Consider the following 48,528-nt stretch of genomic DNA (forward strand, 5'->3'; position numbering starts at 1 on the left):
CTGCGCCTCGCCGACGCGCCACAGCTGGCCACGACCGTCGTACAGCTCGGAGGCGGCGATCTGCCAGGAGTCCTCGTCGAGGTAGAAGCGGCGCTTGGCGTAGATGTTGCGCTCGCCGCTCTTCAGCGTGGCTTCCACCACCCAGACGCGGTGCAGCTCGTAGCGCGCCAGGTCCTGGTTGATGTGGCCGGCCTTGAGGATGTCGGCGTACTTCAGCTCGGGCGAGGCCAGGCGGTAGTTGTTGTAGGGGATGTACATCTCCTGCTTGCCGATCAGTTTCCAGTCGTAACGGTTCGGCGCGCCGTTGAACATGTCGAAGTTGTCCGAGGTGCGCAGGCCGTCGGCGGCGGTGCCCGGACCGTCGTAGGACACCTGCGGCGCGCGGCGCACGCGGCGCTGGCCGGCGTTGTAGATCCACGCCATGCGCGGTTCCTTCACCTGGTCGAGGGAGTCGTGCACCAGCAGCACGTTACCGGCCAGGCGCGCCGGCGCGGTCACCCGCTGCTTGAAGAACAGCAGCGCGTTGGCAGCCTTGGCCGGATCGAGATCGGGCATGTTGTCCGGCATCGCCACCTCGTCCTCGAACTGCACGAGGGTGAAGCTGCCGTTGGTCTGCGGCGTGGCCTGGACGATGGTGCGCTGCAGGTTACCGCCGCGGTAACGGGTGATGTGGTTCCAGATCGCTTCCAGGCCGTTCTGCGGGATCGGGAAGGCGTAGTAGCGGCTTTCGGTGAAGTTGGTCAGGCCGTTGCCGCCCTCGACCAGCCCGGTCTTCTGCGCGCTGAGCTTGGCCGCGGCATAGATCGCGTCCGGCACGGCCGCGCTGCGGTGGGTGGTGTAGACCAGCATCTTGTAGGTTTCCGGGTAGCGCTTGAACATCGCCAGCTGGCCGGCGCTGAGCTTGTCCTTGTACTGCTCGGCGTTCTGCGCGGTGATGGTGAACAGCGCCTTCTCGCCGGCGTAGGGATCGCCGACGAAGCCGTTCTTGCTGATCGGCGCAGCGTTGGTCGGCAGGCCGCCGGTCCACTCGGGAATGCTGCCGTCGGCGTTGCCGGCCTTCTCCCCGCCCAGCGGGGTCAGGCTGGTGCCGAGCTTGGCGATCTGGTCGGGGGCGACCGCCGCCATCACGCTGCCGGCGAGCAGCGAGAGGGCAAGCGCACCGAGGATTTTTCTTGTTGTATGCATCAGGGTTTCCTCACTTGCTGAAGGCCGCTTAGAAGTTCACGCCGAAGCTGAGCGCAACAAAGTCGCGATCGGTGAGCGTGTTGTAGTCGCCGCCGAAGAAGTTGGTGTACGAGAGGCTGGTGGTGTAGGTGTTCTGGTAGTCGGCATCGATACCGAAGCTCACCGCCTTGGCGCCTTCGTTGAACACGCCGTTCGGGCCGTAGCCATCGACGTCGTGCGACCAGGACACGTTGGGCCGCAGGTTCACGCCGGCGAACACGTTGTTGTAGTCCCAGATGCCGCGCAGGCGATAACCCCAGGAATTGGTGGTGACGAAGCCGTGGGTGCCATAGGCCGCCCGTTGCGTGGCATCGTCCGGGGTGCCGTAGATCGAATCGCGACCGTAGCGCAGCTCGCTGGTGCTCTCCAGATTCCCGACGTGGGTGAAGCCGACCTCGCCGACCAGGGTGAAGCGCTCGGCGCCCATCACCTGATCGAAGAAGTGCGTCAGGGTGGTCTGGATCTGGGTGATTTCCTTGCGGTTGTAGCCGCGGTTCTCGGCGCCCGCCGCGCTCGCCACCGGCGAGGTGCCCGGCGCGATCGGGTTGAGCAGCGCGCGGGTCAGGTCGGTGGTGTTGATCTGCACCGGCGCATTCGGCCGGTAGCTGATCTCGCCGGACCAGGCGGTGCCGGTGGGCAGCGTGGTGGAGAAGCTCATCCCGTAGAGGCGGATATCCTCGGGGTAGGACAGCGAGTAGCTGCCGTTACCAAGCAACACGCTCTGGGCGAGACCGGAAGCCGTCGGCGAGTAGCGCGGATCGGTGAAGCAGCTGGCCGGACCGCCGAACGCGCCGCAGACCTGCCCGAGGATGCCGCTCAGCGGCCCCGCCAGCGGGTTGGCGTTACCCAGCGCGGCGAGCGTCGCGGCGCTCGCCGTGCCGGTGTTCAGCACCGGCGTGCGGCTGTGGTAGTTCATGAAGTAGAAGCCGTACTCGGTGGCATCGCCCAGCCAGCGCAGCGCCAGGCCGTACTGACCCGAATCGCGGGCGTCGCGGTCCGGACCGCGCGGCACGATCACACCTTCGTTGGTAACGCCGAAGCCCTGGCCGAACGCCGCGGCGGCCGGCTGGAACGGAGCGATGGCGCCGCTGGCGACGTTGTAGTTGTTGACGCAACCGTCCTGGACAACGTCCGAGCCGAAGAAGGTGCCGCAGTTGTCGACCACCGTCTGGTCCCATTCCAGCTGGTAGAAACCTTCCATGCTCAGGCGGTCGTTAACGGTCTGCGAGAGGTACAGCATGTTCACCGGGATCAGGCCTTCCTTGATCTCCGCGCCCGGGCGGCGGAAGGCGGAGACGTCCAGCGGGTTGATCGAGTTGATGCTGTTCTGGATGAAGGTGCTTTCGCCCCAGCTCACCACCTGCTTGCCGACGCGCACGGTGCCGGGCAGGTCGCCGATGCTGTAGTTCTGGTAGACGAAGGCATCGAGGATCTGCGCGCCGGAGGACTTCGCGCCTTCCTTGCGGTTGGAGTCGCTAATGTCCTTGAACGGCCGGCTTTCGTCCTTCAGCTCGAAGTCGTACCAGTACTTGCCGCGCACGAAGACGCCGGTGTCGCGGTACTTCAGCTCCAGATCGTGGATGCCCTTGAAGATCTTCGAGAAGGTCTCGCCGCGCTTGAAGTTGAGACGGTTGTCGTCACCGGTCTGGGTGTAGCCGGTGCCGCCGTTGTTGATCCCGATGAGGTCGCGATCGGGCTTGGCGGTGGACCAGCTGGCCCCCACCGACAGCGACGAGTCGAGCTGACCCTCGACTTCACCGATGTTGAAATTGACGGCCCCTGCGGGGGCGGAAATTCCCATGGCGACGGCGAGAGCCAATAGCGTGGGCTGGACCTTTGCATGCCGTGTTGTTGTTGTCATTCGGCGCTCCTTGTTGGCGGATAGAACTGGCGCCAACCCTACTCACGCACCGACGCCCGGTTAAGCGCACCAAGGACGGATTTGGACTGTCGCCCGAAAGTATGAATGCCTGCGCCACGCCTGCGCCGGAGCCGCCATTCAGGCGCTGAATGGGGCCGGCCAAGAGCGACGGCGTGCCGGGCGTAACCAAAGCGCCCGACGGGCATCGGCGAAGGTGTTCCGCAGGCGCTGGATGGGTCGTTTCAGCGGGAAAAGGAACGCCACGCGACAGGGCGCGATGGCGGGGAAAGGCAGGGAATGGGCAGATGATGCCGGGAGAGACGCGACCTAGAAGCGCCCGTGGCGGCCGTCGCCGGCGCTGAAGCGCTTCCCGCCCTGCTCCGTCTCGCCGCTGTCAAGCACCGCCATGCCGCCGGCGAACTCGTTGGCCAGGGCTTCGGCGAACGGCAGGTCCCATTGCGCATGGACGCTGGCGCGGTCGGCCAGCAGGCAGGTGGGAGGAAACGCGGCGATCTCGGCGGCCAGCGCTTCGGCCGCGGCCCGTGCGCGGCCGGCGGCGACCACGCGACTGACCAGGCCGATCTGCAGGGCTTCTTCGGCATGCACGGGGCGGCCGGTGAGAATCAGGTCCAGCGCGCGACCCTGGCCGATCAGGCGCGGCAGGCGCACGCTGCCGCCGTCGATCAGCGGGACGCCGAAGCGCCGGCAGAACACCCCGAGCACCGCATCCGCCGCCATCACCCGCAGGTCGGCGAGCAGCGCCAGCTCGAGCCCGCCAGCCACCGCGTGGCCCTCGATGGCGGCGATCAGCGGCTTGCGCAGCTGCATCCGGCTCGGCCCCATCGGGCCGTCGCCCTGCGCCTGCAGGCGGTTGCGGCGTTCGCCGCCTTCGGCCACGGCGTGCAGGTCGGCGCCGGCACAGAAGGTCCCGCCGCTGCCGGTGAGCACCGCGACGCGTGCCTGCGGGTCTTCCTCGAACTCACGCAGCGCGGCGCTCAGCGCGTCGGCGGTGGCGCGGTCGACCGCGTTGCGCGCCTGCGGCCGGTCGAGGGTGATGACGGTTATCGCGTCCAGCCGTTCGACGATCACGCCCATGCAGAACTCCACCGAGGTGAGCGGCGCGACCGGTCAGCGTGCTGCCGTCGCGAACCGCGGGAGAAGCCGCAACCTGCCGTCCTCAGACCACGTATTTCTGCAGGTTGGCCATCATTTCCTTGAGCGCTTCCATGTTGTCCTTGGGATGCGCGGCGTTGTCGAAGTCGACGATCTGCTGCCAGTGCGCCGCCACGTCCTCCGGCGAGAAGCCGGCGCGCGGATCGAAGCCCGCGCCCAGGCTGCGCTCCCAGCGCACCTTGCCCATCCAGCCGCCGCCGACCTCGAACAGCCCGGAGGTGTCCTGGCACTGCTCGCTGCCGAGGTAGACCACCAGCGGGCTGACCAGCTCGGGCTTGAGTTGCTCGAAGACCTGCGGCGGGATCAGCCCTTCGGTCATCCGCGTACCGCCGGTGGGGGCAATGGCGTTGACCAGGATGTTGTTCTTGCGGCCCTCGATGGCGAGCGTGCGGGTCAGCCCGTAAAGACCGAGCTTGGCCATGCCGTAGTTGCTCTGCCCGAAGTTGCCGTAGATGCCCGAGGTGGACGCGGTGAAGATCACCCGGCCGTAGTTCTGCTCGCGCAGATGCGGCCAGGCGGCGCGGGTGACCTTGTAGGCGCCTTCGACGTGGACCTTGTAGACCAGGTCCCAGTCGGCGTCTTCCATCTTGTGGAAGGTCTTGTCGCGCAGGATGCCGGCGTTGTTCACCACCACGTCGATGCGACCGAAGCTGTCCAGCGCGGCCTGCACGATCTTCTCGCCATCGGTCACCGAATCATGGCTGGCGACCGCGGTGCCGCCCGCATCGCGGATTTCCGCGACCACCTTGTCCGCCGCGGAGGCGTTGGCGCCCTCGCCATGGGTGCTTCCGCCCAGGTCGTTCACCACCACCCGCGCGCCGTGTTTGGCGAACAGCAATGCGTGGGCGCGACCGAGGCCACCGCCCGCGCCAGTGACGATCACGACCTTGTCTTCGAAACGCACGGCTTGGCTCATGGGAAACTCCTTGGCAGGTTGAGATGCCCGAAGTGTCCAACAGACAGGAAACGGTCACAACCGAGACGACGCGCCTGAATGATGGTCGATAACGTCGCGGGATGGCCCAGGAACCGGCGAACGGGTCGCCGGCCCTGGCAGGTTCAGACCGCCTCGGCGTGCTGCGGCGCTTGCGCTGGCACCAGCCCGTCGCGGAACGCCAGGTAATGTGCCAGCACCTGCTCCGGTGCCTCGACCTGCGGGTAGTGGCCGATGCCGTCGAGAAGCACGCAGTCCGGTTGCGGAATCAGCTCGCGGTAACGCGCCACCATGTGCGCCCCGGAGATCGGGTCGACGGCGCCGTCGATCACCCGCAGCGGCACGTCGCTGCGCTGCATCGCCGTCACCCAGCGCTCGCGCTGCTCGCGACGTTCCGGCATGTAGCGAATTAGCCGGTGCATCACCGCAGCGCCACCGTTCTTCGCGATCAGCTGCCAGAACGCATCCAGCTCGGCCTCGCTCGGCTGGGTCTGCGGACCGAACACCTTGGCGAAGTTGGCCGCCAGGGTGCGCCGGGTGAACAGCCGGTCGACGAGGAAGCCGGCCGGGCTGAGCAGCAGTTTCTGCAGCAGCACCGGGTGATGGGTTTCGGGAAACAGGCCGCCGTTGAGGAACACGCAACTGGCCAGCCGCACGCGCCCTTCCTGATGCCGCGCGAGCAGCTCCTGGGCGACGCTGTCGCCGTAGTCGTGGGCCAGTACGTGCAGCGGACGGTCGATGGCCAGGTGCTTGATCAACGCCTGCTGCACGTCCGCCTGCTCCAGCAGGCTGTAGGGGTGGTGGCGCGGCTTGGCCGAGTCGCCGAAGCCGAGCATGTCGCAGGCGATCACCCGGTAGCGCTGCGCCAGCGGTGCCCACAGGCGATGCCAGTCCCAGCTGGCGGTGGGGAACCCGTGGATCAGCAGCAGCGGCTCCGCGTCGACCGGACCGGCCGCCCAGTGGCGGATTTCATGGCGATGGAACAGCAGCGTACGGCCCCGGGCGCGCCAGTCGTCCAGGCCGATGCCGACGGCGGCCATCAGGCGGCGTAGCCGGGATTGTGCAGGTCGAGCTTGCGCAGCAGCGCCGGCCAGGGCAGCGCGCCGCCCATGCCCTGCGGGCTGCGCATCACCCCGGCGATCATCGCCCGGGCGCCGTCGAGAACCTGCTGCGGAATGTGGATGAGTTCGGCACCGCCGCTCTGCGCCATCACCTGGATCTCGCAGGCGCGTTGCAGGGTGAACATGCCGAGGAAGGCGTCGGCGATGCTGCCGAAGGCGGTCAACAGGCCGTGGTTGGGCAGGATCATGAAGTTCTTGTCGCCGAGGTCGGCCTGCAGGCGCGACTTCTCGTCGTGGTTCAGCGCCACGCCTTCGTAGCCGTGATAGGCCAGGCTGGCGAGGACGAACAGCGACTGCTGCGACAGCGGCAGCAGGCCCTGCTTCTGCGCGGAAACGGCGATGCCGGCGGCGGTGTGGATGTGCAGCACGCAGCCGACGTCGTGACGGACTTCGTGCACCGCGCTGTGGATGGTGTAGCCCGCCGGGTTGAGGTCGTAGGGGCTGTCCATCAGCTTGTTGCCGGCCAGGTCGACCTTCACCAGGCTCGACGCGGTGATCTCGTGGAACATCAGCCCGTACGGGTTGATCAGGAAGTCGTCGGTGCCCGGCACCTTGGCCGAGATGTGGGTGAAGATCAGGTCGTCCCAGCCGTACATCGCGATCAGCCGGTAACAGGCGGCCAGGTCGATACGCGTCTGCCATTCGGCGGCGGAAACCTGGTTCTTCACTTCGGAGGGGTGCAGCAATTGGGCTACGGACACGGCGATCACCTCGGCATTTATTGTTGTGGGTGTGCCGAGAGTCTAGCGGCGCTTCGGCGCACGGCCAGTGGCCCTGGAAGCCAGTTTTGCGTCCGTCGCCGTTTCGCCGGCGACTGACCAAAGCGGCGCCGACCGCGACGGTTGGCGATGAAAACCAGGGCCGCTCGCGGCCCCGCGGCTCAGATCAGGTGGGCGATCAACGGCGCGGCGAACAGGTTGAGCAGGCCCATCAGCACCATCACCAGGCCGGCCACGGTGCCCTCCTCGCTGCCGACTTCCTGGGCGCGGGCGACGCCGGCACCGTGCGCGCCGACGCCGAACAGCGCGCCGCGGGCCAGCGCGCTGCGCAGCGGCAGCCACTTCAGCAGCAGGCCGCCGACCAGCGCGCCGAACACGCCGGTCAACATCACGAAGATCGCCGTCAGCTCCGGTACGCCGCCCAGGCCGGTGGCGATCGGCATGGCGAACGGCGTGGTGATCGAGCGCGGCACCAGCGACAGGCTGACCGGGCCCTCCAGCGCCAGCGCGTTGGCCAGCCACCAGGAACTGAGGATGGCCACGGTGCTGCCAGCGAGCATGCCCAGCGACAGCGCGGGCCAGTGGCGGACCAGCAGCGCGCGCTGCTGCCAGATCGGCACGGCGAAGGCCACGGTGGCCGGGCCGAGCAGCAGCACGAGCAGGTGCGTATTGCTGGAGTATTCGGCATAGGCGGTGTGCAGCGGGATAGCCACCGCCAGCAGCAGCGCCGGTACGAACAGCAGCGGCGACAGCAGGTAGCGGCCGCTGCGCCGGTACAGCCAGCGACTGAGCAGGTAGGCCGCCAGTGTCAGGACGAACCAGAACAGCGGCATCGGCTCAAGATTCATGGCGCAGACTCCAGCGGCACACCGCCTCCACCGTCAGCGCCGTGGCCAGCATCACCAGCAGCGTGCTGCAGGCGATCACCGCGAGGATGCGCAGGCCCTCGCTGCGCAGCAGCGCGCCGTAGTCGAGCATGCTCATCAGTGCCGGAATGAAGAACAGCAGCATCTCCGCCATCAACAAGCCGGCGCCCAGTTGCAGCGCGGCGGGCTTGATCCAGCCCGTGGCGAAGGCGGCCAGCAGCAGGCCGAGACCGATCACCCCGCCCGGAATCGGCCAGTGCAGCCAGAGCGCAAGCTGGGAACCGAATAGATAGAGACCGAGCAGGACCAGCAACTCGGAGAGCAGACGGGACAGATGGGTAACGCGGGCGCGGGTCACGGTGGATTCCTCAACAGTTGGAAGAAAGTCTACGGCGCGCGTTACCATCGAAAAAACGAATTGTTCGAATCACAGGTATTCCAGAATGGAATTCAGACAGCTGCGCAGCTTTGCCGAAGTGGTTCGTCAGGGCGGCTTTACCCAGGCGGCCCGCACGCTCAACGCCAGCCAGTCGGCGATCAGCAAACAGGTGGCGCAACTCGAGCAGCGCCTGGGCGTGCAACTGTTGCAGCGCCAGGGACCGCAGCTGCGCCTCACGGACGCCGGCGAAATCGTGCTGCGTCGCGTCGAGGAGCTGCTGCGGGTACGCAAGGAACTGCTCAGCGAACTCGACGACCTCAGCCATCTGGCGCGCGGTGAGCTGAACCTCGGCCTGCCGATGCTTGGCAGCAACGCGCTGTTCGCCGGGCCTTTCGCCGAGTACCGACGGCGCTACCCGAACATCGCCGTGCACCTCACCGAGGACGGCAGCAAGAGCATCGAGCAACTGGTGAGCAGCGGCGAACTGGAGATCGGCGCCGGGATGCTCTCCGACGACCCGGCATTCGAGAGCCAGCTGTTCTGCAACGAGCCGCTGGACATCCTGCTGCCCACCGACCATCCGCTGGCGGGCGAAGGCAGCCTGGAACTGGCGCAGCTGGCCGACACGCCGTTCCTGCTCTACCAGCGCAGCTTCACCCTCAACGACCGCCTGCTGCAGGCCTGCCTGCAGGCCGGCTTCAACCCGCGCGAAGGGGGCCGCAGCGGCCAGGCCGACTTCCTCGCCGCCCTGGTCGCCGCCGGCCAGGGCACGGTGCTGCTGCCGAGCATCGTCGCCCGCGGGCTGATGCGTCCCGGCGTTGTGCGCCTGACGCTGCGTGACGACGACCTGCGCTGGAACATCGGTTTCATCTGGCGCCGCGATGCCTACCTGTCGCATGCCGCGCAGGCGTGGCTGGCCCTGCTGCGCGAATACCCGCCGCCGTCAGACTAGCTCGGGGAACTCGCCGGCCAGGCGCGGCCATTCGCGCTGCGCCTGCGGGTCATCGGCGAGCAGGCGAAAACCCTCGAAGCGAAACTCCGGCGCGACCGTGCAGCCGACCAGCGTGTAGCGCCCGAGCGCGCGCGCCGCCTGCCAGGCATGCGCCGGCACCGCCGCCTGTGGCAACTGGTCGACGGCGAGCGGGCCGAGGCGCTGGCTACGCAGCTCGTCGGGCGATTCGGCGATCAATAGCTCCAGCGCGTCGCCTTCATGGAAATGCCAGATCTCTTCGGCATCCACCCGATGCCAGCGGCTGGCCTGCCCTTCCAGCAGCAGGAAGACGATGCTGCTGCAGGCAGCGCGCTCGCCATGGCGCTGCGCCGAGACGAACAGCCGCCGGTAGTAGCCGCCCTCCGGATGCGCCTGCAGGCCCAGCGTGTCGATCAGTTCCTGCGCGCGCGGATGCACCTCAGGCGCCCAGAGCGAAGATGAATTCGCCCAGCCAGGGTTCGGCGTCGGTTTCCGGCGTCACCGTTTCGCTGGCGTCCAGGCGCAGCATCGGCAGCACCTCGCGCACGCCCAGCTCGGCGAACAGCTCGCGCAACTGCTCGCCTCCGGCGCAGAAACTGTCGCCGTAGGCCGAGTCGCCCAGGCCGATCACCGCTCCCGGCAGGCCGCGCCAGGACGCTGGAAGCTGGTCGCGGATGGCGTGGAAAAGCGGCTGCAGCGTCTCCGGCAATTCGCCGACGCCGGTGGTCGAGGTCACCGCGAGGATCGCGTCGGCGGGGAATTCCAGCAGCTCGCCCAGTTCGGCGCGTGGCTTGTGCAAGGTCTGCAGGCCGGCGTCGCGCAGCAGTTGCCCGGCATGCCGGGCGACTTCCTCGGCGGTGCCGAAGACCGAGCCGGAGAGAATCAGAACGTTCATACGAGGGTTCCAGAACCAGTCGGAGGGCGGATTATGCAATAACTGTATGAGCGGGCCCGATCATTTAGAATCGCGCCTCTACCCTGCGGAGCCCGGAATGATCAGTCCCAAACTGCTGCAATTGGTCATCGACGCGTCCAATGACGGCATCGTGGTCGCCGAACGCGAAGGCGACGACAACATCCTCATCTATGCCAACCCGGCTTTCGAACGGCTCACCGGCTATCGCGCCGAAGACGTTTTGTACCGGGATTGCCGCTTCCTGCAGGGCGACGACCGCGAGCAGCCCGCGATTCGGGCGATCCGCGCCGCGCTGCAGGACAACCGACCCAGCCGGGAGATCGTGCGCAATTACCGCAAGGACGGCAGCCTGTTCTGGAACGAGCTGTCCATCACGCCGGTGCACAACGAGGCCGACCAGCTGACCTACCTGATCGGCATCCAGAAGGACGTCACCGAATTCGTCGAGGCCTGCGAACGGGTGAAGGCGCTGGAAAGCGAAGTGGCCGCTTTGAAGGCTGCGCTCAGGAAAGCGACGGAAGGCTGAACCCCCGCAGCAGGCAAGGGTCGAACATGGGTTATCCCCCGAGTCGGGAGCCTACCGATGCAAGACGATCCGCTGCTTACCGCCGACGAGCTGGCCTATATCCGCAGCCTCCTCAACGAGGGCGAGGGCGCGCGACTCAATGCGTCCAACTTCCTGATCGACAGCAGCCCGCAAACCCAGGCGCTGCTGGCGGCGCTCGGCTCACGCGCGCAACTGTCGCTCGAGGCGCAGATCGGCCATCAACGCCTGACCTTTCCGCTGCAGCTCGTGGAAGACGAGTCCCAGACGCTGCACCTGAAGCTGGAAGCCCCGCGCATCTTCGAACAGGGCCCGGTCGACCGACCGTGGCGCCTGCACCTGAACAAGCCCGTGGCGCTGCTCGACGAACGCGGCGAGGCCAGCGACCTGCGGGTCCACGAACTGTCGCCGAACGGGCTGTTGCTGGAAGTCAACGACGTCGCCCCGGCGCGCTTCGAACTTTCCCTGCCGCTCCCCGGTGCGAAGCCGATTCCGCTGCGTGGCCGGCTGGTGCGCAAGGTGGGACAGGGACTGTGTGCCTACCGCCTGCTGCACGAGAACGAGCGCACGCTGCGGCGCCTGCACACGTTCATCTTCCAGCAGCATCGTCTTCAGCATCCGCAGTTGCACGCCAAGGCACGCAGCGCCGTCGACGCCTGACGAATCAGGTATCGAGGCGCTCGTCGAGAAAGCGCAGCAGGCGCTTGTGCATCTCGCGCCCCTCGCTGCCGAGGCAGCCTATCGGGGTTCCCGCCAGTTGAGCCTCGGCGAAATCCGCCGCGGCGCCCGCCAGCAACAGCGGGCAATCGAGCATCAGCGCCAGCTTCGACAGCTGCCGCGGCAAGCCCGCGTCGCGCGGCTGGTGGGAAAGCACCACCACGGCATTGGGCTGGAGCTTCTCGCCAATCAGCAGCAGCTCGTTCAGCGGCACGCCGAAGCCCGGCAGGCTGATCGACACGTCCGGCCCGCCGAGCAGCACGCCGGCCACCAGCAGCTCCAGTTCCCGGCAATGCCCGGGCACCGCCACCAGCAGCACGCGCGCGGCGTCATCGCTGCGGGTCAGCTGCAGGCGCAGCAACGCGCGCCCACGCAGGAAGCCGTCGAAGAACAGCCATTCGCTGGTCTTGCCGAACTCGCCCTGATGCACCAGCAGCTCTTCCCAGACGGGCATCAGCACCTCTTGGAACAGCGCCGCCAGCGGGTAGCTGGAAAACAGCAGGCCGTAGAGCCGTTCCAGCCCCTGCTCGTCGAAGGTCGCGACGGCGCGCCTGACCCGCGCCTGCCATTCCGCCCATTCGCCGCCAACCGCCGCGCGCTCGGCGACCACGCTTTTCGGCACGCTCTCGCCACGCGCCAGCACGGTGCCCACCTTGCTCACCGCGACGCCGCGTTCGAGCCACCCGAGAATGCTGTGCACGCGGTCGATGTCCGCCTGCGAGTACAGGCGGTGGCCGCTGTCGGTGCGGGTCGGTTCGATCAGGCCGTAGCGTCGTTCCCAGGCACGCAGGGTGACCGGGTTGACGCCGGTCAACCGCGAAACCTCGCGGATCGGGAACAGCTCCTGGCGTTTCAACGCCTCGGAGGCAAGGGAAGCTGCATGGGAGAACTGAGTCATGGCGCCGCCAACTCGCGAAGATGTCGCACAGTGTAACGCGCGAGGGAAACGCTCGGCAGCATCCGACCCGGCAGGACGCCGGCCCATTTGGCGACAACCGACCAGAAGACGCGCCCTGCTGGTGCGAACTTGGCGCGCCGCTGCGACTTGGGTGGGCAATTTCCGTGATTGACGGGGAGCGAGGCTATTCCCTGCAGGCAAAGCGACCGCTAAAGACCGGCCCACCCTCGCGTCGAAAAAGCCCGGTTCACGCGCCGTACACGGCGCTTTTCCACGCCACGCATGGGCATGCGGGTAGCGCTGCGACGCCGCCATGAGGAATAATCCTTGCTTGTCATTTCAGGCAGCCCACCACCCCGGCGCTGCGTGATGCGAAACGTCCTACCCGGAACGCTCGCCCAATCGATGGAGATACACAATGTCTACCGAACCCGTCACCCTCATGGTGGCGCGCCGTGTCGCCTATGGCCGCTATCAGGATTTCATGACCTGGCTGCGCGAAGGCGAACAGCTCGCCGCGGACTTCGCCGGTTACCTCGGCTCCGGCGTCCTCGCCCCGCCCGCCCACGACAACGAATTCCAGATCGTCTTCCGCTTCGCCGACGCCGCGACCATGGCTGCCTGGGAACATTCGGCGTCGCGCAGCGCCTGGCTCGAACGCGGCCAGGGCCTGTTCGCCCAGCCGCACGAGCGTCGCGCCCAGGGCCTCGACGCCTGGTTCGGCAGCGCCGACAAGCGCCCGCCACGCTGGAAGCAGAGCGTCGCCGTATGGCTGGCGTTCTTCCCGGTGTCGCTGGCCTTCAACCTGCTGTTCGGCGACGCCCTGGTCGCGCTGCCGCTGGTGCAACGGGTACTGCTCAGCACCCTGGTGCTGACGCCGGTGATGGTCTGCCTGTTCATCCCGCTCTCCACCCGCCTGCTGGCGCCCTGGCTGGAAGGCAGGCGCCCGCGCGACCGCGTGGCACGCACCGGCAAGCCGGCGTTCGACGCGAAGTAGCCAGCGCGCCGCCACCCGCGGCCGCCAGGCTGGCCGCGGGCGGCGCATATGCATAAGATGGGTCATGCCGTAACGGATTGAATTTATTCGACATGACCACTCCTCTCCTGATCACCGGAACCAGCAAGCGCGTCGGCTACGAATTGGCCCTGAGCCTGGCCGAGCGGGGTTACGACATCCTTTCGGTGAACCGCACCGACACCTCGCCGAAGCATCCGCGGATCGTCCATTTTCAGGCGGACCTGATGGACCGCGCCCAGCGCGAGCAGCTTGTCGCCCATGTGCGAACCCGCCACGACGCGCTGCGCGGCATCGTCCACAACGCCTCGCAGTGGCTGGACGACAGCCTGGAAAACCTCGAGGCGATGCTGCGCCTGCACGTGGAGGCACCGTTCCAGCTGAACCTGGAGCTGGGCGACTGGCTGAAGAAGGCCGGCCGCGCCGACATCATCCATATCTGCGACGAGAGCGCCTCGCGCGGCAGCAAGAACCACGTCGCCTATGCCGCGAGCAAGGCCGCGCTACAGAACATGACCCTGTCGTTCGCCGAGATGTACGCGCCGAACGTGCGCGTCAACAGCATCTCGCCGGGCCTGCTGATCCTCAAGGAGGACAGCACCCCGGAATACGTCGAGAAAACCTTCCGCAAGGCGCTGCTGGAGTTCGAGCCCGGGGCCGAGCCGCTGATCCAGACCGTCGCCTATCTGCTCGAATCCAACTACACCACCGGCAGCAACGTCGTGATCAACGGCGGCCGGCACCTGAGGAAGGAAGCCCCGCTTGATTGATTCGAAGAAGATCATCTACCTGCCGCGCTGGATCAAGATCACCATCGTCACCGCGCTGTTCAGCTGCCTCGCCGCCTCCATCTACATCTCGCTGTCCTTCGTCGGCGTTCCCGACCGCAGCGACTGGATTCTGCTTTCGCTGTCGATGGCGCAGATCACCGCCACGGCGCTGGTGATCAGCATGGTGCTGATCTTCGGCGAGCGCGAAGCCAACCTGCAGTTCCTGGTGAGCAAGACCGAGCGCCTGCTGCTCAAGCAACTACCGTCGGTGCTGGAACGCATCGAGGACTCGAACGGCCACAAGCCGAAGGTGCAGGTCTCGAAGATGAACAACATCTTCGGCGCCAACTACCGCCTGGACACGCCGGGCGTGGCGACCAAGATGTGGATCGGCTTCAACGTGGACAGGATCATCATCGCCTACTTCCTGCCGGCCGCGCAGACTACCGACGAGGTGCGCGAAACCTTCCGCTACACCTTCGGCGGCGCCGAGTCGGTGGGCTACAAGGTCAACTACGAGGAAGCCACGATCAAGGACAGCGGCGAACAGATCATCTCGATCTGGTGCACCTGGCCGGCGATCCAGGACAGCTCGCACCTCTCCACCGAGCTGCTGAGCAACCCGGAGAAGAAGCTGTTCATCATTCAGGACATCGCGATGATGACGCAGTCGTTCATCCGCACCGCCGAGCGCAACTCGGTCGGCATCCTCACCCGCTGCGACCCGGGCCCGCTCTAGACGCTCACTCGGCGAACGCGACCGTGCTCATCAGGGCGATGCCGGCGCGGGCGTCCAGCCGGGTGTGCTGCACCACCACCGGCACGTCGGATTCGATCACGCTGGAGTAGTCGGTCTCGCGCGGCAGTGGCTGCGGGTCGTCGAGGTCGTCGTAGCGCACATGCAGCGTGCGCCGCGCCGGCACCTCGAGGCGATACGGGCCGATGGGCTCGCGGTCGGTGAAGTACAGCGTGATGGCGACCTTCGCCGGCTGCTCCCCGGCATTCAGGATGCACGCCGCCTCGTGGCTGCGCAGGGTGCGGTCGTCGGGGTTCGGACCGAGCGGCGGCAGGTAGCCTTCGGCGATCACCCAGCGTTTCTTTCCAATGGACATGCTTACTCCCCATGGGATGCGATGCGCCCGCCCGAGCGGCAGGCACCTGATGTCCGGACCCGGCGGCGCGCGGCAAAGTTCCTCGCGAAGGCTGGCCGGCGAGCCCTCCGAGCGAGGCTGGATGATCGTTCCGGCCCCGCGTTATCATCGCCACGCCTCACCGCCCGCTGCCTCGCGCCGGGCATCGATCAATCCGCCCGCGAGAATCGAGATGACCGAAGAACAACGCATCGAGCTCGAAGCCGCCGCTTTCCGCCAGTTGGTCCAGCACCTGCGCTCGCGCCCCGACGTGCAGAACATCGACCTGATGAACCTCGCCGGCTTTTGCCGCAACTGCCTGTCGAAATGGTACAAGGCCGCCGCCGACGACCTTTCCCTGGACGTCAGCCCGGAGCAGGCGCGCGAGGAAATCTACGGGATGCCTTACGCCGACTGGAAAGCCAAATACCAGAGGGAAGCCAGCGCCGAGCAGAAGGCCGCTTTCGACAAGGGAAACAAGGCATGACGCTGGACGACTTCCGCGCCGCCCTCGGCAGCGACGCGCATCGCTTCGCCGACACCCTCGCCTTCATCGAGGCCAACTACCGGTTCAGCCCCAGCGCCTTCGTCAACGGCGCGGTGGAAAATGCCGAGGGGCAGAACGAGGGTTCCTGCAAGACCCTCGGCCTGGCGCAACTGGAGGCACTGAGCGACGAAGAAGCCCTGCGCGCGTTCGGCGAACACTACCGCAGCGTGCTGGCTAATCCGCAAGGCAGCGACCACGGCAACATCCGTGCGCTGATGAAAACCGGGCTGGCCGGCGTGCGTTTCACCCGCCAGCCGTTGGCCCGCAAGGCCTGACGGTCCCGCTCAGGCCTGGTCGAGGTAACGCTCCACGTCCAGGGCGGCCATGCAGCCGGCACCGGCCGAGGTGATCGCCTGGCGATACACCGAGTCGGCGACGTCGCCGGCGGCGAACACGCCCGGCAGGCTGGTCGCGGTGGCATTGCCGTCGCGCCCGCCACCCACCACCAGATAACCGTCGCGCAGCGCCAGCTGGCCCTCGAACAGGCCGGTGTTGGGCGTATGGCCGATGGCGACGAACAGCCCGTCGACCGCGAGGTCCTCACTGCCTTGGGCGGTTTTCAGGCGCACGCCGGTGACGCCGCTGGCATCGCCCAGCACCTCTTCCACTTCGGCGTGCAGCTTGAGCACGATGCGCCCTTCGGCGACGCGGGCCTGCAATTTGTTCTGCAGGATCTTCTCGGCGCGGAAGCTGCCGCGGCGATGCACCAGGGTCACCTTGCTGGCGATGTTGGCCAGGTACAGCGCCTCTTCCACGGCGGTGTTGCCGCCGCCGACTACCGCCACTTCGCGATTGCGATAGAAGAAGCCGTCGCAGGTGGCGCAGGCCGACACGCCGCGGCCCATGAAGGCTTCTTCCGAGGGCAGGCCGAGGTAACGCGCGCTGGCGCCGGTGGCGACGATCAGCGCATCGCAGCTGTAGCTGCCATTGTCGCCGTGCAGGACGAAGGGCTTTCCAGCCAGGTCCACGCCGTTGATGTGGTCGAAGACGATCTCGGTCTCGAAGCGCTCGGCGTGCTCCTGCATGCGCTGCATCAGCGCCGGGCCGGTGAGGCCGTGGGCATCGCCGGGCCAGTTGTCGACCTCGGTGGTGGTGGTCAGCTGGCCACCGGCCTGCAGGCCGGTGATCAGCAGCGGCTTGAGGTTGGCGCGGGCCGCGTAGACCGCCGCGGTGTAGCCGGCGGGACCCGAGCCGAGAATGATCACCTTCGAATGACGATCGGCAGACATCACGGACTCCTCGAATAAAGCGGAGCCGCCAGGCAATAGGGGAAGACTCAACAGGCGGCTCCGAAAAAACACGCCGACCCGATGCACGTTCTCGCAGGGTTCGGCTCGAATGCGCTGGAGCCTATAGCCGCCTTCTGCCTGGGCAAAGTGGCGCTTTTCAATTTCCCCGATAGGCAGCGGCTATCGTATGTGGTGTCGCCGCTGTCCCAACAGGTCCGTCCCCTCCCATGAATCTGCGCAAGCGCCTGCTCTGGCTGTTCATCCCGACGCTCATCCTGACGCTGGTGGCCGTCGGCGCGCTCTCCGAACGGCTGTTGCTCAGCCATTTCGACCGCCAGGACAGCGCGCAACTGATGAGCAAGTCGCGCCACTTGCACGATCACATGGAGGCGGATATCTCCCGCCACCTGGACCTGCTGCGCAGCCTGGCCTGGTGGGACCTGACCTACGCCTTCATCGAGCGGCCGCGCGTCGACTACATCCGCAGCAACCTGCCGGCGGCGAGGCTGGCGAACCTCGACCTGGACTTCATGGTGTTCTTCGATCGCCAGCCGCGCATCGTCGCGCAGACCTGGCGCGCCCAGCAGTTGCTCGAAGTGACGGACCTGCTGCCCGAGGGCGGCAAAGGCCCGCGCAGCATGATCGGACTGCGCCAGGGCATCCTGCAGCGCAGCCGGCAGATGGGCAGCCTCGACTACGCCGGCGACGCCCAGCGTGCGATAGGCCAGGTGATGGTCGTGCAGGGCGTGGCGCTGCTGCTGGTGAGCAGCCCGATCAGCGACAACCTGGGCAAGGCGCCGCCCAACGGAGTGGTGGTCGCCGGGCAGATCCTCGATCAGCGCCTTCTCGACGGTTTCCTCCAGGACGCGCCCGGCAGCCTGCGGGTGGTACCGCTGGCTGGCGACACCACCGGCTGGCAGCAGCTGCGCCCGCGCAGTTCGCGCCAGGGCGAGATTCGCCTGAGCCCGCGGCGGGTGCTCGATGCGAACACCCAGCAGGTCGACCTGCAGTTCTTCAATCCGCTGGGCGAGGCCGAGCTGCGTCTGCAGATCACCCAGCCGCGGCTGCTTTACCAGCAGGGCCGCACGGCGGTGGGCTTCTTCCTCGGCCTGACGCTGCTGCTCTTGGTGGCCGCCATGCTGCTCGCCTATACCGGCCTGGATCGCTGGGTGCTGCGGCGGGTGCGCCGGCTCAACCAGGAAGTGGCGGCGATCGGCATCGACAGCGGCCGGCAACGACTGAGCGAACAGGGCGGCGATGAACTGGGGCAGCTCGCCGGCGAACTCAACCATATGCTGGAGCGACTGGAACGCAGCGAGGAACGCGACAAGGCGATTCTCGACTCGATCCAGGAAGGCTATTTCGAGATCGCTCCGGGCGGCGAGATCCTCGCCGTCAACCGCAGCCTCGAGCGACAGCTGGATTGCAGCCGCGAACAGCTGGTCGGCCATGCCATCGAGGAAATCCTCGATGCCGAGGTGGTCGAGCGCGCCCGCACCCTGATGCTCCAGAGCAAGGGCGAGCACGCCAGCCTGATCTCGCCGTTCAAGCGCCGCGACGGCAGCCTGCGCTACTTCGAGACGCGCTTCTCCAACATCGAGGATGCCGACGGCCAGTACGCCGGCATCCGCGGCATCCTGCGCGATGTGAGTGATCTGGTGGCCTACCAGAACAGCCTGCTGGACATGGCCTACCGCGACCCGCTGACCGGCCTGGGCAACCGCAAGGCCTTCGACGAACACCTGCACGCGGCGCTGGAAAAGGCGCAGCAGGACGAGGCGCCGCTGGCGTTGCTGTTCATCGACCTGGACCGCTTCAAGGAAGTCAACGACCGCTTCGGCCATGACCTCGGCGACGCCCTGCTGATAGCCATCGCCGAACGCCTGCGCGGCGCGCTGCGCCACCCCGACCACTTCTACCGGCTGGGCGGCGACGAGTTCACCCTGCTGCTCGGTGGCGAGGACGCGAGCAGCGCGCTGGCGCTCGCCGAACGCCTGCTGCTGGTCCTCGAACCGGCCTTCGAGCTCAACGGCCAGCGCGTGGATTTCGTCACCCCGAGCATTGGCGTCGCGCTCTATCCGGACCACGCCCGCCAGCCGGATGAACTGATCAAGGCCGCCGACAGCGCCATGTATCAGGCCAAGCAACGGCGCAACCAGGTGTTCCTCTACCGGCCGCAGCCCGACGCGCGGTAACGCATCGTCGAAATTGCGCCGCAGCGGCCAGGCGACGCCGCTGATAAGCTCGGCAGCCTTACCCTTTAGGAGGACGACATGGCGCTACCCGCCCTGAGTGGCCCGCAGTACCTGCGCGAAGGTTTGAGACTGGTGCTCAGCCCTGGCCTGCGGCTGTTCCTGCTGCTGCCGCTGACGATCAACGTGCTGCTGTTCGCCGGCCTGGTCGGCTTCGCCCTGACCCAGTTCAACGTCTGGGTCGAGACGCTGATGCCTAGCCTGCCGAGCTGGCTGGGCTTCCTCGAATACCTGCTCTGGCCGCTGTTCGTGATGCTCGTGCTGGTGATGATCTTCTTCAGCTTCACCCTGCTGGCGAACATCATCGCCGCGCCGTTCAACGGCTTCCTCGCGGAAAAGGTCGAAGTGGTGGTCCGTGGTCAGGACGACTTTCCACCGTTCCACTGGGGCGAGCTGGTGGCCATGCTGCCACGCACCCTGGGCCGCGAACTGCGCAAGCTGCGCTACTTCCTGCCGCGCGCGCTGGGCCTGCTGATCCTGTCCTTCATCCCGGTGCTGAACCTGGTGGCGACGCCGCTGTGGGTGCTGTTCGGCATCTGGATGATGGCCGTGCAATACATCGACTACCCGGCGGACAACAACAAGCTGGGCTTCGACGAAATGCTCGCCTGGCTGCGCGCCAAGCGCTGGCAGAGCCTGGGCTTCGGCGGCATCGTCTACGTCGCGCTGCTGGTGCCGCTGCTCAACCTGCTGATCATGCCCGCCGCCGTGGCCGGCGCGACGCTGTTCTGGGTACGTGAGGGTGGCAAGGGCGAGATCGGCAACCCGGTCCGGCGCTAGACGCGGGCGTTCCGGGGCATATCGCGGCCGCCCCGCTTCAGCGGCGGGACGGCGCGAAGGGGCGGAATCAGACCAGGCTGGTAAGGGCGTCGCGGCTGAACGGCAGGATGTCCTGCTGGCGGCCTTCGCGGACCTTAACCGCCCAGTCCGGGTCGACCAGCAGCGCGCGGCCGACAGCGACCAGATCGAACTCCTGATTGTTCAGGCGCTCCAGCAGGCTTTCGATGCCGGCCGGCTGGGCGACCTTGTCGGTGTTGACCATGAACTGCAGGAACTCGCCGTCCAGGCCGACGCTGCCGACGGTGATGGTCGGTTTGCCGGTCAGCTTGCGGGTCCAGCCGGCGAGGTTGAGGTCCGAACCCTCGAATTCCGGCTCCCAGAAGCGCCGCGTGGAACAATGGAAGATATCCACACCGGCCTCGGACAGCGGCTTGAGGAACGCGCCCAGCTCCTCCGGCGTCTGCACCAGGCGGGCGTTGTAGTCCTGCTGCTTCCACTGCGAGAAACGGAAGATGATCGGGTAATCCGGGCCGACCGCGGCGCGTACCGCCTGGATCAGCTCGATGGCGAAGCGCGAGCGCTGCGCGAGATCGCCGCCGTACTCGTCGGTCCGCTGGTTGCTGCCTTCCCAGAAGAACTGGTCGACCAGATAGCCGTGGGCGCCGTGGATTTCCACGCCGTCCATGCCAATGGCCTTGGCGTCGCGCGCGGCCTGGGCGAAAGCGGCGATCACTTCGTCGATGTCAGCCTTGGTCATGCCGTGCACGATTTCCTGGCCGTCCTTGAGTTTTTCGCACGGGCCGTAGCCGGGCACGCTGGCGTCCGGCTCGGTGCCGAGCTTGCGCACGTTGCCCACGTGCCACAGTTGCGGAACGATCTTGCCGCCTTCGGCGTGCACCGCGTCGACCACCTGTTTCCAGCCGGCCAGAGCATCCTCGCCATAGAAGCGCGGCACGTGCGGATAACCGTTGGCGGCCTTGTGCCCGACGGTGGTGCCCTCGGTGACGATCAGACCGACGCCGGCGCCGGCACGACGGCGGTAGTACTCGACGACCTTCGCATTGGGCACGCCGCCCGGCGAGAACGAACGGGTCATCGGCGCCATCACCACGCGGGTGGGCAATTCGAGAGCGCCCAGGCGGAAGGGCTCGAACAGGCTGTGCAAGGGGGCGGACATGGGCGTTTCTCCTTGGGCCGGCCAGCTGACCGGTCGTCTCGTTTTCGGGGTTAAAAAAATCAGGCCTGCAGCAGGCGCTCCAGGCGCACGATGAACGACTGGATCGGCTCGCCGCGGCTGCCGACCTTCAACTGCGTCAGCACGCCCTGCCAGGCGTTGGCGATGAATGCGGCGAGGTTCTCGCAATCCTCGTCGGCCGGCAGTTCCCCGGCGGCCCGCGCCTGCTCCAGGCAACCTTGGAGAATCTGCGCCGAGCGTTGCAGGATGGCGCCGACCTGGTTGCCGATGGCCGGCGACAGTTCGGCCATCTCGAAGCTCAGGCTGCCGATGAAGCAGTGGAACTGGAGTTTTTCCGGCCGGGCGAAATGCGCCAGCAACTCGCGGTAGTAACCGAGGATGCGCTCGCGCGGCGACAGCGCCGGATTCGCCAGCGCCTGGGCGTAGCGCTCCAGGCGCGGCAGGTAGAGGTACTCCAGCGCCTGCAGGGCGAAGTCCTCCTTGCTCGCGAAGTAGTGGTAGAACGATCCCTTGGGGATGCTCGCGGCCTGGACGATTTCCTGCACGCCGGTGCCGTGGTAGCCACGACGCAGCATCACCTGCGCACCTTTGGCGAGGATCAGTTCACGCTTGTCGGAACGCGGGTTTGTGCTCATGGCGGCGAGCATATGACCGGTCGTCTCGCGCGCCCATCACTATTGATGCAGGTGATGAAGCGGGATCAGAGGTCATCGAGTGGCGGCCGTCGGCCGGCGCGAGGGACGGTCAGGCCAGGGCTTTCTCGATGGCCTGGACCAGCGCCGGGTCATCCGGCGTGGTGCGCGGCGAGAAGCGCGCGAGCACGCGGCCATCCTTGCCGACGAGGAATTTCTCGAAGTTCCAGGTGATGTCGCCGGGAAACTCGGCACCCTCACCCGCCAGCAGGCCATACAGACGGTGCCGTCCCGGGCCGTTCACCTCGAGCTTGGCGCCCAGCGGGAAACTGATGTCGTAGTTGAGGCTGCAGAACGCGCGAATCTTGCTCTCGCTGTCCGGCTCCTGCCCGACGAACTGGTTGCATGGCAGACCGAGCACGCTGAAGCCCTGGTCGCGGTACTGCCGATGGAGCTTCTCGAGGCCCGCGTATTGCGGCGTCAGCCCGCACCTGGAGGCGACGTTGACGACCAGCACGACTTTGCCTTTGAAGGGCGCCAGAGGCAGCGGACGACCTTCTAGGTCGAGCAGCTGCAGATCGTGGAAGACACTCATGACGAACTCCTGAAGGCGCATTGCCGCCTTTTTCCGCGCCGAACAAAAAGGCGCCCGGAGGCGCCTTTCGATCGATGCCGATCAGTGATGATGACCGCCTTCGCCATGGATGTGGCCGTGGGCGATCTCCTCGGCGGAGGCGTCGCGAACGTCGACCACGGTAACGTCGAAGTTCAGGCGCTGGCCGGCCAGCGGATGGTTGCCGTCGACGGTAACGTCGTCGCCGTCGAGGTCACGGATGGTGACGATCTGCATGCCGCCGTCCGGGCCGGAGGCGTGGAACTGCATGCCGACTTCCAGCTCGTCGACGCCCTCGAACATGGCGCGGCTCAGGGTGGTGACCAGCTCGGCGCTGTACTCGCCATAGGCGTCTTCGGGTTCGATGGCGACCTTGACCTGGTCACCGACCTTCTTGCCTTCAAGGGCTTTTTCCAGACCGACTATGATGTTGCCTGCGCCTTGCAGGTAGGCGAGCGGCGCACCACCGGCGGAGCTGTCGATCACCTCGCCAGCGTCGTTTGTCAGGGTATAGTCGATGGAGACGGCCTTGTTGGCGGCGATCAGCATGGGGCGGGACCTTTGCAAAAGTATGATGAACGAACGAGTTTAACCGTCGCCCCGCGGGAAAGCGAACCCGGCGCTGACGGACGGGACCGCCCATACCTGCTTGATTTCCGTCAGGACGAAGATGGCCACTGGGTGGCAATCTTGTCCTGCGGTCACACCCAGCATCTGCGTCATCAACCTCCCTGGCAGTTGCGCGAATGGGTGCTCGACCCGGCACGACGCCTCGCTCAGCTAGGCCGTCCGTTTGCCTGCGGCTGGTGCCGCATCCAACAGACCGAACAGAGCAAGGATTCCTGAATGCCAGCACGCAATATCCTGGTCATCAACTGCGGCAGTTCCTCGATCAAGTTCGCCCTGGTCAACGAAGCACAGGAACACTTCCCCCTCAGTGGCCTGGCCGAACGCCTCGGCAGCGCGGATGCCGTGCTCCACTGGCAGCGTGATGGCGGCAAGGACAGCCTGGCGATCCCGAATGCCGACCACCGCATCGCCCTCGCCCACCTCCTGCCGATGGTGCAAGGCGCCGCCGGCGGACACCTGCACGGGATCGGCCATCGCGTGGTGCACGGCGGGGAATCCTTCACCAGCGCGCGCCGGCTGGACGACCAGGTGATCGCCACCATCGCCACCATCGCGCCGCTGGCACCGCTGCACAATCCCGCCGCGCTGCAGGGAATCGAGGCGGCGCTGAAGCTGTTCCCGACCCTGCCGCAGGTCGCCGTGTTCGATACCGCGTTCCACCAGAGCATGCCCGAGCACGCCTACCGCTACGCCCTGCCGGAGGCGCTGTACCGCGAGCACGGCGTGCGCCGCTACGGCTTCCACGGCACCAGCCACCATTACGTCAGCCATCGCGGCGCGCAGATGGCCGGCCTGCCCTACGCCTCCAGCAGCTGGCTGGTGGCGCACCTGGGCAACGGCAGCTCGACCTGCGCCATCGTCAACGGCGAGAGCCGCGACACCAGCATGGGCCTGACGCCGCTCGAAGGCCTGGTGATGGGCACCCGCAGCGGTGACGTCGACCCCAACTTGCACAGCCACCTGGCGCGCAACCTGGGCTGGAACCTGGAAAAGATCGATCACATGCTGAACAACGACAGCGGCCTGCTCGGCCTGTCCGGCATGTCCAACGACATGCGCACGCTGGAGCAGGCCCGCGAACAGGGCCACCCCGGCGCGGCGCTGGCCATCGAGGTGTTCTGCTACCGCCTGGGCAAATCGCTGGCGAGCATGAGTTGCGCACTGGAACGCCTCGACGGGGTGATTTTCACCGGCGGGATCGGCGAGAACTCGCCGCTGGTGCGCAACAAGACCATCGCCCACCTCAAGCTGCTCGGCCTGGCCCTCGACGACGCGCAAAACGCGCGCTGCGTGCGTGGCGTCGCCGGCCCGATCGAAGCCGCCGGCCACCCGCGGGTGCTGGTGGTGCCGACCAACGAGGAACGCCAGATCGCCCTGGAAACACTGGCCTCGCTCGGCTGATCAAGACGCTGCCGGCGAACCTCGCCGGCACGCTCCACCCGGTTTCAGGAGTACCGCCATGCACACCTTCTTCATCGCGCCGACCGGTTTTGGCGTCGGCCTCACCTCCATAAGCCTCGGGCTGGTCCGTGCGCTGGAGCGCGGCGGCCTCAAGGTCGGCTTCTTCAAGCCGATCGCCCAGCCGCATCCGGGCGACGAAGGCCCGGAGCGCTCCACCGAGCTCATCGCCCGCACCCACGGCCTGACGCCGCCCCAGCCACTGGGCCAGGCGCACGTCGAGCACATGCTCGGCGACGGCCACCTCGACGAGTTGCTCGAGGAGATCGTCAGCCTCTATCAGCAGGCCGCGCAAAACAAGGACGTGGTGATCGTCGAAGGCATGGTGCCGACCCGCCAGGCCAGCTACGCGACGCGGGTCAACGCGCACCTGGCGCGCAGTCTGGATGCCGACGTGATCCTGGTTTCCGCGCCGGAGGATGAAACGCTGACCGAGATGTCCGACCGCATCGAGATCCAGGCACAGCAATTCGGCGGCCCGAAGGACCCTAAGGTGCTCGGCGTGATCCTCAACAAGGTCCGCAGCGACGACGGCATCGAGGGCTTCACCCGGCGCCTGCAGGAACACGCCCAACTGTTGCGCAGCGAGGATTTCCGCCTGATCGGCTGCATCCCCTGGCAGGACGAACTGAACGCGCCGCGTACCCGCGACATCGCCGACCTGCTCGGCGCACGGGTGCTCAACGCCGGCGATTACGAGCAGCGGCGCATGCTCAAGATCGTGCTCTGCGCGCGCGCCGTGCCGAACACCGTGCAGTTGCTCAAACCGGGCGTGCTGGTGGTCACACCCGGCGATCGCGATGACATCATCCTCGCCGCCAGCCTGGCCAGCATGAACGGCGTGCCGCTCGCCGGGCTGTTGCTGTGCAGCGATTTCCAGCCGGACCCGCGGATCATGGAGCTGTGCAGGAGCGCGCTGCACGGCGGCCTGCCGGTGCTCACGGTGTCCACCGGTTCCTACGACACCGCCACCAACCTCAACCGGATGAACAACGAGATCCCGGTGGACGATCGCGAGCGCGCGGAAAAGGTCACCGAGTTCGTCGCAGGGCACATCGAGCATGAATTCCTCAAGCAGCGCTGCGGCGATCCGCGCGAGCTGCGCCTGTCGCCACCGGCGTTCCGCTATCAACTGGTCAGGCGCGCGCTGGCGGCGAACAAGCGCATCGTCCTGCCCGAGGGCGCCGAGCCGCGCACCGTGCAGGCGGCGGCGATCTGCCAGGCGCGCGGCATCGCCCGCTGCGTACTGCTGGCCAAGCCCGAGGAAGTCCAGGCCGTCGCCCAGGCGCACGGCATCACGCTGCCGGCCGGGCTGGAGATTCTCGACCCGGACCTGATCCGCGGGCGCTACGTCGAACCGATGGTCGAACTGCGCAAGAACAAGGGCCTGAATGCGCCGATGGCCGAGCAGCAATTGGAAGACAGCGTGGTACTGGCGACCATGATGCTGGCGCTGGACGAAGTCGACGGCCTGGTCTCCGGCGCCGTGCACACCACCGCCAGCACGATTCGCCCCGCGTTGCAGCTGATCAAGACCGCGCCGGGCTACAAGCTGGTGTCCTCGGTGTTCTTCATGCTGCTGCCCGACCAGGTGGTGGTCTACGGCGACTGCGCGGTGAATCCCGACCCGAGCGCCGCGGAGCTGGCCGAGATCGCCATCCAGAGCGCAGATTCGGCCGCTTCCTTCGGCATTTCGCCGCGGGTGGCGATGATCAGCTATTCAACCGGCGACTCCGGCAGCGGCGAGGAAGTTGAGAAAGTCCGCGAGGCGACCCGCATCGCCCGCGAGAACCGCCCCGACCTGCTGGTCGACGGCCCGCTGCAGTACGACGCCGCCGCCATCGAGAGCGTCGGCCGGCAGAAGGCGCCGAACAGCCAGGTCGCCGGCCGCGCCACGGTGTTCGTGTTCCCCGACCTGAACACCGGCAACACCACCTACAAGGCCGTGCAACGCAGCGCCGGGGTGATCAGCGTGGGGCCGATGCTGCAAGGCCTGCGCAAGCCGGTGAACGACCTTTCGCGCGGGGCGCTGGTGGACGACATCGTCTTCACCATCGCGCTTACCGCGATCCAGGCGGCCAGCCAGGAAGCCTGACAGCCGCCGCGCACGGCGCTGCAGCCCCGGCGAACCCACCGAAAGCCAGGCTTGCAGTTCACCGGGCAATCGTTACCCTTTACCGCCAACTGCCCGCCGGCGACCGATCGGCGGGCCCTTCGCCCCCTGCCGAGACGTGTCGGTTCCATGCTCAGTTTTCTTCCTTCCTTCGTGCGCGGCATCCTCGCCGCGCTGCTGCTGGCCCTGAATACGCTGATCTGCTGCGTTCCGCTGTTCACCCTCACGCTGATCAAGCTGCTGTTGCCCTCCGAGGCGCTGCGCCGCGCGATGACCCCGGCGGTCAACTTCATCCACGAAGGGTGGATCAGCTGCAACAAGGGCTGGATGGCGCTGGTGCGGCGCACGCGCTGGAACGTGGAGGGCCTCGAGGGGCTGGATTACCAGCACTCCTACCTGGTCACCAGCAACCACCAGAGCTGGGTCGACATCCTGGTGCTGCAGCACCAGCTGAACCGGCGCATCCGTCCGATGAAGTTCTTCCTCAAGCAGGAGCTGATCTGGGTTCCGGTGATCGGTGCCTGCTGGTGGGCGCTGGATTTCCCGTTCATGAAGCGCTACAGCAAGGCGTATCTGGCCAAGCATCCGGAGAAGAAGGGCAAGGACCTGCAGACCACGCGGCGCACCTGCGCGAAGTTCCGCCATACGCCGGTCGGCGTGTTCAACTTCCTCGAAGGCACGCGCTTCACCCGCGCCAAGCACGATGAGCAGGGATCGCCGTTCCGCTACCTGCTCAAGCCCAAGGCCGGTGGCATCGCCTTCGTCCTGGATGCCATGGGCGAACAACTGGAATCGATCGTCAACGTGACCATCCACTACCCCGAGGGCATTCCGGATTTCTGGACGCTGCTCAGCGGGCAGATCGGCGAAGTGGTGGTGCGCCTGCAGGAGCTGAAGATTCCCGCGGCCTTCATCGGCAAGAGCTACGACCAGGACGCGACCTACCGCCTGGAGTTCCAGCAGTGGGTCAACGCGCTCTGGGAGGAAAAGGACGAAGAACTGGGGCGACTGCACCAGCAGTTCGCCCCGGCAACACGCTAACCCGGCCTATTTGCTGATGCTGTGCGGCAGGTCGCGCCAGTCGATCTGCAGCGGGAACTCCTGGGCGCGGTCGACCGGCAAGCCCGGCGCCACCAGGAAACCCTGCATGATGTGGCACTGGTGGTCGATCAGCCAGTCGCGTTGGGCGATGGTTTCCACGCCCTCGGCGATCACCTCGAGGCCGAGCTCGCGCCCCAGGTTGATGATGGTGCTGACCACCGCGGCGTCCTTCGGCGAGTCGAGCATGTTGGAGATGAAGAGTCGGTCGATCTTCAGCGTATCCAGCTCGAAGTGGCGCAGGTAGGCGAGCGACGAGTAGCCAGTGCCGAAGTCGTCGATGGCGATCTTCACGCCCAGCAGGCGCAACTGGCGCAGCTGTTCGCGGGTGTTCTCCAGATCGGCCATCAGCGCGCCTTCGGTCACCTCCACCTCGACCTGCGCCGGGTTCAGCCCCTCCTCCTCGATCACCCGGCGAAGGTCGTCCACCAGCTGTGGCATGCCGAACTGCACCGGGCTGACGTTGAGGCTGACCACCAGCCCATGGCTGAAGCTCGGCCAGGTCCGGCATTGCGACACGCCCTGGCGGAAGATCCAGCCGCCCAGGCGATTGATCAGCCGAGTTTCCTCCAGCAGCGGGATGAACACGCCGGGAGACACGCTGCCGGCGACCCGGTGCTGCCAGCGCAGCAACGCCTCGAAGCCGCGCAGGCGACCCGTATCGAGGTAGATCTGCGGCTGGTAGACCAGGGCGAACTCGTTCTGCTCGATGGCCACCCGCAGGCTTTCCTCGAGCATCAGCCGCGAACGCGCGCGGCCGTTCATTTCCGGTGAGAAGAAGCGGTACTGCTGACGCCCCGCGCGCTTGGCCTCGTACATCGCCATGTCCGCCGCACGCAGTATGGCGTCCACACTGCGCCCGCTGTCCGGGAAGCAGGCGATGCCGATGCTGGCGCCCAGGGTGACCTCCATGCCGTCGACCTTGTAGCGGATCGAGATGGCCTCGATCAGCTTCTCGGCGACCCGCGCGGCGTCCTCGGGGTGATCGAGGGAATCGAGCAAGGCGGTGAATTCGTCGCCGCCCATGCGCGCGAGGATGTCGTAGGGGCGCAGGCATTTCTGCAACTGGTCGGCGACGCGCTTGAGCACTTCGTCGCCCGCCGCATGTCCGAGGGAGTCGTTGATGCGTTTGAAACCGTCGAGGTCGAGGTAGAGCACCGCCAGGTACTTGCCGTTGCGGTCGTTGCGCGCCAGCGCCGCTTCCAGCGCCTGGTCGAAGCCGCGCCGGTTGGGCAGCGAGGTCAGCGCATCGGTGACTGCCTGGGATTCGAGCTGCGCGTGCAGGCTGTGCACCACCGACATGTCGAGAACGATCACCACCATCGAGCGCTGCTGGCGCGACAGCGGCGAGCAGGACAAGGCGACCGGCAACAGCCCGTCGTTGACGATACGCAGAAAGGCATCGTGGAGCCGGTAGACCATGCCGCGACGCCAGTGCTCGTAGATCTGCGACTCCTTCCAGTTGCCGTCCTGCAGCGTGGTGGTCTCGATGTGATCGAGCAGCCGCGTGCCCTGCAACTGGCTCACCTGGCAATGCAGCATCTGCGCGATGGCCGAGTTGGCGAAGTCGATCATGCCTTCATCGTTCACCACCAGGATGCCTTCGGCGGCGTTCTCCAGCACCGAGGCGTTGAACGCGCGCTCGCTTTCCAGCTGTTGCGTGAGCAGCTGCAGGTCGCGGCGACTGCGTTCGTGGTCCAGCAGCGAACTGACCTTGTGGCGCAGCACCTGGGGGTTGAAGGGCTTGTGGATGAAGTCAACGGCGCCGGTGGCGTAGCCGCGCATCACCGATTCGGAGGTGTGGTCCACCGCGGAGATGAAGATGATCGGGGTGAAGCGCGTGCGCGAATTGCCGCGCATCAGCCGGGCGACCTCGAAGCCGTCCATTTCCGGCATCCGCACGTCCAGCAGCACCAGGCCGACGTCATCCTCCAGCAGGCATTGCAGCGCCTCGACGCCGGAAATGGCGGTACGCACATTCCAGTCGCCGTTCTGCAGCAGTGCCTTCATGGCTATCAGGTTGGCTTCGCGATCATCGACCACCAGCAGCGTCTGCGCTGCTGCGAAAGGAACCTTAGCGTGTGCCGAAGCCATTCTTCACTCCTTTGAAGACAAGGATTTACCAGTCGGCAGTCGATTTGGGCAAAGGGCGTGAACGGAGAACCAGGATCGTTGGCACATGAGGCACACCTGTAATCGAACTGCACTTTAGTTATCGGCGGTCGCGCTGACCGCACTTCTGAGGATAGCCGCTATTGTCTGACACGACCGCCCCGTCGACCGTTCCCCCGAGGCGGTCGACGGGCGGCGACTGGCCATCACTGTTGCGTGGCTATGGGACGCAGGTTCACTTCGACACGGCGGTTTTGCGCACGGCCGCTGTCCGTCGCGTTGCTCGCCACGGGCTGGTCCGGCCCGGCACCACGCGTGGTCAGGCGGACCGCAGAGACGCCCTGGGCGGTCAGGTAGTCGGCGACGCTCTGCGCCCGTCGCTGCGAGAGGCTCATGTTGTAGGCATGCGAGCCGGTGCTGTCGGTATGGCCAACGATCTCGATGTTGTTCTGCTCGTACTGCTTGAACGAGGTCGCCAGGTTGTTCAGCGGTGCGTAGAAGGCGCTGACGATCTCGGCCGAATCGGTGGCGAAGGTGATCGCGCCCGGCATGATCAGCTTGATGTCGTCGCCCTGGCGCTGCACTTCCACGCCGGTGCCTTCCATGCTGCGGCGCAGTTCGGCTTCCTGGCGATCGGCGTAATAGCCGTAGCCGGCGCCTGCCGCGCCGGCCACTGCGGCACCGATCAGCGCGCCCTTGCCGCGGTGGTTGTGATCGATGGCGGCACCCGCCACCGCACCGGCCAGCGCGCCGAGGCCGCCGTACTTGGCGGTGTGATTGCTGCCGCCCGCGGAACCCTGGTTGTCGTAGGGGTTGGGCGAGGCGCAGCCGGCCATCAGGGCCAGAACTGTCGCACCGATTAACAGGCGGGGAACTTCGAACATGATTGCTCCTTCTTTACAGAACCAGGCCGGTTAGAGAGCCAGCCCCAGTGGAAATTCCCCCAGGGGACATCCCGAGGAGGATGCAACACGATGCCCATGACTACCGAGTATACAAATGTCGAGCCGACGCGCCGGGAGGTCGACGCCCTTCACGGAGCGACACTGATCGAGTTCGGCACCGGCTGGTGCGGTCACTGCCGCGCCGCCCAGCCCCTGCTCGCCGACGCCTTCACCGCGCACCCCGGCGTACGCCACCTGAAGATCGAGGATGGCCAGGGCCGGCGCCTGGGTCGCTCGTTCAAGGTCAAGCTGTGGCCGACGCTGGTGTTCCTGCAGGACGGCGAGGAAGTCGCACGGCTGGTGCGCCCGACCGAGGCCGAGGAGATCGAGCGCGCGCTGACGCGCATCGAAGGCTGACTCAGCGCGGCGAGCGGTAGCTGCCTGGCGTGCGCCCTGTCCAGTTGCGGAAGGCGCGGCGAAAGTTGGACGGGTCGCTGAACCCCAGCAGGACGGCGATCTCCTGCAACGGCAATTGCGTGGTGGTCAGGTATTGCAGCGCGAGACGCCTGCGCACGTCGTCGAGTACCGCCTGGTAGCGCGTTCCGCTGGCCGCGAGATGACGGCGCAGGCTGCGTCCGCTGATGTGCAGGGCCTTCGCGGCGCTTTCCAGATCGGGAAATTCGCCGGGGCGCGCCAGCAGCAGGCGCCGCAGGCGGGTCAGCAGCCCCTCGCCCAGATCCAGCGTCGCCAGCAGAGCCTCGCATTGCTCCTGACACATGCGCAGCGCCGCCGGGTTGGCCAGCGCCATCGGCCGTTGCAGGTAGTGCAGCGGCAGCCTCAGGCAATGCTCGGCCTGGGCAAACGCCACGTCGGCGCCACCGAACGCCGGGGCATAGCGTGCGGCGTAGTCCGGCGCGGCGTGGGCGAACCCGACCTGGACGCCCTGCGGCGGCTCTCCCAGCAGGAAACAGGCGATGCGATACAGACTGCTCAGCAGGCTTTCCGCGGCGAATCGCGCCAGGCCCGTCAGCGGCACGCCCTCGACGGCACTCAGCACCAGGTAGTCGCCCTCCTCGCGCACCTCCAGGTCGAAGGCCAGACCCAGCACCCGGTAATAGCGCAGGGCGAACTGGATCGCCGTGCCCAGGTCGGCGCTGGCCAGCACCGCATAGCCGAGGATGCCGTGGCTGGACAGGTTCAGCCGCTGCCCGAACAGCAGCCCCAGCGCCGGCTCGTCGCACAGCTGCAACGCGGTGCTGGCCAGGCGGTAGAAATCGGCGAAGCCCAGCCTCCCGCTGACGCTGGCGAGCGCTTCGGCACGCAGCCCGGCGACCGTCAGCAGGTGATCGCGCGGCACGCCCCGTTCAGCCGCGAGATCCAGCAGCGCTTCGGCATAGGCCAGGGGCAACTGGTCGCTGCCCGCATCGAGGGAGCGGCGCAGCGTCATGGGCGCCCCCTGGCCGGATATGACCGCTCGATTGGCAGGTAGCGACCTGTGCGCCACGCGCGCGCCTGGCGATAGTGAAGGCCCATCCCGTTCCAGGAGTACCAATCATGGCCAGCAGCACGCCGGAAGGACTGCAGATTCGCCCGCGGCACCTCGACTTCGACCTGCCCGACCCGTTGCCGCGCCACTGGCACGGTGGCGATGCGTTCAAGAGTCACCTGTTCGACGCCATGTCCGTGCTGTTTCCCGATGGCGAACGTTTCTTCATCGATTCGGTGAGGCAGTTTCGCGACCAGATCACCGATCCGACGCTGAAGGAACAGATTCGCGGCTTCATCGGCCAGGAAGGTCATCACAGCCGCGAACACCTGCAGTACAGCCAGCGCCTGCGCGAACTGGGCTACGCCATCGAGCCGATCGAACGGCGTGCCCGCGGGCGCATTCGCTATGCGCAGAAACGCCTTTCGCCGCAGCGCCAGCTGACAGCCACCGCGGCCCTGGAGCACATCACCGCGATCATGGCGGACCAGGTGCTGCGCGAACCCGAGTGCCTGCGCGGCGCCGAGGCGAACATGGCACGGCTGTGGCGCTGGCACGCGCTGGAGGAAACCGAGCACAAGGCAGTGGCGTTCGACGTCTACCAGCAGGTCTGCGGCAGCCGCCAGCTGCTGCGCCGGGCGATGCGGCTGGCCACGCTGTTCTTCGTGCTCGACACCACCCGCGGTCTGGTGCACATGCTCAGCCGCGACGGCCTGCTGTGGAACTGGCGGGTATGGCGCGACGGCCTGCAATGGATGTGGGGCAGGAACGGCGTGTTCAGGCCGCTGCTGCGCACCTACCGGGACTTCTTCGATAGTGGCTTCCACCCCTGGCAGCACGACAACCTCGAACTGCTGCAGCGGGTCCAGGAAGAATTCGATCCGCAACCTCACGCCGCCTGATCCCCCGGCCCTCATCCGCGCAGGAAGCGCAGTGCGTCCATCGCACTGCGCTCGGGCACTTCCTCCATGGGAATGTGCCCGACGCCTTCGTAGGTGATCACCTGCAACCCTGGCAGGTAGCGGCGCCAGAGGTCGACGTGGCGCGGTGAAATCCAGCGATCGCTTTCGCCCCACATCAGCAGCGTCGGCGCGGCGATCCCCGCCACCCGCGCCGGCGTGTCTTGCAGGTCGTCGCGGTTCACCTGCAGCAGCAGGCGGAAGATCTCCACCATCGCGCGCCGGTTGCCGGGGCGCCGGGTCAGGTCGTAATAGCGATCGACCACACCGGGCGCGATGCGCTCGGGGTCGCCGTAGACTTCCTTGATGCCCTGTGCGATCAGCGCGCGCGGCATCCACAGCGGAATCGTCAGGTGGGCGCCGGGCAGCGCGGCGGAGGCGATCATCCACGGGACCTTCTTCATCGGGTAGCCGGCGCTGTCGATCAGCAGCAGCTTGTTCACCCGTTGCGGCGCCTGCAGGGCGAAGTTCCAGGCGACGTGACCGCCGAGCGAATTGCCGGCGATATGTGCGCGGCGGATGCCCAGGTGGTCCAGCAGCAGGCCGAGCACGCGCACCAGCCGCTCGGCGGAATAGCCACCGTCGCGGGGCGCACCGGTGAGGCCGAACCCGGGCAGGTCGAAGCGGACCAGGCGGTAGTGCGGAGCGAGCTCGGCGACCCAGCCGTCCCAGGTATGCAGCGAGGACACCACGCCGTGGATCAGCACCAGGACCGGCTTGTCGCGGCTGCCTTCGTCGCGGTAATGCACCTCGAAGCCGTCCAGCGCGACGAACCTCGAGCCGCTTTCCGTGCTGGCATAGCGGGCTTTCAGACGCTCCAGCGACAAGGCGCCGAAACCCAGGCGGGACAAACCGGAGGCTACCGGAGGCAGCAGTGAGTAGGCGGACGCAGGCATGGCAGTTCCCTCTTGGCAGGCTCCATCACAGCACGCAGCACCGCGCAACTGTGCCCAACTTTGGTTCGGCAGGTCGCCGCCGGGCAGGCACGATGGGGCGTTACGAAAACGGACGCGCGGATCAGCTCAGCAGGCCGAGCGTCTTCGCCTGGGCCACGGCCTGGGTGCGCCGCTCCACGCCGAGCTTGGCGTTGATGTGGCGGGCGTGGGTCTTCACGGTGTGCAGCGAGATGAACAGCTGGTCGCTGATCTCCTGATTGGAGCAGCCCTGGGCGATCAGCTGGAGCACCGCCAGCTCGCGCGAGCTGAGCGCGTCGGCGAGCGCCGTCGCCACGCTGGCCACGGCTTCGCTGGGCGCCGGAATGGCCGCAGAAATCGCCCCGCGAATCGGGCAGCCCGGCCGCTCGCGGAGCCGTTCGCGAAGCCATTCCGGCCGCTGCACGAACAGTTCATTGAAGGGCAGCAAGGCGCCGCCCGCCGCACCGGCCAGGCTTTCGCCGAACTGCTGGCGTGCCTCGCCCTCACGGCCGCCGGCGAGCATCAGCAGGGTCAGTTGCACCTGGGCGATCACCGCCACCAGTTGCCCGCCCTCGGTCTGCGCGCGGGTGCACAGCGCGCGCAAGCGGCGTTCGGCGGCCTGCATCTGGCCCTGGTGACGCTCCAGGGCCGCGCATTGCAGCTCGATGAACAGCGGCAACTGCGGATGACACTCGGGGGCCGCGGCCGGCTGCTCGCCGCCGTAGGTTTCCGCCAGGCGTTCGAGCCAGGATTGCGCCAGCTCCAGTTGCCCCTGGGCCAGCCACAGCTCGCACTTCACCAGGGTGATCATCGCCAGGTAGTACACCGGCGGAATGTCCCAGATGTGCATCAGCCGCTCGGCCTCGGCCAACTGGACGAAGGCCTCCGGGAGGTTGCCGTTGCGTCCTTCCAGGGTGGCCAGCACGCAATAGCCGATCAGCACGCTGACGTCGCGGCAGGCGCGCGCCTCGCCGATGCCGCCGACCAGCCGCGTGCGCGCCTGTTGCGGCTGCAGCTCCAGCGAGAGCAGGTGACCCTCGTAGATCGTCAGCCGCGCGCGCACCGCGTACAGCCGTTGCGCCGGCAGCCCGTGCAGACGTTGCAGGCCCTGGCGCACTTCATCCAGCGCGCGGACCACTTCCCCCCGCGCCTGCAGGATGCGCGCACGGTCGTAATGCGCCAGCGCCTCGAACAGCGGGTTGCCCACGCGCTGGGCGATTTCCAGCGCCTCGCGATTGAGCCCGCGCGCGCGCCACAGGTCGCCCTTGACCACGGCGATGTTGGCCAGCGTCGACAGGCACATCAGGCGCTGTCCGTAACGTTGCTGCGGTAGCCCGCCGACCGCCTCGCTGCAATAGCGCTCGGCCAGCGCGATGTCGCCCCGGCCGCGCGCGATCACGCCTTTGAGCGCCTGCCATTGAGCCAGCAGCCCACGCTGGCTGGGCGCATCCGGCGCGGGCAGAAAGCGCGACAGGTTGTCGGCCAATTCCTCCGCCGCGTCCAGTTGGCAGGCCAGCGCCAGCGCCCAGCCATACAGCAGGATCAGCCGCGAGGTACTCACCAGCAGGCTGTCCGGCAGGTCCATCTTCCAGCGCAGCAGCATGGCGACGTTCTGCTCGGCGAGCAGCCGCTCCTCGGAAAGGTTCTGCACCAGGTTCGCCGCAACGTCCGGCTGGCCGGCGCGCAGCGCCTGCTCCACCGCTTCGTCGAGCATGCCCTGGGCGTTGAACCAGCGGCAGGCGCGCAGGTGCAGGCCGGTCTGCGGCACATGAGTGGTCGCCTGCTGCACCCGCAGCAGGTCGGAGAACAGGTGGTGGTAGCGGAACCAGTGGCCGTTTTCGTCCAGCGGCACGAGGAACACCTGGTGCGCCTGCAGGTGCTGGAGGATCGCGGCGCTGTCATGGCTTTCGCGCACCGCATCGCACAGCTCGGCGCAGAAGCGGTCCAGGCAGGCCGTCTCGTAGAGGAACGCCTGCACCTCCGCCGGCTGGCGCTCGATCACCTCTTCCAGCAGGTAATCGCGGATCAGGCTGTCGGCACCGTGCGGCCCCTGGCCGAGGTCCCTTGGCCCGCTGGCGTCCTGGCTGGCGAGCAGCCACAGACGCAGCCCGGCGACCCAGCCCTCGCTGCGCTGCAGCAGGTTCTCCAGCACGACACCGTCGATGCGTGCGCCCTGGCTGCCCAGCAACGCGGCCGTTTCCTCGGCGGTCAGGCGCAGGTCCTGTTCGTTCAGTTCGAGCAACTGGCGCGACAGGCGCAGGCGCGCCAGGTGCCAGTCCGGACGCTGGCGGCTGGTGACCAGCAGCAGCAGCCCCGCGGGCTGATGGTTGAGCAGGAACTGCAGGCAGCGATCGAGCACCGCGCCCTTCGCCAGGTGATAGTCGTCCAGCGCCAGCAACACCGGCCGCGCCGGATCGAGACGCTCGGCCAGCTCGTCGAGCAGACCGTCGAGGCATTGCTCGAAGGCGAACGGCTGGTGCCGCTGGCGCGTCTTCAGCAGGGTCAGGGCCTCGTCGCCGAGCGCGGGAAAGAACTGCCGCAGCCCTTCGATCATCCGTTCGAGGAAACGGCCCGGATCGCTGTCGCGGCGACTCAGCGCCAGCCACAGGCTGCGCCATTCGCGCGGCAACTCCTGGCAGAACTCGATCGCCAGCGAACTCTTGCCGAACCCGGCCGGCGCGCTGACCAGCAGCAGGCGGCCACCCAGACCTTGGCTCAGGCGCTGGCACAGCCGCGGGCGCGGCACGTAGCCGGCCGGCAACGGCGGACGAAAGAAACGGCCTTCGGTCGGAGCGCAGGAGTCGGTGCCGGGCAGAATGGGCGTTTGAAGGACAGTCATCGCGGGCGAAGCGCTATCTCGAATAATTGTGCATGCAGACTAGCCCCTTGCACCGGGCATTTGAAGCGGCCGGATAAATCGCGCAAAAGAAAAAAGCCGGCCCAGGGGCCGGCTTCATCGTCCACGCCCGCGCTTAGCGAACGCCCGCCTGGCGCAGAGCCGCCGGGGTGAAGTCGCTTTCCGACGCCGAGTAGCTGAAGTCGTAGGACTGCTTCTCCTCGTTCTTCATGCCCAGCGCCAGGTAGCGGCCGGACTGCAGGTCGTACAGGGTTTCCAGGGTGTACCAGGGCACCTGCACGTTGTAGTAGTACTGCGAGTGCGCCTCGGCGACACGCCACAGGCTGTCGCGACCATCGTAGTGGTCGATCACCGCGGCTTGCCAGGTGTCTTCGTCGATGAAGAAGTCACGCTTGGCATAGATGTGGCGCTCGCCCGATTTCAGGGTGGCGGTCACGTGCCATACGCGGTGCAGCTCGTAGCGGGTCAGGTCCTGGTTGATGTGGCCGGCCTTGAGGATGTCGGCGTATTTCAGCTCGGGCGAGTCCAGCTTGTAGCTGTTGTAGGGGATGTACAGCTCCTGCTTGCCGACGAGTTTCCAGTCGTAGCGATCCGGCGCACCGTTGAACATGTCGAGGTTGTCGGAGGTACGCAGGCCATCCGCGGCGGTACCCGGACCGTCGTAGGAAACCTGCGGTGCACGCCGCACCCGGCGCTGGCCGGCGTTGTACAGCCAGGCCAGACGCGGCTCCTTCACCTGGTCGAGGGTTTCGTGCACCAGCAGCACGTTGCCGGCCAGACGCGACGGCGCGGTCACACGCTGCTTGAAGTAGAACAGCACGTTGCTCGGCTTGCTGGCGTCGTAATCCTTGAGCTGATCGCGGAAGACGAACTCGTCCTGGAAGTAGACCAGCGAGTAGGAGCCGTTCGGCTGCGGCGTGGCCTGGGTCACCAGACGACGGACGCTGCCGCCGCGGTAGCGGGTGATGTGGTTCCAGATGACTTCCAGACCGTTCTGCGGAATCGGGAAGGGGTTGGCGGTCTGGAAGTTCTCCAGGCCGTTGCCGCCCTGCACCAGGTTGGTCTTGGTGGCATTCGCCTTGGTCGCCGCCAGCACCTTCTCGGGCAGGGTCGCGCTGCGGTGGGTCGGGTAGACCGGCATCTTGAAGGTGTCGGGGTAACGCTTGAACATCGCCAGCTGGCCGGGGCTGAGCTTGGCCTTGTACTGCTCGACGTTCTGCGCGGTGATGGTGAACAGCGGCTTCTCGGCGCTGAACGGATCGGCGAGGAAGCCCTTGCCGTCCACGGCGCCGGCGTTGGTCGGCAGGCCACCGGTCCAGGCCGGGATCGATCCATCAGCGTTGCCGGCGCGCTCGGCGCCCACCGGTGTCAGCGTGGTATCCAGCTTCGCCGCCTCGTCGGCAGACACCGCCGCCATCACGCTGGTAGCCAGCAGCGACAACGCCAGGACGCCGGTTTGCAGGAGGTTTCTAGTCGTTTTCATTGTTATGTACATCCTCTTCTTATTCTGTCGCTTAGAAGTTCATGCCAACGCTGAGCGAAACGAAGTCGCGGTCAGTCTGGGTGTTGTAGTCGCCACCGAAGAAGTTGGTGTAAGCCAGGCTGGCGGTATAGGTGTTCTGGTAGTCGGCATCGACCCCAAGGCTGACAGCCTTGCGGCCTTCCTCGAAGTTGCCGCCAGGACCTGGGGAGTAGCCCTTCACGTCATGCGACCAGGCCACATTGGGACGCAGGTTCACGCCCGCGAAGACATCGTTGTAGTCCCAGATGGCGCGAGCACGGTAGCCCCAGGACGTACGGGTGGTGAAGCCGTCATCGTTACAGTTCTGCTTCGCCACGGCGCCGTTGCCCGCGCCTGCCTGGGTCGACGCATTGAGCGCCTGGCAGGTATTCACAGGACCGGTGAACGGCAGCTCGCCTGGGCCGAAAACAGGGTCGCGTCCGTAGCGAACGTCGGAAGAACTCTCCAGGCCGCCCACATAGGTCACGCCAACCTCACCCACCAGGGTCAAACGCTCCGCACCCATGACCTGGTCGAAGAAGTGAGTCAACGTCGTTTGGAACTGGCTGATCTCCTTACGCCGATAGCCGTGCAGGTCCTCGCCCGGCACGCCGGTGAGCAGCGAGGCGTTGCCATAGGCCGCGAACGCAGGACTCAGTGCAGCCAATGGCCCGACGCCCGCATAGAGGATATCGGTGGTATTGAGCTGCACAGGGGCGTTGGGGCGATAGCTGAATTCGCCGCTCCACGCCGTCCCTGTGGGCAGAGTGGTGGAGAAGCTCAACCCAAACAGGCGGATGTCTTCCGGATACTCGATGAAGTAGCTGGAGTTACCGGCCACGATCAGCGGAGCCAAAGCACCGGCACCCGCAGCCGCCGGGAACACAGCTGCCGGAGCTCCGGTGGCGCTGAAAATCGGCGCACGGCTGTGGTAGTTTATGTAATAAGCGCCGAACTCGGTGTCCAGCGCAGTGGAGAACCAGCGCATCGCGACGCCGAACTGGCCGGAATCACGGGCATCACGATCACCCGCGCGACGAACCAGAACGCCCTCCTCGTTGATATCGACGCCACTCGCCTGCAGCGTGGGAAGCGCAACGCCGGGAATCGAGCGCGAGCTGTTCAGCAGGCGCAGGTTATCGCCGCAGCCATCGGCCACCACGTCGGGTTGCGAGAAGAAGGTGCCGCAGTTGTCGACTACAGTCTGATCCCACTCCAGTTGGTAGAAGGCTTCCATCGACAGGTTATCGGTCAGGCTCTGCGAGACGTAGAACATGTTGACCGGAATGAGGCCTTCCTTGACCTCTGCACCCGGACGGCGGAAGGCGGCAACGTCGATTGGGTTGATCGAGTTGATACTGTTCTGGATGAAGGTGCTTTCACCCCAGCTGACCACCTGCTTGCCCAGGCGCACCGTGCCGGGCAGATCGGCGATGTTGTAGTTGTGGTAGATGAAGGCATCGAGGATCTGGCCGCCGGAGGACTGTGCGCCTTCCTTGCGGTTGGAGTCGCTGATGTTCTTGAACTCGCGGTTCTCGTCCTTCAGCTCGAAGTCGTACCAGTACTTGCCGCGCACGAACACGCCGGTGTCGCCGTACTTGAGTTCGAGGTCGTGGATGCCCTTGAAGATCTTCGAGAAGGTCTCGCCGCGCTTGAAGTTCAGGTGGCTGTCGTCGGAGGTCTGCGACAGGCCACGACCGCCGTTGTTGACACCGATGAGATCGGAGTCGGGCTTGGCCGTGGACCAGCTCGCGCCCACCGAGAGGGACGAGTCGAACTGGCCTTCGATTTCACCGATGTTGAACGAGACGCCGAATGCAGGAGCGGCGATTGTGGAAGCGAGGCTCACGGCCAGGGGCAGTTTGGCCAGACGCCAGGTCTGTTTGATCTTTTGCATCGACGCTACTCCATTGTGTTTTTTGTTATGGATGGTGCGGAGTGACTATAGCCAGCGGGTAGTACTGCTTGATCCCTCGAAAGTGTGATTTGCAGGACCCTCCACCTCCCCGTCTCGCCCGTTTTCAACGGGTTCCCGCGAGCGGAGTGATGTCGAAGAGCAATTACCAAGCCAAACGCTTGTTTGACTGATCGGTCACGTTGCTACACTTGGCTACATGGTGCTTACAAGGTCGACAGAAACTCGCTTCCGGCCGCCTGCCAGGTGGCGATGTCCAGGCGGATGCGCTTCTTGTCCAGCTTCCCCACACTGGTCTTGGGAATATCGGTAACAAGGCCGATCTGCGACGGAATCGCCCACTTGTTGATGTGCCCCTGCTCTACGAAAGGCTTGAGGTGGTCCTTGACCGTCCGTGCGTCGAGCACGTGCCCTTCATAGACGACGATGAGCGCGAACGGGCGCTCGCCCCACTGCGGATCGGGCACGCCGACCACCGCCACTTCGCGTACTGCGGGATCGCGGCTGATCAGATCCTCAAGGGTCAGCGAGGAAATCCACTCGCCACCGGTCTTGATCACGTCCTTGATGCGGTCGCGGATGTCGATCACGCCCATGCCGTCCACGGTCGCCACGTCGCCGGTATGCATCCAGCCGCCTTCCCACAACTCCTCGCTCTTCTCCGGCTCGTTGAAGTAGCCCTGCGTCAGCCAGGGCGCGCGCAGCACCAGTTCGCCCTGGGATTCGCCATCGGCGGGGAGGAAACGCCCGTCGCCATCGACCAATGCGGCCTCGACCAAGGGCACCGGAACGCCCGCCTTGATCCGGTAGGTGATGCGCTCATCCTCGTTGCCGGCGCGCAGCTCTTCGTTGAGGTGGGCGCAGGAGATCAGCGGGCAGGTCTCGGACATGCCGTAGGCCGCGGTGAGCTGGATGCCACGCGACTTGGCGGTGTCATAGAGCGCGCGGGTCAGCGCGCTGCCGCCGATGATGATCTTCCAGCCGGCGAAATCCACCCCCTTCGCCGCACGGGCATTGAGCACCATCTGCAGGATGGTCGGCACGCAGTGGGAGAAGGTCACCTTCTCGCGCTTCCACAACTCGACCAGCAGTTCCGGGTCGTAGCGCCCGGGATACACCTGCTTCACCCCGAGCATGGTCGCCACGTAGGGCACGCCCCAGGCATGCACGTGGAACATCGGCGTGATCGGCATGTAGACGTCGTCGGTGCCCATCAGACGGATGCTGTCCAGCGCGCCGATGGTGGAAGCCAGCGCGAGGGTGTGCAGCACCAGTTGCCGGTGACTGAAATAGACCCCCTTGGGATTGCCCGTGGTGCCGGTGGTGTAGAACGTCGTGGCCACCGAGTTCTCGTCGAAGTCCGGGAAGTCGTAGTGCGGCGACGCCTGTGCGAGCAGGCTTTCGTACTCGCCGACCAGCTCGGGCAGGTCGGCGTCCTGCGCTTCGCCATCGGTGAGCAGCAGCGTGCGCTGCACCGTGGTCAGCTGCGCGGCGATGCCCTGGTAGAGCGGCACGAACTCGGCGTTGACGAGTACGAAGCGGTCCTCGGCGTGGTTCATGGTGTAGAGGATCTGCTCGGCGGACAGGCGAATGTTGATGGTGTGCAGCACCGCCCCGATCATCGGGATGGCGAACATGCATTCCAGATAGCGATGGCTGTCCCAGTCCATCACCGCCACGGTATCGCCCGCCTTCACGCCCGCCGCGCCGAGCACGTTGGCCAGGCGCGCGACGCGCTCGTTGAAGGTGGCATAGCTGTAGCGCAGCTTGTCGCGATAGACGATCTCGCGGGTTTTCTCGTAGCGGCTGCCGGACAGCAGCAGGCTCTTGATCAGCAAGGGATAGGCGTGCGCGTTCTGCGCCGGAGGGATGATACGGGTCTGCAACATGAGGCACCTGTTCGCGAGCTTTGTTGTTATGCCGCGCACTCTAGGGGGGCGATGCGCCGAGCAAATCAGTCAAAAGAATGATTTCCGGCGCCCGGCAGGGACGAAAAAACGGCGCCTCTGCACGGTTCACCCCGCCGCTCGGGCGCGGCCGGTGCATCCGCCGGTGCGGCGACGGCCATTCGGGTTTTCAGCTCTGGTAGGCTGGGCGTCTTTGTCCTCCCACTCCAAGAAGAAGGTACAGCTGATGCAAAACAGCAGCGCCGTGTTCCTCGACTACACTTCCCTCGACCTGGGCGACCTCGACCTTGCACCGCTGCGCCAGGTTTTCGCCGAGCTGACCCTGCACGAGAAAACCACGCCCGCGCAGGTGATCGAACGCCTCCAGGGCCACAGCGTGGCGATCAGCAACAAGGTACCGCTGGATGCCGCCACCTTCGCGGCTTGCCCCGATCTCAAGCTGATTCTGGTCTCCGCCACCGGCACCAACAACATCGACCTGGCCGCCGCCCGCGCGCACGGCGTTACCGTGTGCAACTGCCAGGGTTACGGCACGCCGTCGGTGGCGCAGCACACCCTGCTGCTGCTGCTCGCCCTGGCGACCCGCCTGCAGGATTACCAGGCCGCCGTGCGCGCCGGGCGCTGGCAGCAGTCGGAGCAGTTCTGCCTGCTGGATTTTCCGATCGTCGAACTGGCCGGCAAGACCCTCGGCCTGCTCGGTCATGGCGAACTCGGCAGCGCCGTCGCCCGCCTCGCCGAAGCCTTCGGCATGCGCGTGCTGATCGGCCAGTTGCCTGGGCGCCCGGTGCGCGACGGTCGCCTGCCGCTGGATGAACTGCTGCCGCAGATCGACGCGCTGACTCTGCACTGCCCACTGACCGAACAGACCCGCGACCTGATCGGTGCCGAGCAGATCGCCCTGATGAAACCGGGCGCCTTCCTCGTCAACACCGGACGCGGCGGCCTGGTCAACGAGCCGGCCCTCGCCGCCGCGCTGCGCAGCGGCCATCTCGGCGGCGCCGCCACCGACGTGCTCACCGTGGAACCGCCGAAGAACGGCAACCCGCTGCTCGATGCGGACATTCCCCGGCTGATCGTCACCCCGCACAGCGCCTGGGGCAGCCGCGAAGCCCGCCAGCGCATCGTCGGCCAACTGGCGGAAAGCGCCGAGGCGTTCTTCAAGGGCGCCGCCGTGCGCGTGGTCGGCTAAGCTAGCCGCTTTTTTCGCCGGGGGACGCATGGATCCGCGAAGTGAAGTACTGCTGCGCCAGGCCGAGCTGTTCGGCGGGCGCGTGCTGTTGGCCGGTCTTCCGGCCGACGACCTGCTCGGCTCGCTGCCGGCCGCCAGCGGGTGGAGCTGGCACGCCGGCGACCAGGCTGCGCTCGAGGCCCGCTTTGCCGGGCGCAGCCACTTCGGCGTCGAAGCGCCGACGGCGGGCTTCGACAGCGCCGTGCTGTTCCTGCCGAAATCCCGCGAGCTCGCCGACTACCTGCTGCAGGCGCTGGCCGCCCGCCTGCCGGGCGCCGCGCTGTACCTCGTCGGCGAGAAGCGCGGTGGCATCGAGCGCGCCGGCAAACAGCAACTGGCCGCCTACGGCAAGCCGCGCAAGCTGGACAGCGCCCGGCATTGCCAGCTGTGGCAGGTAAGCGTGGAAACCCCGCCGCCCGCGCCGGACCTGAACGCGCTGGCGCAGACCTTCAGCCTGCCGCTGGCGGACGGCCCGCTGCAGGTGGTCAGCCTGCCGGGCGTGTTCAGCCACGGTCGCCTGGATCGCGGCAGCGCCCTGCTGCTGCAGCATCTGGACGGCCTGCCGAGCGGTCCGCTGCTGGATTTCGGCTGCGGCGCCGGCGTGATCGGTGCCACGCTGAAACGGCGCTATCCGGACAGCGCGGTGACGCTGCTGGACGTCGATGCCTTCGCCGTCGCCAGCAGCCGGCTGACGCTAGCGGCGAACGGGCTGGACGCCGAGGTGATCGCCGGTGACGGCATTCGCTGCGCACCTCGCGAACTGGCCGCGATCATCAGCAACCCGCCCTTCCACCAGGGCGTGCACACCGACTACCAGGCCACCGAAACCCTGCTGCGCGAGGCGGCCAGCCACCTGCTCGGCAAGGGCCAGATGCGCCTCGTGGCGAACAGCTTCCTGCGCTATGCGCCGCTGATCGAGCAGCACCTGGGCGCCTGTCGCACGCTGGCCGAAGACGATGGATTCCGCGTGTATCAGGCCAACCGCGGCTAACCTGGCGTGCGCCGCGCGCGGCGCCGTGGGCAAATGGCCATCCGCCCGCCGGAACAGGCGCGCCCGGTGCTTGCCCGGACGGCAACGCTTGGGCACAATGCGCCCCGTCCTAGGGGAGTAGTCTCCCGCGAGCCTCGGCTCGCCCGGCACGCATCAACATGCTTGGTCCACAGACCATGGTGCGTGCGACCCGGAATCCAGCCGCCCGGCTGCGCTTCCAGGTTCGACAAGACCTATGACACGTACACCTTACCCGGGGCGGGAAGGCGGTGCGTGTCATGGTGAATTTGTCGACCCGCCCCTCAGGAAGCTACTTTGCTGGAATCCCTGTTCGTCCCCACCCTGATCGTTGCGCTGGCTGAAATCGGCGACAAGACGCAGTTGCTCGCCTTGCTGCTCGCGGCACGTTTCCGACGCCCCTGGCCGATCATCTGGGGCATGGTGGCGGCCACCCTGGCCAACCACTTCGTCGCCGGCTACGTCGGCAACCTGGTCGCCGGGCTCTTCTCCCCCGCGGTGCTGCACACCATCCTCGCGCTGTCCTTCGCCGCGGTGGCGGTGTGGACGCTGATCCCCGACAAGCTGGACGACGACGAAGACTCCAAGCTCAAGCGCTACGGGCCGTTCCTGACCACGCTGATCGCCTTCTTCCTCGCCGAGATGGGCGACAAGACGCAGATCGCCACGGTGATGCTGGCCGCACAGTACCCGCACTTCCTGCTGGTGGTACTCGGCACCACGATGGGCATGCTGGTGGCCAACGTGCCGGTGGTACTGGCCGGCAATTTCGCCGCCGATCGCCTGCCGCTGACGCTGATCCATCGCCTCGCCGCCGCCTGCTTCGCCGTTCTCGCGCTGTTCGCCGGCTACAAGGCGCTGCAATTGGCCGGTTGGCTGTAGCACAGCTTCTTCCGGTTTAGAATGCCCGCGACAATTGCGCCAGGGAGTGCGCCATGCAGCGGGAAGAAATGAAACGGGTGGTTCGCCGGCACATCGAACTGAGCTGGAACAAGGGCCATCTGCACCTGATTGGCCACCTGCACAGCCCGAATTTCCTCTACAAGAGTTCCTTCGTCGGACACGCGCTGAACGGCGAAGGCTTCATCGCCATGGTGGAGCAGATTCGCGACGCCATGCCGGACCTTGAAGTGATCATCGAGGACTGCGTCGCGGAGGGCGACCAGGTGGCCACCTGGAGCACGCTGATCGGCTGCATCGCCAAACCGGCGCTCGGTTATCCGCCGAGCGACAAGGTCCTGGCGATTTCCGCGATGGCCTTCTGGCGCTTCGACCGCATGGGCCAGATCGAGGAAATCTGCACGATGTTCGACATGGAGAGCTTTCGCGCGCAGCTGGGGCTGGAAGTCCGCTCGTTCGCCGAGAAGGCGTTGCCCTGAGAACAGATCAGCGCGCCGTCCTGGCCAGTTCCGCGCGTAACGCCTCGACCAGCGTCTGCACGTCGTAGGGTTTCGACAGCACGGTGAAGCCGTAGTCGCTCGGCGCACGTTCGGTGTAGCCGGTGGCGAGGACGATCGGCAGGTTCGGCTCCTGTTCGCGCAGCGCCTGTGCCAGGCCGATGCCATCCAGCGTGCCGGGCATGACGATGTCGGAGAAGACGATGTCGAAACGCGGCTTGCCCACTCCGCCGCGCCGCTCGCGGTAGCGCTGCAGGGCCTCGTCGGCGTTGCCGACGACCTCGACCCTGAACCCCAGCTCGCGCAACGTGGGGGCGACCACGTCGCGCACCAGCGGGTCGTCGTCGACCAGCAGCACACGGGCCGAATGGGCGTCGAGCCGCGGCCCGGCACCCGCCTCGAGGGGCACGCTGCCCTCCTCCTGGCTCAATGGCAACAACACCCGGACCCGCGTGCCTTCGCCCGGCGCGCTCTGCAGCAGCACCGTGCCGTGGGCCTGGCTGGCGAAGCCGTACACCTGCGCCAGGCCGAGCCCGGTGCCTTCGCCGACATTCTTGGTGGTGAAGAACGGCTCGAAGGCCTTGGACATCACCTCGTCGCTCATGCCCTCACCGCTGTCGACGATGCACAGTTCGGCATAGGCGCCGGCGGCGAGACCCTCGATCTCGCCCTCGGCGACCGCGCGCTGGGCCAGGGAAAGTGTGACCTTGCCGCCGCGTGGCATCGCATCGCGGGCGTTGAACACCAGGTTGAGCACCGCCAGCTCGCACTGCAGCGGGTCGATGAACACCGGCCAGGGCCGCTCGGGCAGTTCGAGGGTCAGACCGATGCGGCCCGGCAGCGCGCCGTCGAGCAGGTCGCCCATATCGACGATCAGCTGGCGCAGGTCGACGTGCCGGGTCTCTTCCACCTTGTGCCGGCCGAACGCCATCAACTGGCGGGTCAGCTTGGTGCCGCGCACCACCGACTTGTTACACGCCTCGATGGCCTTCTTCGCCCGCGGATCGCTGGAGGCCATGTCGGCCAGTTGCAGCCCGATGGTCAGCGTCTGCAGCAGGTTGTTGAAGTCATGGGCGATGCCGCCGGTGAGACGGCCGAGGGCCTCGAGCTTCTGCGTCTGCTGCATGGCCTTCTGCGAACGCTCGACCTGCTCCACCGCCGCCGCGACCCGCGCGCTCATCTCCGCGCTGGCGTTCTGGATGCGTTCGCTGGCCTGGGCCAGCACCACCGCCGTGCGGTCGATTTCGGACATCCCGGTGGACGCCGGATGCACCGCCTCGCCGCGACCCATGGCCTGGGCGGTGGCGTCGAGCATGCGCAGCGGCCGGGTGATCCGCCGGCCGACCCAGAACGCCAGCAGCGTGGCGACGCCGATCAGCAGCAGGGCGAAGACGCCGACGACGGTCATCGCCCGCACCGCGCTCTGGCGTACCTCGCTGATCGGCAGGCCGATGATCACCGACCAACCGGATTCCGGCGCGCGGGCGTGGAAGGACAGCAGAGGGATGCCGTCCAGCGACACGGTTTCCCGGAACCCTTCCTCGCTGCCCCCCAGCGCCTCGGCGATCGGCCCGGTGACGTGCTTGCCGATGAACGTCTCCGGCGAGATGTTGCGCGCCACTATCAGGCCGCTGCCATCCACCACCGTGCCGAGCCAGCCCTTGGGCAGGTTCTGATCCACCAGCACCTCGTTGATCTGGTTGGCGAACGAGCCCATGGAGAGGAAATAGCGAAGGGTGCCGTCGATGTAGATCGGCCGGCGTACCGAAAAGCTGTACTGCTTGCCGATCGGCGCCATGTACAGGTTGGTGACGTCGAACTCCGCCGCCGGATCGTCCAGCGGCGTGGCGAGAAAAGGCGTGTGCGGCAGCTCGGCACCGAACGGCATGCGCGTGTTGAGCAGCTGCTGGCCGTGGATGTCGACGAGGATGATCGAGTTTTCCCACGAATCGGCGACATCGCGGGCGGTGGTGTAGAAGCGCTGCAGGTCGGCGAGCGACAGCGACGGCACGCTGCTCAGGGTGCGGATGATCGCATTGCGCTGGGCGATGTCGCGGTCCACCGCCAGCGCCAGCGCGCGGGTGGTCTCGCGCATGCTCTGGGCAACACGGACGCGCTGATCCTGATAGACATAGCCGATGGCGAGGAGCGAGGCGATCAGCGTGGGTGCGAGAACCGCCATCACCAGCAGAGTGAGTTTGAAGCGAATCGACACGATAGGGTGACCGCAGCAGGCGGCCCCAAGGTCAACGTGGCCGAATGCGCCAAGCATAGAGGCGAACCCGCGCCCGGCGGAAGCCGCCAGCGCCCAATCATTGGTTTTTTATTCTCGCCCGGGGTCGCCAGCGGGCGCTTGTGCGGGCCGGTCCGGCTGAGTAACGTGGCGGCACTTCGAGGAGACCCGCATGCCCGCCCGCTACTGGATCTACGCCCTGCTGCCGCTGTTCGCCGGCTGCGTCTACAACCCCGCCAACGATGGCGCGCCGAAGCCGCCGGTGCGCCTGCAGGGCGAACTCAACCTGGTCGATGGCCAGATGCTGCTGCGCCCGTGCCAGGAACAGCGCCACTTCGCCGT

The 48,528-nt window shown here is 66.7% G+C and carries 46 protein-coding genes and 1 riboswitch; of the genes, 20 read left to right on the plus strand and 26 right to left on the minus strand.

Features of this window, described 5'->3' with window-relative positions; genetic code table 11:
• The 8 genes from B3E91_RS04050 to B3E91_RS04085 form a co-directional block, all read right to left on the minus strand.
• Positions 1-1,185 (minus strand): DUF1329 domain-containing protein (locus B3E91_RS04050; protein WP_287028479.1); only part of this gene is annotated, 1,185 nt, incomplete at its 3' end.
• Positions 1,186-1,213: 28 nt separating this feature from the next.
• The gene (locus B3E91_RS04055; protein ID WP_414708195.1) at positions 1,214-3,025 is read right to left on the minus strand and encodes a DUF1302 domain-containing protein; all 1,812 of its coding nucleotides are present in this window, start codon (positions 3,023-3,025) and stop codon (positions 1,214-1,216) included.
• Positions 3,026-3,412: 387 nt separating this feature from the next.
• Positions 3,413-4,180: a crotonase/enoyl-CoA hydratase family protein gene (locus B3E91_RS04060; RefSeq protein ID WP_287028481.1), complete on the minus strand. Its 768-nt coding sequence runs from the start codon at positions 4,178-4,180 to the stop codon at positions 3,413-3,415.
• A gap of 82 nt (positions 4,181-4,262) precedes the next feature.
• Positions 4,263-5,174, minus strand: a complete 912-nt coding sequence (locus B3E91_RS04065) for an SDR family oxidoreductase (RefSeq protein WP_287028482.1) — start codon at positions 5,172-5,174, stop codon at positions 4,263-4,265.
• 143 nt (positions 5,175-5,317) lie between these two features.
• Positions 5,318-6,232, minus strand: coding sequence for an alpha/beta fold hydrolase (locus B3E91_RS04070; RefSeq protein WP_414708192.1), 915 nt, complete (start codon positions 6,230-6,232; stop codon positions 5,318-5,320).
• Positions 6,232-6,999: a class II aldolase/adducin family protein gene (locus B3E91_RS04075; protein ID WP_175534336.1), complete on the minus strand. Its 768-nt coding sequence runs from the start codon at positions 6,997-6,999 to the stop codon at positions 6,232-6,234. The genes B3E91_RS04070 and B3E91_RS04075 overlap by 1 nt, the downstream gene beginning before the upstream one ends.
• Before the next feature lie 194 nt (positions 7,000-7,193).
• The gene (locus B3E91_RS04080) at positions 7,194-7,880 is read right to left on the minus strand and encodes an LrgB family protein (protein WP_090226923.1); all 687 of its coding nucleotides are present in this window, start codon (positions 7,878-7,880) and stop codon (positions 7,194-7,196) included.
• On the minus strand, positions 7,870-8,256 hold the full coding sequence (locus tag B3E91_RS04085) for a CidA/LrgA family protein (RefSeq protein ID WP_287028483.1): 387 nt from the start codon (positions 8,254-8,256) through the stop codon (positions 7,870-7,872). Before B3E91_RS04085 ends, B3E91_RS04080 begins: the two co-directional genes overlap by 11 nt.
• An 85-nt stretch (positions 8,257-8,341) precedes the next feature.
• Here B3E91_RS04085 and B3E91_RS04090 point away from each other — a divergent pair, with 85 nt between their 5' ends.
• Positions 8,342-9,229: a LysR family transcriptional regulator gene (locus tag B3E91_RS04090; protein WP_287028484.1), complete on the plus strand. Its 888-nt coding sequence runs from the start codon at positions 8,342-8,344 to the stop codon at positions 9,227-9,229.
• Here the strand turns inward: B3E91_RS04090 and B3E91_RS04095 are convergent.
• Complete coding sequence (locus tag B3E91_RS04095) at positions 9,221-9,685, minus strand: cupin domain-containing protein (RefSeq protein WP_287028485.1); 465 nt, start codon at positions 9,683-9,685, stop codon at positions 9,221-9,223. The two genes, B3E91_RS04090 and B3E91_RS04095, sit on opposite strands and share 9 nt — an antisense overlap.
• Before the next feature lies 1 nt (position 9,686).
• Positions 9,687-10,142, minus strand: coding sequence for a flavodoxin (locus tag B3E91_RS04100; RefSeq protein WP_287028486.1), 456 nt, complete (start codon positions 10,140-10,142; stop codon positions 9,687-9,689).
• A 97-nt stretch (positions 10,143-10,239) separates the two neighbouring features.
• Between B3E91_RS04100 and B3E91_RS04105 the strand changes: the two genes are divergently transcribed.
• The gene (locus B3E91_RS04105) at positions 10,240-10,689 is read left to right on the plus strand and encodes a PAS domain-containing protein (protein WP_273231969.1); all 450 of its coding nucleotides are present in this window, start codon (positions 10,240-10,242) and stop codon (positions 10,687-10,689) included.
• A gap of 57 nt (positions 10,690-10,746) precedes the next feature.
• A complete protein-coding gene (locus B3E91_RS04110; RefSeq protein ID WP_273231967.1) occupies positions 10,747-11,367 on the plus strand; it encodes a hypothetical protein in 621 nt (206 codons plus the stop codon).
• Positions 11,368-11,371: 4 nt separating this feature from the next.
• Here the strand turns inward: B3E91_RS04110 and B3E91_RS04115 are convergent, their stop codons facing one another.
• The gene (locus B3E91_RS04115; RefSeq protein WP_287028487.1) at positions 11,372-12,322 is read right to left on the minus strand and encodes a MerR family transcriptional regulator; all 951 of its coding nucleotides are present in this window, start codon (positions 12,320-12,322) and stop codon (positions 11,372-11,374) included.
• 418 nt (positions 12,323-12,740) lie between these two features.
• Between B3E91_RS04115 and B3E91_RS04120 the strand changes: the two genes are divergently transcribed.
• The 3 genes from B3E91_RS04120 (at position 12,741) to B3E91_RS04130 (ending at position 14,846) form a co-directional block, all read left to right on the plus strand.
• The gene (locus B3E91_RS04120; RefSeq protein ID WP_287028488.1) at positions 12,741-13,319 is read left to right on the plus strand and encodes an antibiotic biosynthesis monooxygenase; all 579 of its coding nucleotides are present in this window, start codon (positions 12,741-12,743) and stop codon (positions 13,317-13,319) included.
• Between the two features lie 92 nt (positions 13,320-13,411).
• On the plus strand, positions 13,412-14,107 hold the full coding sequence (folM, locus tag B3E91_RS04125) for a dihydromonapterin reductase (protein WP_273231961.1): 696 nt from the start codon (positions 13,412-13,414) through the stop codon (positions 14,105-14,107).
• Positions 14,100-14,846 (plus strand): hypothetical protein, encoded by a 747-nt coding sequence (locus B3E91_RS04130; protein ID WP_273231959.1) that lies wholly within the window; start codon positions 14,100-14,102, stop codon positions 14,844-14,846. The genes folM and B3E91_RS04130 overlap by 8 nt, the downstream gene beginning before the upstream one ends.
• 4 nt (positions 14,847-14,850) lie before the next feature.
• Here B3E91_RS04130 and B3E91_RS04135 read toward each other — a convergent pair whose 3' ends face one another.
• Positions 14,851-15,219, minus strand: a complete 369-nt coding sequence (locus B3E91_RS04135; RefSeq protein ID WP_273231957.1) for a sensory rhodopsin transducer — start codon at positions 15,217-15,219, stop codon at positions 14,851-14,853.
• 211 nt (positions 15,220-15,430) lie between these two features.
• Here B3E91_RS04135 and B3E91_RS04140 point away from each other — a divergent pair, with 211 nt between their 5' ends.
• Complete coding sequence (locus B3E91_RS04140) at positions 15,431-15,724, plus strand: DUF1244 domain-containing protein (protein ID WP_273231954.1); 294 nt, start codon at positions 15,431-15,433, stop codon at positions 15,722-15,724.
• Positions 15,721-16,059, plus strand: a complete 339-nt coding sequence (locus tag B3E91_RS04145; protein ID WP_273231953.1) for a HopJ type III effector protein — start codon at positions 15,721-15,723, stop codon at positions 16,057-16,059. Before B3E91_RS04140 ends, B3E91_RS04145 begins: the two co-directional genes overlap by 4 nt.
• 9 nt (positions 16,060-16,068) lie before the next feature.
• Here B3E91_RS04145 and trxB read toward each other — a convergent pair whose 3' ends face one another.
• Entirely contained in the window at positions 16,069-17,013 is a 945-nt protein-coding gene (gene trxB, locus B3E91_RS04150; RefSeq protein WP_287028489.1) for a thioredoxin-disulfide reductase, read from the minus strand.
• A 227-nt stretch (positions 17,014-17,240) separates the two neighbouring features.
• Between trxB and B3E91_RS04155 the strand changes: the two genes are divergently transcribed.
• Both B3E91_RS04155 and cysZ read left to right on the plus strand, forming a co-directional pair.
• Entirely contained in the window at positions 17,241-19,208 is a 1,968-nt protein-coding gene (locus B3E91_RS04155) for a sensor domain-containing diguanylate cyclase (protein ID WP_287028490.1), read from the plus strand.
• Between the two features lie 78 nt (positions 19,209-19,286).
• Positions 19,287-20,045: a sulfate transporter CysZ gene (gene cysZ / locus B3E91_RS04160; protein ID WP_273231948.1), complete on the plus strand. Its 759-nt coding sequence runs from the start codon at positions 19,287-19,289 to the stop codon at positions 20,043-20,045.
• A 67-nt stretch (positions 20,046-20,112) separates the two neighbouring features.
• On the opposite strand, the gene B3E91_RS04165 is transcribed toward cysZ, so the two are convergent.
• The 4 genes from B3E91_RS04165 to B3E91_RS04180 all read right to left on the minus strand — a co-directional run bounded on the left by B3E91_RS04165 (position 20,113) and on the right by B3E91_RS04180 (position 23,034).
• Positions 20,113-21,222, minus strand: a complete 1,110-nt coding sequence (locus tag B3E91_RS04165; protein WP_287028491.1) for an NADH:flavin oxidoreductase — start codon at positions 21,220-21,222, stop codon at positions 20,113-20,115.
• Between the two features lie 59 nt (positions 21,223-21,281).
• On the minus strand, positions 21,282-21,887 hold the full coding sequence (locus B3E91_RS04170) for a TetR/AcrR family transcriptional regulator (RefSeq protein ID WP_287028492.1): 606 nt from the start codon (positions 21,885-21,887) through the stop codon (positions 21,282-21,284).
• 97 nt (positions 21,888-21,984) lie between these two features.
• Positions 21,985-22,467: a glutathione peroxidase gene (locus B3E91_RS04175; protein ID WP_287028493.1), complete on the minus strand. Its 483-nt coding sequence runs from the start codon at positions 22,465-22,467 to the stop codon at positions 21,985-21,987.
• Between the two features lie 81 nt (positions 22,468-22,548).
• Complete coding sequence (locus B3E91_RS04180) at positions 22,549-23,034, minus strand: FKBP-type peptidyl-prolyl cis-trans isomerase (protein ID WP_090226877.1); 486 nt, start codon at positions 23,032-23,034, stop codon at positions 22,549-22,551.
• Between the two features lie 132 nt (positions 23,035-23,166).
• On the opposite strand from B3E91_RS04180, the gene B3E91_RS22190 reads away from it, so the two are divergent.
• From B3E91_RS22190 to B3E91_RS04200, 4 genes are all read left to right on the plus strand, one after another.
• Entirely contained in the window at positions 23,167-23,331 is a 165-nt protein-coding gene (locus B3E91_RS22190) for a DUF3565 domain-containing protein (protein ID WP_376747811.1), read from the plus strand.
• Positions 23,332-24,516, plus strand: a complete 1,185-nt coding sequence (locus tag B3E91_RS04190) for an acetate kinase (RefSeq protein WP_287028494.1) — start codon at positions 23,332-23,334, stop codon at positions 24,514-24,516.
• A gap of 58 nt (positions 24,517-24,574) precedes the next feature.
• The gene (pta, locus tag B3E91_RS04195; RefSeq protein WP_287028495.1) at positions 24,575-26,668 is read left to right on the plus strand and encodes a phosphate acetyltransferase; all 2,094 of its coding nucleotides are present in this window, start codon (positions 24,575-24,577) and stop codon (positions 26,666-26,668) included.
• Positions 26,669-26,815: 147 nt separating this feature from the next.
• Positions 26,816-27,727, plus strand: a complete 912-nt coding sequence (locus tag B3E91_RS04200; RefSeq protein ID WP_287028496.1) for an acyltransferase — start codon at positions 26,816-26,818, stop codon at positions 27,725-27,727.
• Positions 27,728-27,733: 6 nt separating this feature from the next.
• On the opposite strand, the gene B3E91_RS04205 is transcribed toward B3E91_RS04200, so the two are convergent.
• Together B3E91_RS04205 and B3E91_RS04210 are read right to left on the minus strand one after the other, a co-directional pair.
• A complete protein-coding gene (locus B3E91_RS04205; RefSeq protein ID WP_287028497.1) occupies positions 27,734-29,878 on the minus strand; it encodes a putative bifunctional diguanylate cyclase/phosphodiesterase in 2,145 nt (714 codons plus the stop codon).
• Positions 29,879-30,102: 224 nt separating this feature from the next.
• Complete coding sequence (locus B3E91_RS04210; RefSeq protein WP_287028498.1) at positions 30,103-30,780, minus strand: OmpA family protein; 678 nt, start codon at positions 30,778-30,780, stop codon at positions 30,103-30,105.
• A gap of 90 nt (positions 30,781-30,870) precedes the next feature.
• Here B3E91_RS04210 and B3E91_RS04215 point away from each other — a divergent pair, with 90 nt between their 5' ends.
• Positions 30,871-31,197 (plus strand): thioredoxin family protein, encoded by a 327-nt coding sequence (locus tag B3E91_RS04215; RefSeq protein WP_090226858.1) that lies wholly within the window; start codon positions 30,871-30,873, stop codon positions 31,195-31,197.
• 1 nt (position 31,198) lies between these two features.
• On the opposite strand, the gene B3E91_RS04220 is transcribed toward B3E91_RS04215, so the two are convergent.
• On the minus strand, positions 31,199-32,227 hold the full coding sequence (locus tag B3E91_RS04220; RefSeq protein ID WP_414708193.1) for an AraC family transcriptional regulator: 1,029 nt from the start codon (positions 32,225-32,227) through the stop codon (positions 31,199-31,201).
• A gap of 107 nt (positions 32,228-32,334) precedes the next feature.
• Between B3E91_RS04220 and B3E91_RS04225 the strand changes: the two genes are divergently transcribed.
• Positions 32,335-33,168, plus strand: coding sequence for a metal-dependent hydrolase (locus B3E91_RS04225; protein WP_287028499.1), 834 nt, complete (start codon positions 32,335-32,337; stop codon positions 33,166-33,168).
• A gap of 11 nt (positions 33,169-33,179) precedes the next feature.
• Here B3E91_RS04225 and B3E91_RS04230 read toward each other — a convergent pair whose 3' ends face one another.
• From B3E91_RS04230 to B3E91_RS04250, 5 genes are all read right to left on the minus strand, one after another.
• Positions 33,180-34,121, minus strand: coding sequence for an alpha/beta fold hydrolase (locus tag B3E91_RS04230; protein WP_287028500.1), 942 nt, complete (start codon positions 34,119-34,121; stop codon positions 33,180-33,182).
• A 121-nt stretch (positions 34,122-34,242) separates the two neighbouring features.
• Positions 34,243-36,978, minus strand: coding sequence for a LuxR C-terminal-related transcriptional regulator (locus B3E91_RS04235; RefSeq protein WP_287028501.1), 2,736 nt, complete (start codon positions 36,976-36,978; stop codon positions 34,243-34,245).
• Between the two features lie 133 nt (positions 36,979-37,111).
• Complete coding sequence (locus B3E91_RS04240) at positions 37,112-38,479, minus strand: DUF1329 domain-containing protein (RefSeq protein ID WP_287028502.1); 1,368 nt, start codon at positions 38,477-38,479, stop codon at positions 37,112-37,114.
• A 31-nt stretch (positions 38,480-38,510) separates the two neighbouring features.
• Complete coding sequence (locus B3E91_RS04245; protein ID WP_287028503.1) at positions 38,511-40,394, minus strand: DUF1302 domain-containing protein; 1,884 nt, start codon at positions 40,392-40,394, stop codon at positions 38,511-38,513.
• Between the two features lie 224 nt (positions 40,395-40,618).
• The gene (locus tag B3E91_RS04250; protein ID WP_287028504.1) at positions 40,619-42,301 is read right to left on the minus strand and encodes a fatty acid--CoA ligase; all 1,683 of its coding nucleotides are present in this window, start codon (positions 42,299-42,301) and stop codon (positions 40,619-40,621) included.
• A gap of 244 nt (positions 42,302-42,545) precedes the next feature.
• Between B3E91_RS04250 and B3E91_RS04255 the strand changes: the two genes are divergently transcribed.
• From B3E91_RS04255 to B3E91_RS04270, 4 genes are all read left to right on the plus strand, one after another.
• A complete protein-coding gene (locus tag B3E91_RS04255; RefSeq protein ID WP_287028505.1) occupies positions 42,546-43,508 on the plus strand; it encodes a 2-hydroxyacid dehydrogenase in 963 nt (320 codons plus the stop codon).
• A 28-nt stretch (positions 43,509-43,536) separates the two neighbouring features.
• Positions 43,537-44,538, plus strand: a complete 1,002-nt coding sequence (locus B3E91_RS04260) for a class I SAM-dependent methyltransferase (protein ID WP_287028506.1) — start codon at positions 43,537-43,539, stop codon at positions 44,536-44,538.
• A 100-nt stretch (positions 44,539-44,638) separates the two neighbouring features.
• Positions 44,639-44,842: riboswitch (yybP-ykoY riboswitch) on the plus strand.
• A 14-nt stretch (positions 44,843-44,856) separates the two neighbouring features.
• A complete protein-coding gene (locus tag B3E91_RS04265) occupies positions 44,857-45,438 on the plus strand; it encodes a TMEM165/GDT1 family protein (protein ID WP_273232328.1) in 582 nt (193 codons plus the stop codon).
• A gap of 53 nt (positions 45,439-45,491) precedes the next feature.
• Positions 45,492-45,935 carry an ester cyclase gene (locus tag B3E91_RS04270; RefSeq protein ID WP_273231904.1) on the plus strand — a complete coding sequence of 148 codons (444 nt, stop codon included), beginning with the start codon at positions 45,492-45,494 and terminating at the stop codon, positions 45,933-45,935.
• A 7-nt stretch (positions 45,936-45,942) separates the two neighbouring features.
• On the opposite strand, the gene B3E91_RS04275 is transcribed toward B3E91_RS04270, so the two are convergent.
• The gene (locus B3E91_RS04275) at positions 45,943-48,168 is read right to left on the minus strand and encodes an ATP-binding protein (RefSeq protein ID WP_287028507.1); all 2,226 of its coding nucleotides are present in this window, start codon (positions 48,166-48,168) and stop codon (positions 45,943-45,945) included.
• Positions 48,169-48,528: the final 360 nt, after the last annotated feature.

This window comes from Pseudomonas sp. UBA6310 (assembly GCF_002438225.1).
In the GTDB taxonomy this organism is placed as follows: Bacteria; Pseudomonadota; Gammaproteobacteria; order Pseudomonadales; family Pseudomonadaceae; genus Pseudomonas_O; species Pseudomonas_O kuykendallii.

Bases quoted from the DNA above. Each gene is read 5' to 3' on its own strand.
- B3E91_RS04260 (WP_287028506.1), top strand. From the start codon at position 43,537: ATGGATCCGCGAAGTGAAGTACTGCTGCGCCAGGCCGAGCTGTTCGGC.
- B3E91_RS04055 (WP_414708195.1), bottom strand. From the start codon at position 3,025: ATGGGAATTTCCGCCCCCGCAGGGGCCGTCAATTTCAACATCGGTGAA.
- B3E91_RS04215 (WP_090226858.1), top strand. From the start codon at position 30,871: ATGCCCATGACTACCGAGTATACAAATGTCGAGCCGACGCGCCGGGAG.
- B3E91_RS04105 (WP_273231969.1), top strand. From the start codon at position 10,240: ATGATCAGTCCCAAACTGCTGCAATTGGTCATCGACGCGTCCAATGAC.
- B3E91_RS04270 (WP_273231904.1), top strand. From the start codon at position 45,492: ATGCAGCGGGAAGAAATGAAACGGGTGGTTCGCCGGCACATCGAACTG.
- B3E91_RS04120 (WP_287028488.1), top strand. From the start codon at position 12,741: ATGTCTACCGAACCCGTCACCCTCATGGTGGCGCGCCGTGTCGCCTAT.
- B3E91_RS04065 (WP_287028482.1), bottom strand. From the start codon at position 5,174: ATGAGCCAAGCCGTGCGTTTCGAAGACAAGGTCGTGATCGTCACTGGC.
- folM (WP_273231961.1), top strand. From the start codon at position 13,412: ATGACCACTCCTCTCCTGATCACCGGAACCAGCAAGCGCGTCGGCTAC.
- trxB (WP_287028489.1), bottom strand. From the start codon at position 17,013: ATGTCTGCCGATCGTCATTCGAAGGTGATCATTCTCGGCTCGGGTCCC.
- B3E91_RS04145 (WP_273231953.1), top strand. From the start codon at position 15,721: ATGACGCTGGACGACTTCCGCGCCGCCCTCGGCAGCGACGCGCATCGC.
- B3E91_RS04155 (WP_287028490.1), top strand. From the start codon at position 17,241: ATGAATCTGCGCAAGCGCCTGCTCTGGCTGTTCATCCCGACGCTCATC.
- B3E91_RS04170 (WP_287028492.1), bottom strand. From the start codon at position 21,887: ATGCTCGCCGCCATGAGCACAAACCCGCGTTCCGACAAGCGTGAACTG.
- B3E91_RS04175 (WP_287028493.1), bottom strand. From the start codon at position 22,467: ATGAGTGTCTTCCACGATCTGCAGCTGCTCGACCTAGAAGGTCGTCCG.
- B3E91_RS04205 (WP_287028497.1), bottom strand. From the start codon at position 29,878: ATGGCTTCGGCACACGCTAAGGTTCCTTTCGCAGCAGCGCAGACGCTG.
- B3E91_RS04070 (WP_414708192.1), bottom strand. From the start codon at position 6,232: ATGGCCGCCGTCGGCATCGGCCTGGACGACTGGCGCGCCCGGGGCCGT.
- B3E91_RS04140 (WP_273231954.1), top strand. From the start codon at position 15,431: ATGACCGAAGAACAACGCATCGAGCTCGAAGCCGCCGCTTTCCGCCAG.
- B3E91_RS04060 (WP_287028481.1), bottom strand. From the start codon at position 4,180: ATGGGCGTGATCGTCGAACGGCTGGACGCGATAACCGTCATCACCCTC.
- B3E91_RS04235 (WP_287028501.1), bottom strand. From the start codon at position 36,978: ATGACTGTCCTTCAAACGCCCATTCTGCCCGGCACCGACTCCTGCGCT.
- B3E91_RS04100 (WP_287028486.1), bottom strand. From the start codon at position 10,142: ATGAACGTTCTGATTCTCTCCGGCTCGGTCTTCGGCACCGCCGAGGAA.
- B3E91_RS04250 (WP_287028504.1), bottom strand. From the start codon at position 42,301: ATGTTGCAGACCCGTATCATCCCTCCGGCGCAGAACGCGCACGCCTAT.
- B3E91_RS04255 (WP_287028505.1), top strand. From the start codon at position 42,546: ATGCAAAACAGCAGCGCCGTGTTCCTCGACTACACTTCCCTCGACCTG.
- B3E91_RS04220 (WP_414708193.1), bottom strand. From the start codon at position 32,227: ATGACGCTGCGCCGCTCCCTCGATGCGGGCAGCGACCAGTTGCCCCTG.
- cysZ (WP_273231948.1), top strand. From the start codon at position 19,287: ATGGCGCTACCCGCCCTGAGTGGCCCGCAGTACCTGCGCGAAGGTTTG.
- B3E91_RS04200 (WP_287028496.1), top strand. From the start codon at position 26,816: ATGCTCAGTTTTCTTCCTTCCTTCGTGCGCGGCATCCTCGCCGCGCTG.
- B3E91_RS04210 (WP_287028498.1), bottom strand. From the start codon at position 30,780: ATGTTCGAAGTTCCCCGCCTGTTAATCGGTGCGACAGTTCTGGCCCTG.
- B3E91_RS04240 (WP_287028502.1), bottom strand. From the start codon at position 38,479: ATGAAAACGACTAGAAACCTCCTGCAAACCGGCGTCCTGGCGTTGTCG.
- B3E91_RS04180 (WP_090226877.1), bottom strand. From the start codon at position 23,034: ATGCTGATCGCCGCCAACAAGGCCGTCTCCATCGACTATACCCTGACA.
- B3E91_RS04165 (WP_287028491.1), bottom strand. From the start codon at position 21,222: ATGTCCGCCCCCTTGCACAGCCTGTTCGAGCCCTTCCGCCTGGGCGCT.
- B3E91_RS04090 (WP_287028484.1), top strand. From the start codon at position 8,342: ATGGAATTCAGACAGCTGCGCAGCTTTGCCGAAGTGGTTCGTCAGGGC.
- B3E91_RS04230 (WP_287028500.1), bottom strand. From the start codon at position 34,121: ATGCCTGCGTCCGCCTACTCACTGCTGCCTCCGGTAGCCTCCGGTTTG.
- B3E91_RS04080 (WP_090226923.1), bottom strand. From the start codon at position 7,880: ATGAATCTTGAGCCGATGCCGCTGTTCTGGTTCGTCCTGACACTGGCG.
- B3E91_RS04190 (WP_287028494.1), top strand. From the start codon at position 23,332: ATGCCAGCACGCAATATCCTGGTCATCAACTGCGGCAGTTCCTCGATC.
- B3E91_RS04115 (WP_287028487.1), bottom strand. From the start codon at position 12,322: ATGACTCAGTTCTCCCATGCAGCTTCCCTTGCCTCCGAGGCGTTGAAA.
- B3E91_RS04245 (WP_287028503.1), bottom strand. From the start codon at position 40,394: ATGCAAAAGATCAAACAGACCTGGCGTCTGGCCAAACTGCCCCTGGCC.
- B3E91_RS04225 (WP_287028499.1), top strand. From the start codon at position 32,335: ATGGCCAGCAGCACGCCGGAAGGACTGCAGATTCGCCCGCGGCACCTC.
- B3E91_RS04110 (WP_273231967.1), top strand. From the start codon at position 10,747: ATGCAAGACGATCCGCTGCTTACCGCCGACGAGCTGGCCTATATCCGC.
- pta (WP_287028495.1), top strand. From the start codon at position 24,575: ATGCACACCTTCTTCATCGCGCCGACCGGTTTTGGCGTCGGCCTCACC.
- B3E91_RS04135 (WP_273231957.1), bottom strand. From the start codon at position 15,219: ATGTCCATTGGAAAGAAACGCTGGGTGATCGCCGAAGGCTACCTGCCG.